General features: G+C 43.8%; 56 protein-coding genes and 1 pseudogene (2 of these 57 only partly in view). 20 read left to right on the forward strand and 37 right to left on the reverse strand.

Translation table 11 applies throughout. The features are described from left to right. The 3 genes from AC2Q9J_RS01985 to AC2Q9J_RS01995 form a co-directional block, all read right to left on the reverse strand. Nucleotides 1-86, reverse strand: the 5' portion of a protein-coding gene (locus AC2Q9J_RS01985) for a cytochrome c biogenesis CcdA family protein (protein WP_404337691.1). Its footprint begins 622 nt before the window's first position; the window shows 86 of its 708 coding nt (coding positions 1-86); it begins with the start codon at nucleotides 84-86; the stop codon falls past the left edge of the window. 105 nt (nucleotides 87-191) lie between these two features. Then, nucleotides 192-632, reverse strand: a complete 441-nt coding sequence (locus AC2Q9J_RS01990) for a disulfide oxidoreductase (RefSeq protein ID WP_404337689.1) — start codon at nucleotides 630-632, stop codon at nucleotides 192-194. Then, a complete protein-coding gene (locus AC2Q9J_RS01995; protein WP_404337687.1) occupies nucleotides 632-1312 on the reverse strand; it encodes a DsbA family protein in 681 nt (226 codons plus the stop codon). The genes AC2Q9J_RS01990 and AC2Q9J_RS01995 overlap by 1 nt, the downstream gene beginning before the upstream one ends. Before the next feature lie 317 nt (nucleotides 1313-1629). On the opposite strand from AC2Q9J_RS01995, the gene AC2Q9J_RS02000 reads away from it, so the two are divergent. The 5 genes from AC2Q9J_RS02000 to AC2Q9J_RS02020 all read left to right on the forward strand — a co-directional run bounded on the left by AC2Q9J_RS02000 (nucleotide 1630) and on the right by AC2Q9J_RS02020 (nucleotide 7349). Further along, entirely contained in the window at nucleotides 1630-2244 is a 615-nt protein-coding gene (locus tag AC2Q9J_RS02000) for a CadD family cadmium resistance transporter (RefSeq protein ID WP_404337801.1), read from the forward strand. Between the two features lie 79 nt (nucleotides 2245-2323). Further along, nucleotides 2324-2689 (forward strand): ArsR/SmtB family transcription factor, encoded by a 366-nt coding sequence (locus AC2Q9J_RS02005; protein ID WP_404337685.1) that lies wholly within the window; start codon nucleotides 2324-2326, stop codon nucleotides 2687-2689. Continuing rightward, complete coding sequence (locus AC2Q9J_RS02010; RefSeq protein WP_499036853.1) at nucleotides 2682-4859, forward strand: heavy metal translocating P-type ATPase; 2178 nt, start codon at nucleotides 2682-2684, stop codon at nucleotides 4857-4859. Before AC2Q9J_RS02005 ends, AC2Q9J_RS02010 begins: the two co-directional genes overlap by 8 nt. 224 nt (nucleotides 4860-5083) lie before the next feature. Further along, entirely contained in the window at nucleotides 5084-6502 is a 1419-nt protein-coding gene (lpdA, locus tag AC2Q9J_RS02015) for a dihydrolipoyl dehydrogenase (RefSeq protein WP_404337681.1), read from the forward strand. Between the two features lie 184 nt (nucleotides 6503-6686). Continuing rightward, the gene (locus tag AC2Q9J_RS02020; RefSeq protein ID WP_404337679.1) at nucleotides 6687-7349 is read left to right on the forward strand and encodes a class I SAM-dependent methyltransferase; all 663 of its coding nucleotides are present in this window, start codon (nucleotides 6687-6689) and stop codon (nucleotides 7347-7349) included. Nucleotides 7350-7657: 308 nt separating this feature from the next. On the opposite strand, the gene AC2Q9J_RS02025 is transcribed toward AC2Q9J_RS02020, so the two are convergent. Next, nucleotides 7658-8233 carry a GNAT family N-acetyltransferase gene (locus tag AC2Q9J_RS02025; RefSeq protein WP_282019675.1) on the reverse strand — a complete coding sequence of 192 codons (576 nt, stop codon included), beginning with the start codon at nucleotides 8231-8233 and terminating at the stop codon, nucleotides 7658-7660. A gap of 92 nt (nucleotides 8234-8325) precedes the next feature. Here AC2Q9J_RS02025 and pdxR point away from each other — a divergent pair, with 92 nt between their 5' ends. After that, a complete protein-coding gene (gene pdxR, locus AC2Q9J_RS02030; protein ID WP_499036856.1) occupies nucleotides 8326-9687 on the forward strand; it encodes a MocR-like pyridoxine biosynthesis transcription factor PdxR in 1362 nt (453 codons plus the stop codon). 263 nt (nucleotides 9688-9950) lie between these two features. On the opposite strand, the gene AC2Q9J_RS02035 is transcribed toward pdxR, so the two are convergent. Together AC2Q9J_RS02035 and copZ (AC2Q9J_RS02040) are read right to left on the reverse strand one after the other, a co-directional pair. Continuing rightward, nucleotides 9951-12089 carry a heavy metal translocating P-type ATPase gene (locus AC2Q9J_RS02035; protein ID WP_282019673.1) on the reverse strand — a complete coding sequence of 713 codons (2139 nt, stop codon included), beginning with the start codon at nucleotides 12087-12089 and terminating at the stop codon, nucleotides 9951-9953. A 137-nt stretch (nucleotides 12090-12226) separates the two neighbouring features. Then, on the reverse strand, nucleotides 12227-12430 hold the full coding sequence (gene copZ / locus AC2Q9J_RS02040; RefSeq protein WP_029336157.1) for a copper chaperone CopZ: 204 nt from the start codon (nucleotides 12428-12430) through the stop codon (nucleotides 12227-12229). Nucleotides 12431-12703: 273 nt separating this feature from the next. On the opposite strand from copZ (AC2Q9J_RS02040), the gene AC2Q9J_RS02045 reads away from it, so the two are divergent. Next, complete coding sequence (locus tag AC2Q9J_RS02045) at nucleotides 12704-13036, forward strand: four-helix bundle copper-binding protein (RefSeq protein ID WP_282019672.1); 333 nt, start codon at nucleotides 12704-12706, stop codon at nucleotides 13034-13036. Nucleotides 13037-13095: 59 nt separating this feature from the next. On the opposite strand, the gene AC2Q9J_RS02050 is transcribed toward AC2Q9J_RS02045, so the two are convergent. From AC2Q9J_RS02050 to AC2Q9J_RS02060, 3 genes are all read right to left on the reverse strand, one after another. Further along, the gene (locus AC2Q9J_RS02050; protein WP_282019671.1) at nucleotides 13096-13773 is read right to left on the reverse strand and encodes a response regulator transcription factor; all 678 of its coding nucleotides are present in this window, start codon (nucleotides 13771-13773) and stop codon (nucleotides 13096-13098) included. After that, the gene (locus AC2Q9J_RS02055) at nucleotides 13748-15154 is read right to left on the reverse strand and encodes a sensor histidine kinase (protein ID WP_281862867.1); all 1407 of its coding nucleotides are present in this window, start codon (nucleotides 15152-15154) and stop codon (nucleotides 13748-13750) included. Before AC2Q9J_RS02055 ends, AC2Q9J_RS02050 begins: the two co-directional genes overlap by 26 nt. A gap of 98 nt (nucleotides 15155-15252) precedes the next feature. Further along, nucleotides 15253-16158, reverse strand: coding sequence for a F510_1955 family glycosylhydrolase (locus AC2Q9J_RS02060; RefSeq protein WP_101802737.1), 906 nt, complete (start codon nucleotides 16156-16158; stop codon nucleotides 15253-15255). Between the two features lie 214 nt (nucleotides 16159-16372). Between AC2Q9J_RS02060 and AC2Q9J_RS02065 the strand changes: the two genes are divergently transcribed. From AC2Q9J_RS02065 to AC2Q9J_RS02090, 6 genes are all read left to right on the forward strand, one after another. Then, nucleotides 16373-16987 (forward strand): YdhK family protein, encoded by a 615-nt coding sequence (locus tag AC2Q9J_RS02065; RefSeq protein ID WP_101802736.1) that lies wholly within the window; start codon nucleotides 16373-16375, stop codon nucleotides 16985-16987. A 387-nt stretch (nucleotides 16988-17374) separates the two neighbouring features. Continuing rightward, nucleotides 17375-18835 (forward strand): UDP-N-acetylmuramoyl-L-alanyl-D-glutamate--2,6-diaminopimelate ligase, encoded by a 1461-nt coding sequence (locus AC2Q9J_RS02070; protein ID WP_282019670.1) that lies wholly within the window; start codon nucleotides 17375-17377, stop codon nucleotides 18833-18835. A 12-nt stretch (nucleotides 18836-18847) separates the two neighbouring features. After that, the gene (locus tag AC2Q9J_RS02075) at nucleotides 18848-20008 is read left to right on the forward strand and encodes a D-alanyl-D-alanine carboxypeptidase family protein (protein WP_282019669.1); all 1161 of its coding nucleotides are present in this window, start codon (nucleotides 18848-18850) and stop codon (nucleotides 20006-20008) included. A gap of 153 nt (nucleotides 20009-20161) precedes the next feature. Continuing rightward, the gene (locus AC2Q9J_RS02080) at nucleotides 20162-20641 is read left to right on the forward strand and encodes a VTT domain-containing protein (RefSeq protein WP_499037332.1); all 480 of its coding nucleotides are present in this window, start codon (nucleotides 20162-20164) and stop codon (nucleotides 20639-20641) included. Between the two features lie 188 nt (nucleotides 20642-20829). Further along, nucleotides 20830-22653 carry an asparagine synthase (glutamine-hydrolyzing) gene (asnB, locus tag AC2Q9J_RS02085; protein WP_499036860.1) on the forward strand — a complete coding sequence of 608 codons (1824 nt, stop codon included), beginning with the start codon at nucleotides 20830-20832 and terminating at the stop codon, nucleotides 22651-22653. Nucleotides 22654-22857: 204 nt separating this feature from the next. Next, on the forward strand, nucleotides 22858-23724 hold the full coding sequence (locus AC2Q9J_RS02090; RefSeq protein WP_145990723.1) for a C39 family peptidase: 867 nt from the start codon (nucleotides 22858-22860) through the stop codon (nucleotides 23722-23724). A 169-nt stretch (nucleotides 23725-23893) separates the two neighbouring features. Here AC2Q9J_RS02090 and AC2Q9J_RS02095 read toward each other — a convergent pair whose 3' ends face one another. Next, the gene (locus tag AC2Q9J_RS02095) at nucleotides 23894-25426 is read right to left on the reverse strand and encodes an FAD-dependent oxidoreductase (RefSeq protein WP_499037334.1); all 1533 of its coding nucleotides are present in this window, start codon (nucleotides 25424-25426) and stop codon (nucleotides 23894-23896) included. Between the two features lie 423 nt (nucleotides 25427-25849). Between AC2Q9J_RS02095 and AC2Q9J_RS02100 the strand changes: the two genes are divergently transcribed. The 3 genes from AC2Q9J_RS02100 to AC2Q9J_RS02110 all read left to right on the forward strand — a co-directional run bounded on the left by AC2Q9J_RS02100 (nucleotide 25850) and on the right by AC2Q9J_RS02110 (nucleotide 28746). Then, nucleotides 25850-26374, forward strand: a complete 525-nt coding sequence (locus AC2Q9J_RS02100) for a hypothetical protein (protein WP_281862873.1) — start codon at nucleotides 25850-25852, stop codon at nucleotides 26372-26374. Nucleotides 26375-26565: 191 nt separating this feature from the next. Continuing rightward, on the forward strand, nucleotides 26566-28005 hold the full coding sequence (locus AC2Q9J_RS02105) for an MATE family efflux transporter (RefSeq protein ID WP_499036862.1): 1440 nt from the start codon (nucleotides 26566-26568) through the stop codon (nucleotides 28003-28005). 24 nt (nucleotides 28006-28029) lie between these two features. Then, on the forward strand, nucleotides 28030-28746 hold the full coding sequence (locus AC2Q9J_RS02110) for a DUF8832 domain-containing protein (protein WP_101802017.1): 717 nt from the start codon (nucleotides 28030-28032) through the stop codon (nucleotides 28744-28746). A gap of 419 nt (nucleotides 28747-29165) precedes the next feature. Here the strand turns inward: AC2Q9J_RS02110 and copZ (AC2Q9J_RS02115) are convergent, their stop codons facing one another. Next, nucleotides 29166-29378, reverse strand: coding sequence for a copper chaperone CopZ (gene copZ, locus AC2Q9J_RS02115; RefSeq protein WP_282019666.1), 213 nt, complete (start codon nucleotides 29376-29378; stop codon nucleotides 29166-29168). 51 nt (nucleotides 29379-29429) lie between these two features. Then, nucleotides 29430-30434 carry a type I glyceraldehyde-3-phosphate dehydrogenase gene (gene gap, locus AC2Q9J_RS02120; RefSeq protein WP_282019665.1) on the reverse strand — a complete coding sequence of 335 codons (1005 nt, stop codon included), beginning with the start codon at nucleotides 30432-30434 and terminating at the stop codon, nucleotides 29430-29432. 492 nt (nucleotides 30435-30926) lie between these two features. Here gap and AC2Q9J_RS02125 point away from each other — a divergent pair, with 492 nt between their 5' ends. The 3 genes and pseudogenes from AC2Q9J_RS02125 to AC2Q9J_RS02135 all read left to right on the forward strand — a co-directional run bounded on the left by AC2Q9J_RS02125 (nucleotide 30927) and on the right by AC2Q9J_RS02135 (nucleotide 33798). Beyond that, a complete protein-coding gene (locus tag AC2Q9J_RS02125; protein ID WP_101803213.1) occupies nucleotides 30927-31337 on the forward strand; it encodes a MerR family transcriptional regulator in 411 nt (136 codons plus the stop codon). A gap of 35 nt (nucleotides 31338-31372) precedes the next feature. Then, nucleotides 31373-31594 (forward strand): heavy-metal-associated domain-containing protein, encoded by a 222-nt coding sequence (locus tag AC2Q9J_RS02130; protein ID WP_101803214.1) that lies wholly within the window; start codon nucleotides 31373-31375, stop codon nucleotides 31592-31594. Nucleotides 31595-31608: 14 nt separating this feature from the next. After that, nucleotides 31609-33798: pseudogene (locus AC2Q9J_RS02135) on the forward strand (heavy metal translocating P-type ATPase). A 353-nt stretch (nucleotides 33799-34151) separates the two neighbouring features. On the opposite strand, the gene resA (AC2Q9J_RS02140) reads toward AC2Q9J_RS02135, so the two are convergent. From resA (AC2Q9J_RS02140) to AC2Q9J_RS02245, 22 genes are all read right to left on the reverse strand, one after another. Next, nucleotides 34152-34694, reverse strand: coding sequence for a thiol-disulfide oxidoreductase ResA (gene resA, locus AC2Q9J_RS02140; RefSeq protein WP_101803217.1), 543 nt, complete (start codon nucleotides 34692-34694; stop codon nucleotides 34152-34154). A 70-nt stretch (nucleotides 34695-34764) separates the two neighbouring features. Beyond that, nucleotides 34765-35028: a hypothetical protein gene (locus AC2Q9J_RS02145; protein WP_101803218.1), complete on the reverse strand. Its 264-nt coding sequence runs from the start codon at nucleotides 35026-35028 to the stop codon at nucleotides 34765-34767. Between the two features lie 78 nt (nucleotides 35029-35106). After that, nucleotides 35107-35349: an SHOCT domain-containing protein gene (locus tag AC2Q9J_RS02150; RefSeq protein WP_145990739.1), complete on the reverse strand. Its 243-nt coding sequence runs from the start codon at nucleotides 35347-35349 to the stop codon at nucleotides 35107-35109. Between the two features lie 66 nt (nucleotides 35350-35415). Then, a complete protein-coding gene (locus tag AC2Q9J_RS02155) occupies nucleotides 35416-36108 on the reverse strand; it encodes a response regulator transcription factor (protein WP_282019664.1) in 693 nt (230 codons plus the stop codon). Nucleotides 36109-36242: 134 nt separating this feature from the next. Then, the gene (locus AC2Q9J_RS02160) at nucleotides 36243-36953 is read right to left on the reverse strand and encodes a cytochrome c biogenesis CcdA family protein (RefSeq protein WP_282019663.1); all 711 of its coding nucleotides are present in this window, start codon (nucleotides 36951-36953) and stop codon (nucleotides 36243-36245) included. Between the two features lie 56 nt (nucleotides 36954-37009). Continuing rightward, nucleotides 37010-38911, reverse strand: a complete 1902-nt coding sequence (locus tag AC2Q9J_RS02165) for a copper resistance protein CopC (RefSeq protein ID WP_282019662.1) — start codon at nucleotides 38909-38911, stop codon at nucleotides 37010-37012. 27 nt (nucleotides 38912-38938) lie between these two features. Beyond that, nucleotides 38939-39505: a thiol-disulfide oxidoreductase ResA gene (gene resA, locus AC2Q9J_RS02170; protein ID WP_101803223.1), complete on the reverse strand. Its 567-nt coding sequence runs from the start codon at nucleotides 39503-39505 to the stop codon at nucleotides 38939-38941. 136 nt (nucleotides 39506-39641) lie between these two features. Continuing rightward, the gene (locus tag AC2Q9J_RS02175) at nucleotides 39642-40682 is read right to left on the reverse strand and encodes a F510_1955 family glycosylhydrolase (RefSeq protein ID WP_282019661.1); all 1041 of its coding nucleotides are present in this window, start codon (nucleotides 40680-40682) and stop codon (nucleotides 39642-39644) included. Between the two features lie 4 nt (nucleotides 40683-40686). Then, the gene (locus tag AC2Q9J_RS02180) at nucleotides 40687-40884 is read right to left on the reverse strand and encodes a hypothetical protein (RefSeq protein WP_101803225.1); all 198 of its coding nucleotides are present in this window, start codon (nucleotides 40882-40884) and stop codon (nucleotides 40687-40689) included. Next, entirely contained in the window at nucleotides 40881-42287 is a 1407-nt protein-coding gene (locus AC2Q9J_RS02185; protein WP_282019660.1) for a sensor histidine kinase, read from the reverse strand. The genes AC2Q9J_RS02180 and AC2Q9J_RS02185 overlap by 4 nt, the downstream gene beginning before the upstream one ends. Then, a complete protein-coding gene (locus tag AC2Q9J_RS02190) occupies nucleotides 42284-42409 on the reverse strand; it encodes a hypothetical protein (RefSeq protein ID WP_282019659.1) in 126 nt (41 codons plus the stop codon). Before AC2Q9J_RS02190 ends, AC2Q9J_RS02185 begins: the two co-directional genes overlap by 4 nt. Before the next feature lie 4 nt (nucleotides 42410-42413). After that, nucleotides 42414-43175, reverse strand: coding sequence for a cytochrome c oxidase assembly protein (locus AC2Q9J_RS02195; RefSeq protein WP_282019658.1), 762 nt, complete (start codon nucleotides 43173-43175; stop codon nucleotides 42414-42416). 149 nt (nucleotides 43176-43324) lie between these two features. Beyond that, nucleotides 43325-44137: a prolipoprotein diacylglyceryl transferase gene (gene lgt, locus AC2Q9J_RS02200; RefSeq protein WP_282019657.1), complete on the reverse strand. Its 813-nt coding sequence runs from the start codon at nucleotides 44135-44137 to the stop codon at nucleotides 43325-43327. Nucleotides 44138-44228: 91 nt separating this feature from the next. Then, nucleotides 44229-44963: an urease accessory protein UreH domain-containing protein gene (locus AC2Q9J_RS02205; RefSeq protein ID WP_101803228.1), complete on the reverse strand. Its 735-nt coding sequence runs from the start codon at nucleotides 44961-44963 to the stop codon at nucleotides 44229-44231. 326 nt (nucleotides 44964-45289) lie between these two features. Beyond that, entirely contained in the window at nucleotides 45290-46582 is a 1293-nt protein-coding gene (locus AC2Q9J_RS02210) for an APC family permease (RefSeq protein ID WP_282019656.1), read from the reverse strand. A gap of 216 nt (nucleotides 46583-46798) precedes the next feature. Further along, on the reverse strand, nucleotides 46799-47005 hold the full coding sequence (gene copZ, locus AC2Q9J_RS02215; RefSeq protein ID WP_282019655.1) for a copper chaperone CopZ: 207 nt from the start codon (nucleotides 47003-47005) through the stop codon (nucleotides 46799-46801). A 43-nt stretch (nucleotides 47006-47048) separates the two neighbouring features. Then, complete coding sequence (locus tag AC2Q9J_RS02220; protein ID WP_282019654.1) at nucleotides 47049-49448, reverse strand: heavy metal translocating P-type ATPase; 2400 nt, start codon at nucleotides 49446-49448, stop codon at nucleotides 47049-47051. Nucleotides 49449-49958: 510 nt separating this feature from the next. Then, nucleotides 49959-50864, reverse strand: coding sequence for an alpha/beta fold hydrolase (locus AC2Q9J_RS02225; protein WP_282019653.1), 906 nt, complete (start codon nucleotides 50862-50864; stop codon nucleotides 49959-49961). A gap of 267 nt (nucleotides 50865-51131) precedes the next feature. After that, complete coding sequence (locus AC2Q9J_RS02230; RefSeq protein WP_101803408.1) at nucleotides 51132-52250, reverse strand: MBL fold metallo-hydrolase; 1119 nt, start codon at nucleotides 52248-52250, stop codon at nucleotides 51132-51134. Between the two features lie 78 nt (nucleotides 52251-52328). Further along, nucleotides 52329-52712, reverse strand: coding sequence for a DUF302 domain-containing protein (locus AC2Q9J_RS02235; RefSeq protein WP_101803407.1), 384 nt, complete (start codon nucleotides 52710-52712; stop codon nucleotides 52329-52331). A 186-nt stretch (nucleotides 52713-52898) separates the two neighbouring features. After that, nucleotides 52899-53480 (reverse strand): class I SAM-dependent methyltransferase, encoded by a 582-nt coding sequence (locus tag AC2Q9J_RS02240; RefSeq protein WP_101803406.1) that lies wholly within the window; start codon nucleotides 53478-53480, stop codon nucleotides 52899-52901. 214 nt (nucleotides 53481-53694) lie between these two features. Continuing rightward, the gene (locus AC2Q9J_RS02245; protein ID WP_425595561.1) at nucleotides 53695-53988 is read right to left on the reverse strand and encodes a DUF2243 domain-containing protein; all 294 of its coding nucleotides are present in this window, start codon (nucleotides 53986-53988) and stop codon (nucleotides 53695-53697) included. 189 nt (nucleotides 53989-54177) lie between these two features. On the opposite strand from AC2Q9J_RS02245, the gene AC2Q9J_RS02250 reads away from it, so the two are divergent. After that, a complete protein-coding gene (locus AC2Q9J_RS02250; protein ID WP_101803404.1) occupies nucleotides 54178-54510 on the forward strand; it encodes a four-helix bundle copper-binding protein in 333 nt (110 codons plus the stop codon). A gap of 155 nt (nucleotides 54511-54665) precedes the next feature. Here AC2Q9J_RS02250 and AC2Q9J_RS02255 read toward each other — a convergent pair whose 3' ends face one another. From AC2Q9J_RS02255 to AC2Q9J_RS02265, 3 genes are all read right to left on the reverse strand, one after another. Next, nucleotides 54666-54917, reverse strand: a complete 252-nt coding sequence (locus AC2Q9J_RS02255) for a copper ion binding protein (protein WP_101803403.1) — start codon at nucleotides 54915-54917, stop codon at nucleotides 54666-54668. Between the two features lie 224 nt (nucleotides 54918-55141). Continuing rightward, nucleotides 55142-55420, reverse strand: a complete 279-nt coding sequence (locus tag AC2Q9J_RS02260) for a glutaredoxin family protein (protein ID WP_282019651.1) — start codon at nucleotides 55418-55420, stop codon at nucleotides 55142-55144. Between the two features lie 19 nt (nucleotides 55421-55439). Continuing rightward, on the reverse strand, nucleotides 55440-57671 hold the 3' portion of the coding sequence (locus tag AC2Q9J_RS02265; RefSeq protein ID WP_499036870.1) for a heavy metal translocating P-type ATPase. It continues 228 nt past the right edge of the window; the window shows 2232 of its 2460 coding nt (coding positions 229-2460); the start codon falls outside the window, past its right edge; the stop codon is at nucleotides 55440-55442.

Here is a 57671-nt window from a genome sequence, read left to right on the forward strand (position 1 = left end):
AAAGCCGGATATAACGGTAGGGCACAGGGAGAAATGAATGATAACAGTCCAGCGCCAAACGCCAGCAATAAACTTACTTCAGCCATAGAACAATCTCCTTTTAAATGATTGACGTGTATACTCCCTTAATTGCCATATCGCCGTCTTTTGTAAAAAAAGGCGGTCCGTGATTGATCGTTAAGTGAGGTGCGTCAATTCGCTCTTTTCTTCACTACTAAAATTAACATCGCAACACTAATTAAGAGGAAAGCTACAAGGGCGAGGAACGGGATGCTTATGAATCCCCACCAGTTGATATACTCTGCGCTGCAGGGAACCCCGCTTACACAGGGCCGGATGCCTCCAAACCCGGGAACTTTCTGTTCCAAGTAATGCATGACCGAGATGCTTCCGCCGATAATGGATAATGGAAGAACATAACGAGCGATCTTCCAGTCGTTCTGAAACGTGGCAATCCCTAAAATGAAGGCAAGTGGGTACATGAAAATCCGTTGGAACCAGCACAGGTCACACGGGATAAACCCTCTAATTTCACTGAAATACAGGCTGCCGAGTGTCGCGATTAACGAGACAAACCATGCTCCATACAGCAAGCAGCCGCTTTTATCGGATGGTTTGTGGGTCTCTTCCATTAGTTTTCCTCCGCTAATGCTTCATCGATCAGTGCTTTGATGGCATCGTAATCAAACGGATCTTCCAACGTCTGTCCATTGACGACTATCGTCGGTGTCATAGCCACACTGTGCTCTTCTACCAAGGCCTTATCCGCCTCCACTTTATCCATTGTTTCTTGCTTTTCCATGTCCGCTTTCATCTGGACTTGGTCGATGGCTGGAAATTCGGCGGCCACTTCTAGGGCTTTCTCCAGTGTCAGCCAGGCGGCATCGTGATTTTCAGTCGGTTGTGCTGCAAATAAGGCTTTGTGGAAGTCCCAGTAGGATTCCGGGCTTTGTTCGTAAACGGCTTCGGCAGCCAGAGAACCCACTACCGATTCATTGCCGTGGAAGAGAACATTGATATAGGAGAATTTCACATCTCCCCTGTCAACATAGTCCGCCACTAACTGCGGATAGACCGTTTCTCCCCACGCTTTACAGGACGGGCACTTGAAGTCTCCAAATTCAACGACCGTGACCGGTGCATCACTTTCTCCAAGCGTCGGCTGACCTGTTATATCAACTTCCCCGGTTTCCACTGTTGAGGCACTTTGCTGGTTCGTCAATACCACGATTGCCGCTAAAATTCCAACGGCCAACAGCGTCAGGAGCACCGCGAACTTCATTCCTGATTGTTTCTTCTTGTTGTTCTTCATAGTAACCCTCTTTCCTCTCGTGATTTATGGATCAATTACTCGACATCATTCTCACATACATTTTCTAACATTCATAGAAATAGAATGCTTAACAGGACAAGTCGGGATTAACTAAACCAAGTTTTCGATTTGCCTTGCCGCTTGTCACTCCCTGTTCATTCTAACAAGCATATTCAAATATTAAAACAATCATTTGAATGTATAATTGACAATCTAGCGAAATATTTGTACACTTGCATTAATCAAACGTTCGTTTGAATGTTTAACTATTAGAAGGATACTAGTTGGCTCTAGTATCCACAAAGGAGTTGGTGGGGCTGATTACGACGATTTTTTCCGCTGTTGCAGCTTACGTTGCGACCAGCATTGATTATGTCATCATTTTGTTAATCCTGTTTTCGCAGACGATGAAAAAAGGTCAGTTAAAATCCATTGTTATCGGCCAATATCTGGGGACAGCCATATTAGTAGGCGTCAGCCTTTTGGCTGCGTATGGCCTGACGCTCGTACCGACTCACTGGGTCGGCCTGCTGGGTCTCATTCCGATTTATTTGGGAATCAAGGTTTGGAAGCGAGAGGAAGAAGAGAACGACGAAGAGGATCTCTTGTCCCGCTTGTCTTCCGGAAAGTCCAATCGCTTGTTTGTAACCATCACGGTCATTACACTTGCGGCCGGCGGGGATAACATCGGTGTCTACATACCCTACTTTTCAACCTTGAATCCAAGTGAGATCGTTGTGATGCTTGTCGTCTTTGCCATTATGACAGCTGTTTTGTGTTACCTCAGTTACCGTTTGGCATCCGTTAAATCGGTCTCTGAAACCATCGAGAAATGGGAACGCTGGATTGTGCCAGTTGTCTTTATCGGATTGGGCATCTTGATCATGGTGGAGAACGGGACATTCCGTTTCCTTTGGAGTCTGGTGAGCTGAAGTGATTTTTCGCTTGTTCTATTCTTATAGAAGAAAAGCTTGCTGTAAAAAATTTAATTGATGAAAAGGGGAAAATAAAATGAGCAGAGATACGTGCGAAATTTTGTGTGTAGACGAAGAAAAAGTAGAGCGAGTCCAGCAACAGCTTTCAGAGCAAAACCCATTGGAAGTAGCAAAAATTTTCAAAGCATTATCCGACGATACGAGAATCAAAATTGCTTATGCCTTATCGCTGGAAGACAAACTCTGTGTTTGTGACGTCGCCAATATCATCGGCTCTTCTACAGCGACGGCTTCCTACCACCTGCGCCTATTAAAAAATATGGGGTTGGCGAAATACAGCAAAGAAGGAAAATTGGTCTATTATTCATTGGATGACGCACATGTGAAACACCTCGTGCAAGTGGCCTTCACTCACCAGAAAGAGGGTGTCAGCATTGGTTGAGAAAGCAAAGATAGAAGAGGCAAAAACCGTCTACCGGGTGGAAGGATTTTCATGCGCCAACTGTGCCGGGAAGTTTGAGAACAACGTCAAGCAAATTCCCGGTGTCCAGGATGCAAAAGTGAATTTCGGGGCTTCGAAGATTTCCGTTTACGGGACGGCCTCGGTTGAAGAATTGGAAAAAGCCGGTGCTTTTGAAAATTTGAAGGTCGCTCCTGAAACATTAAGGCGCCAAGCCGGACCGAACACAGAAACCGAAAATACGGCAACTGCAAAAGAGAAGAAAGTGCCGTTCTACCAAAAGTACAGCGTCTTGCTCTACTCTACCCTGCTGATCGTCTTCGGGTACATTTCCCAGTTCGTCAACGGGGAAGAAAACCTGATGACGTCCCTCCTGTTCGTAGCTGCCATCGTCATTGGCGGGTACTCGCTCTTTAAAGTCGGTTTCCAGAATTTGATACGCCTGGATTTCGACATGAAAACCCTGATGACGGTTGCCGTCATTGGGGCAGCCATCATCGGCGAATGGGCGGAAGCTTCCATCGTGGTGATTCTCTTCGCCATCAGTGAAGCATTGGAACGCTATTCCATGGACCGGGCCCGACAATCCATCCGGTCGTTGATGGACATTGCCCCGAAAGAGGCACTGGTTCGACGAAATGGACAAGAACAGTTGATTTCGGTGGACGACATTGCCGTCGGGGATACCATGATTGTCAAACCCGGACAAAAGATTGCGATGGACGGCATGGTGGTCAACGGCTATTCGGCGGTCAATCAGGCAGCGATTACGGGTGAATCCGTGCCCGTCGGCAAAACGGTGGATGATGAAGTCTTCGCTGGCACGCTGAATGAAGAAGGCTTGCTCGAAGTCAAAGTCACCAAGCTGGTCGAAGACACAACCATTGCAAAAATCATCCATTTGGTAGAAGAAGCACAAGGCGAACGGGCCCCTTCCCAGGCATTTGTCGATAAATTCGCCAAATATTATACACCGATCATCATGGCTGTTGCCGCACTCGTGGCCATTGTCCCTCCCCTCTTGTTTGACGCCAGCTGGGAAACCTGGGTCTATCAAGGGCTGGCTGTGCTAGTCGTAGGTTGTCCGTGTGCGTTGGTCATTTCGACTCCGATTTCGATTGTATCTGCTATCGGGAATGCAGCGAAAAAAGGCGTTTTGGTAAAAGGCGGCGTGTACCTGGAAGAAATGGGTGCCATCAAAGCGATTGCGTTTGACAAGACCGGCACCCTGACCAAAGGGGTTCCCGTCGTCACGGACTTTGAGGTGTTGAACAAGCAGGCAAATGAAAAAGAACTGCTTTCCATCGTCACAGCGCTGGAATATCGCTCACAGCATCCTCTTGCTTCGGCCATCATGAAAAAAGCGGACGCAGAAAACATTTCTTATTCTTCGGTCTTGGTCGAGGACTTCTCTTCCATTACCGGCAAGGGGATTAAAGGGACTGTCGAAGGCATCACATACTACATCGGCAGCCCGATTCTCTTCAACGAGCTGGGCGCCGCAAGTACCGATAAGAACTTGGAACAAAACGTCACAGCTCTTCAAAATCAAGGCAAGACGGCAATGATCATCGGAACGGAACAAAATATCCTGGCGGTCATTGCCGTGGCGGATGAAGTCCGTGAATCCAGCAAGGAAGTCATCGCGAAATTGCATCAAATGGGCATCAAGAAGACAATCATGCTGACGGGCGACAACAAAGGGACCGGTCAGGCCATTGGCCAGCAGATCGGCGTCACCGAAATCCAGGCCGAACTGATGCCGGAGGATAAATTGAATTTCATCAAACGCTTAAGAGCCGAATACGGCAACGTCGCGATGATTGGAGACGGCGTGAACGATGCCCCGGCACTCGCTGCCTCTACTGTCGGAATTGCCATGGGTGGTGCCGGAACCGATACCGCTATGGAGACCGCTGATGTGGTCTTGATGGGCGATGATTTGAGCAAACTGCCGTTCACGGTGAAGTTGAGCCGGAAATCATTGAACATCATCAAAGCGAACATTGCATTTGCAATTGGTATCAAAGTGATCGCGTTGCTGTTGGTCATCCCGGGTTGGCTGACGCTATGGATCGCTATTATGTCAGACATGGGCGCTACCCTTCTGGTCGCGCTAAACAGCTTACGGCTGATGCGCGTAAAAGAGTAACGAAAAGAGCTTTCCAGCCAAATGGAAAGCTCTTTTCTGAACTACATAGTAGGGCGAATCTGAAACATTCTTTCATTACTCCTCAAGATAAAGGGTATGGATTTTAGAAGAGGCATTCCTGGCACGAAGCACCCCCTTGTTAGTGCCGGTTTACCTCTTTTGAAATAAAAATGAGCAGAAATTACGATTTTTCTTATGACCAAATGCCGAAGGAGGAAACAAACATGACGAACGAAGCGAAAAAGGAACTGGACTTATTGGTGATCGGAGCCGGATCGGGCGGCTATGTGGCGGCCATTCGTGCTGCACAGCTAGGGAAAAAAGTGGTGTTGGTGGATAAGGCCGAATTGGGTGGCGTTTGCCTGAACCGTGGCTGCATCCCTTCCAAAGCGCTGATCAGTGCTTCGGAACGGGTGAAACACATCCAGCACGCCGGGACCATGGGCATCCGGGTTTCGGGTGAAGTGGTCGTGGATATGCCCGAAGTAGTGAAATGGAAAGACGGCATCGTGAACAAACTTACAAGCGGGGTCCAGACCTTGCTGAAAGGCAATGGCGTGGAAGTCATTAGCGGGGAAGCTTATCTGACGGCATCCCATCAGGTAAAAATCAAAACCGCAGACGGAGAACTGCTCTATACGTACAAAGATCTGATTCTGGCAATCGGTTCCCTGCCGACCGAACTGAAAAGCCTGCCGTTTGATCAAGAACGGATCCTCTCGTCAACAGAAGCTTTGACGCTCCAGGAAGTGCCGAAGCATCTCGTGGTGGTCGGCGGCGGTTATATCGGGCTGGAACTAGGGACGGCGTATGCCAAATTCGGGGCCAAAGTGACGATTCTTGAAGGAACGGATACCATTCTTCCAGGGACGGACTCTGCACTGACAAATGTGGTCAAACGTCACTTAAAAGATTTGGGCATCACGGTCATCACCAATGCTATGGTCCAAGGCGGTGAAAATACAGGTGAAGAAGTCAATGTCCGGGTTCAGGTGGATGGCAAAGATGAGGTCATTAATGGCGATTACTGCCTGGTTTCTATTGGAAGAAAACCAAACACAGGAAAAATCGGCTTAGAAAATATTGGCGTGGAACTTGATCAACGCGGTTTTATCAAGATAAATAACCAATGTCGAACCACGATTGATCATGTGTACGCAATCGGCGATTGTGCAGGCGGTGACCTTCTAGCTCACAAAGCTAGTTATGAAGGTAAGATTGCGGCAGAGGTGGCAAGCGGACAAAAAAGCGTGATTGATTTTCAAGCGATGCCGTTTGTTATCTTCAGCGATCCGGAAGTTGCGTATACCGGGTTGACCGAAAAAGCGGCAAAAGAACAGGGCTATGAGACAGTTTCCAGTCGTTTTCCATTCCAAGCGAACGGCCGCGCTTTATCTATTTCCGATGCGGATGGTTTTGTACAGATTGTGGCTGAAAAAGAGACCAAAAGAGTGTTGGGCGTCCAGATGGTTGGACCGGAAGTATCGTCCCTTATTGCCGAGGCGGTCTTTGCTATTGAAACCGGGGCGACAGCCGAAGACCTCAGCCTGACGATTCACGCCCATCCTACGCTGCCGGAGCCATTGATGGAAGCTGCGGAAGGAATCATGGGGCACCCAATTCATATGCTGAGCAAAAAATAACTCATAATCAATCCACTCTTTGAAACCGGCCTGCACATTCATAAGCGCAGGCCGGATTGTTTTTGTTCGAGTATCTCTGACTTTCTGAAGTGATGATAAATCATATAGGTTGGCGATTTCCCTATTTTTTCAAACTGGATTTATTCGGAACAAAAATCTACTTAATTGAAAGGATGCGAACTTCATGAAGGCAGATAAAAACAAAGCGTATATACCGGCACTCAAATACCGCTGGATGACCCGGTTCTATGATCCGTTAATCCAATGGGGGATGCAGGAAAAAAAGCTTAAAATGTATTTGGTTAATCAAGCAGTCCTTCAACCTGGGGAAGTGGTAATGGATTTAGCTTGCGGCACAGGAACCTTGGCCCTCTTAATACGGCGATCACACTCCCATGTTCAAGTGATTGGAGTCGATGCAGACCCGGAAATAGTGGCAATTGCGAAAGAAAAAATTAAAAGAAATCAAACTAACGGCATTAGCTTCAAGGAAGGATTTTCTGACCGGCTTCCCTTTTCTAATAATCTGTTTCATCATGTCTTTACCAGTTTATTTATTCACCATTTGACGTTGGAGAAGAAAAAGGAAACTTTTGAGGAAGTTCGCCGGACACTTAAACCGGGCGGCCAATTCCATATAATTGATTTTGAGAAGCCACAAAACGGTTTGATGCGTGCTGCATTCTTCCCCGTCCAGTTGTTAGACGGGTTCGAGACCACTTCCCCTCATGTCAAAGGCATTATTCCAAGTCTCTTAAAAGAAACAGGATTTGCTGCAATTGAAGAGACGGGGCAATTTTCAACCGCGATTGGCACGTTACGGGCATACAGAGCTTTTAAGCCATAAAATTCTTGATATTCAGCTACTTTCTTTCACCTTACGTACATGCATTTTCTATCTATCTATTTTCATTAAATTCATTTTGTAATCATCAGGGACACAACTTAAAAAGGTTATTAGAAAAGCGTTCGTAAAAATACATTTAACAAATTAAGAGGGAGAGAAGATGTGCTGAAATAAGCCTCTTCCCTCCCTTTCTCTTTATACAGCTTCCGATAAATTCATGATATGTAAACTACTCTTGATAGGTCGCTTTATTCTAAGAGTACGAAATCAAAACTGAAACAGGTCTCAAAATACAATTATTGTATAAATTACTGCCCGATTAATATCTTGTGGAAGCGTTCTTTGACTTGTGGCCAATCCTCTTTTGTCACACTGTACATGACGGTATGTCGAATTGTTCCTTCTTTGCGAATCATGTGGTTCCTCAAAATCCCTTCTTTAATGGCTCCGATTCTTTCAATGGCGCGTTGTGAACGGATATTTTCATGACCTGTCTTGATTTGGACGCGATTCAATCCCAGTTCTTCAAAACAATATTTCAACAATAGAAACTTGCAATTGGTGTTGACATTCGTTCGCCAACTTTTCGGATTTAGCCAGGTTGAACCGATCTCTAATCTTTTGTGGGACATGGAAATGTCGAGAAACCAAGTAGCTCCAATAATTTTCTTTGACTCGATATCTACAATCACAAAAGCAAACTCTATTCCAGCTGCTCTCTTTTTTTGAGCGTCTTGCACATATTGTTCAACATTCCTTTTGTCCGTCAAATCCACCGACATGTGTTCCCAAATTTCGTTGTCATTCGCTGCCTCCCAGATTCCTTCTATATGGCTGCTTTCCATCGGCACTAGCTTGACTACTTCATTCTCTAAGGTTTTCATTTCCCTCACTCCTTTCTATCATTACACTTCATTTCTGGTATGCTTAACATAACCAATTTAGATTAATTATTACATACCAGGGAGTGCTTGAAGTGGAACTGCAAGTAACATTTCCAAAAGGAACCACGAAATATATGGCCATTTATGAACACATTAAACAGCTCATTCTGCAACAACAGTTAAAAGCGCATTCAAGAATGCCCTCCAAACGCGAATTAGCCAATCAACTGAATGTCAGTATATTTACCGTACAGGAAGCATATGCCCAATTGCTGAGTGAAGGTTACCTGTATTCAACGGAGCGACAGGGTTATTTTGTAGGGGAGATTGAAGTCCCCTTTCAAGAAGAGGCTGCCTTTCAAAATGAAGAATTACTGCCAACGCTAAGAGAAGAGTCCTTGAATTTTAGAAATGGACAAGTCGATCCAACAGAATTTCCATACAAAATCTGGAACCGCCTGTATCAAAAGTTTCTGGTTCCTGCCCATATTGCCAACGGCGCTTGGCAAGGGGAACCCGAATTACGAAACGAAATTGCCGCCTATTTGCGCCGTTCACGAGGGTTGCATCGCCATGCAAAACAAATCTTTATCTTCAGCGGTACTCAACAACAGTTAAGTTCCCTGTGTCACTTCCTCTCTCCCTCTAAAGTAGGAATCGAGGAACCGGGCTTTATTCGAGCAAATGCGGTTTTTCACCAATTAAACATACCGGTTTTACCTCTTAGGTTGGATTTTGAAGGCTGTACCGTACCGAAACAGCCAGTGACACTTCTATATACAACTCCAGCTCATCAATATCCACTTGGCACGGTGATGTCGATCAACAGGCGTCTTGAGTTATTGAATTGGGCAAAAGCTTCTTCCAGTTACATCGTGGAAGATGATTATGATTCAGAATTCCGTTATCGTGGCGCCTCCATTCCAACGTTGGCTAATTTAGACGCTTTAAATCAGGTGATTTATTTTGGATCATTCTCTAAAACCTTGCTGCCTTCTATTCGAATCAGTTATCTCGTCCTCCCCTTATCTTTAGTGAAAGAATATGAAGCATTCAATGCACTGCAAAAACCCACTGTTTCCAAAATCGATCAGTTAGTCGTTGCAGAATTCATTAAGACAGGAGGATATGAAAAGCACATCGCCAAAATGCGAACCCTTTACCGCTCAAAGAGAAAGTGCTTGATTGAAGCGATAGATGAATTTTTAGGAGAAGATTTTTCTGTTAGAGGAGATGAGGCTGGACTGCATATCATTGTCCAATTACCAGCCTACTTAACGGAACGAGAAGCAATTGCAAGGGCTGATTCGCTCTGCATTGAAGTTGATTCCGTATCCCATATGTATCAAGAAACCAAATCCACCGACCGAGTGATCATCGGCTATGGGGCTCCGACTATCGGAGAAATTCGGAAGGCCATTCAATCGCTTGCATCGGTCTGGAAAAGTCCCTAAGTTAAATTTTTAAGGATGGGCTATATATCTATTAAGCGTTCGTAAAAGTACACTTAAATGAACAAAAAAGGATAGAAGCGATTTTTATCAGCTTCTATCCTTCCGATAATCCTTCATATGTTAACTATAAAAATATATTTAATTATCCAAAGTCTTCAAACCTCCGTTTGACTTTAACCTAATACAAAACTGTGCCCCCAAGGTTAAAGAAAATTCAACTTTTGGGAGGCAGCACTTTTCGTGTACGACAATTAAACACGGTGTTAAACAGCTCTATTTCTTAGTTTCAATGTCATCGCATTGATAGCCACGATAACCGTGGACACGGACATCAGAACTGCTCCTGCGGCAGGAGCCAACGTAATCCCAATGGAGGCTAGAACACCCGCCGCTATGGGAATGGCAATAAAGTTATAACCGGCTCCCCACACGAGGTTCTGTTTCATTTTACTGGTTGTTTTATTGGCCAATTCGATAAAGGATTCAATATCGCCTGGATCCGACTGAGTCAAAATCACATCAGCGGAATCGATGGCGACTTGAGTTCCGGCACCGACTGCTATCCCAACGTCTGCTATTGCAAGGGATGGTGCATCGTTGACGCCATCGCCGACCATGATAACCGTTTGTCCATTATTTTTCAGTGATTCCACTAAATCATATTTATCTTGCGGTGATTGATTGGCTCTGTATTCAATGCCCAGTTCCTCTGCTACTCCTTGGGCAGCCGTTTCATTGTCACCTGTAGCCATAATCGGTTTTATATTGTAATGCTTCAATGCCTGTATCAGCGTTCTGCTCGTTTCTTTCAATTCATCGCCTAATGCGACCGTACCGATCGGATTCCCGTCCTCAACTAGTATACTTAATGTTGCCCCTTTGGGAACATCCACCGCTACATCTCTTCCAAGTGCCTTTTGGCTGATCAATTCGTATTTGCGGCCATTGGCGTTTCCTTCTATACCCGCACCCGACACAACATCAATCGAATCAAAGTGGACAGGCTGAATCCCTTGTTTCTCAGCGTATTGGACGATTGACTGGGCGATTGGGTGGCTGGACCCGCCTTCAATCCCTGCCATTAACGCCGCGATTTCGGCTTCGGTATGTTGACCATCCAGTGTTTCCATGTTCAAAACTTTAAATTCGCCAGTAGTCAATGTACCCGTTTTATCCAGTATCATTACATCAGCCTTAGTTGCCAGCTCCAATGCTTCGCGGTCTTTCACCAACAGCCCGCGGCTTGCACCTAAACTGGTGCTTCGTGCAATAACCAGCGGAATGGCAAGGCCGAGAGCGTGTGGACATGCAATGACTAATGTCGTAACCGTAAAAAGAACAGCGGTTTGAATGTCAGCAATGTACAGCCAAACGACAAAAGCGATGAAAGCCGCCGCAATGGCGATATAAAACAGCCAGCCGGCTACTTTTTGAGCCAGGTTTTCAGCTCTTGAAGGTTGATCCTGCGCCTGGCTTATCAGGGCTTGTACTTGGGAAATGAACGATTGGTCGCCGGTTTCCTGTACTTCAAGATACAAGATGCCTGCACCGTTCGTGGAACCGCCGATTACTTTGTCTCCGGCTCCTTTTTCAATGGGTTTAGATTCCCCCGTCAGCAAAGCTTCATTGATCCGCGAGGTGCCTCTTTTGATGATGCCATCGGCAGGGACGTTTTCTCCGGCCTGAACCCGTACAAGGTCTCCGACTTTCAGCTCATTTACGGGACGCGTCTCGATCGAATCATCTTCCAATACCACATGTGCATCTTTCGGCACTAATTCAGCGAGCGATTTTTGCGCGTCTCCTGCTTCGCCGACAGCCTTCATTTCAATCCAGTGCCCAAGGAGCATGATCAACAGCAAGGACGCGAATTCAAAGAAGAAATCCATGATGTGATCGCCGGTTACGTAGCGTGCCAGCACGGCGTAAATGCTGTACAAATAGGAAACGGATATCCCTAATGAAATAAGGGCCATCATGCCCGGTGCTTTTTCCTTAAATTCAGCGATTGCACCTTGATAGAAGGGTTTTCCGCCATAAACCAATAAGATAGTTGCTAATACAGCGACCACAATATCCGAGTATGGAAAAGTAAATTGGAAAGGAAGCCGAACGTCCATCATCGGCGACAATAATAGAATGACAATGCCCAAGGGCAGCGACTTCAGGAAAATTTCTTTGAAATTCCCATGATGGTGATGTCCATGGTCACTATGATCGTGGCCACCATGATTGTGATGGGCATGATCATCATGAATTTTGGCAGGATTGCTGTCGTCTTGAATGCCTTCTTTCACTTGGTCTTCATGGTACGAATGCCCAACATGTTTGGAATGATCCATTTTACTGTGATCTACCTGTTCGTCTTGATGGTGGTGATGGTCTTTATCATTTTTAGCCATTCAGTGCGCCTCCTCCAAACTAGTGGTTCTTATCCTATTTAACCCTATTTACATTCTTAACATTCACAAAGTTCTTGCCGAATATACCACACGGGGGTATATTTCATTTAAAAGTAAAGAGTGCTGTGAAAGCACCCTTATACGACGTCATACCCTTGTTCTTCAATCGCTTTCTGAATTTCGTTTAATGATGTCTTGGCAGTATCATAGTCTACTGCCACTTCGCCTTTTTTAAGATCAACTGTCACAGATGAAATCCCTTCGAGTTCACCGACGCCCGTTTCAACCGAGTTTGCACAGTGGCCGCAGGACATACCTTGTACTTTTAATGTTTCAATCATTATTATTCCTCCTAAAGTAATATTTCCTTAAACTTAACATACCCATATAGGGTATATCAAGTGTTTAGTATCATTTTACTTTATCGCTGTTTCCATGACTCTAATTTAGAAGTTCACAATGACCCCCCCCAAAAAACCGCACCATTGATTTTAATATTTGATTACTTGTCTATAAAATGTGCAGTTTCTATGGAGTTTCGGTATTTCTGTTTAGTTTGGAAAGGAGAGGGAAATCCAGTAAATGAAGCAAAAATAAGAAATGGAGGTTTTAACATGGCTCATGAACAACATCAGGAATTGATTCGGGCATTACATGATTGTGCAGCGGAATGTAACCATTGTTTTGACGCTTGTCTGCAGGAAGACGATGTGAAGATGCTAGCACGGTGCATTCGATTAGACCGGGAATGCGCGGACATTTGTGCATTTTTGGAACATGCCATTACTCGCAATTCACCGTTCGTTTCCGAACTGGCAGCCGTTTGCGCAACCATTTGCGAAGCTTGCGCAGAGGAATGTGAGAAGCACGCCGATCATCATGAACATTGCAGACGCTGTGCGGAAGCTTGCCGTAGATGTGCAGAAGCTTGCCGTAACGCCGCATAACCTTACTCAAAAAGGCCCGTCGGAAATATTTTCCGACGGACCTTTTCTTTTATCAAGCATCATTCTGCTTCATGGATCCATTTGTAGCCGATTCCCCAAACCGTGAGAAAATGATGATCGACCGGAAAACCGGACTGGCGGATTTTTTCCCGAACATTTCGCACATGCGAATCGATGGTCCGCCCTTCCGTCTCTGAGTCGAATCCCCAAATTAACTGGATCAGCTGCTCCCTCGTAAACACTTTGTCGGCATTCTTCATCAGGTGGCCCACCATCAGAAATTCTTTTGGCGTCAATTTGATGATATGTTTGCCGTACGTAAGTTCAAACCGGTCTTCGTACCACACCAAACCGTCCACTTCAATGGTATTTTTCGGAGTTCTCCTGCGAAGCAGCGCCCCCATCCGGGCCAGCAACTCATCTTCATTAAACGGCTTTGTGATGTAATCATCCGCCCCGATATTCAATCCCTTAACAATATCCTCCTGTTGTTCCCGCGCCGTCAGCATAATGATTGGCACATCCGAAAATTTCCGGATTTCGCGGCACAGTTCCCAGCCATCCATATCAGGCATCATGATATCGAGTAAAATGATATCAAACACTTCCTTTTCTAGATAGGCGAGCGCTTCGTGTGCACCTAATGCTTTTTTACAGAGGTACCGATGCGGCTGTAAATATAAAGACACTAAATCCAGCATTCGTTTTTCATCATCCACCAACAGTACTTTCTGCAAGCGAATCCCCCCTTTTCAATTCGATTTGGACAGTTGTCCCTTTTCCATGCTCACTACGGAGCGTGATGTGGCCGTCATGCGCCTCGACAATTTCTTTGGCAATCGCTAACCCCAGACCACTTCCCCCGTATTGTCTGGATCTGGATTTGTCTACCCGGTACAATCGTTCAAACACAAACGGAAGATCTTGTTCCGGTATGCCTTCCCCTTGATCGCTAATATTGATCGTAATCGTTTTTTCGTCCTGGGTTCCCCTCAGTGTTACTTGTGTTCCTTCAAGGGAGTGTTTTCGGGCATTGTCCAATACATTCAGCAATACTTGCTGAAAACGCTCGGGATCAATGGAAGCAACGATTTCTCGTTCGCAGTGAATAGATACCGAGATTCTTTTCTCGTCAAAAGCTGGACGGACCAAAGCAACGACTGATTGAAAGAGGACTTCTAAAGAAAATTCCTCTTTTCTGATTGAAAACTGATTGTGATCCATCTGTGCCAGTTCAAACAACTGACGAATCAATTCGGTCAAATGTGCCGTCTCTTCCCGAATAATGGAGATGTATTCCCGTTTCTCTTCCTCAGATGCAGCTGGGCGGCTCGCAATATCAGCATATCCTTTGATATAGGTCAGCGGTGTCCGCAACTCGTGGGAAATGCTGGCTAAAAACTCATTCCGGGCATTTTTTAAACGGTCCAAATCATTGGAAAGTGTAGTGATGGCATTCGCCAGCTCGCCCAGTTCATCATTTCGGTCGATATTCAATTTGACCTCGTTGTTTCCATTGCTCAACTGCTCTGTCGCTTTCTTCATCCGAATCAGCGGCAACGTAATCAGTCGTGATAACAAAAAAATCGTGACCACGGTTAACCCGATCGCAATCAACCCCACGACCAGAAATTGATTTCTCAGATGACTTACCATCTGTTTGATATGGCTCGTTTCCGCAAACATGAACACATGGCCTTGATGTTCTCCGGCAACCGTAATCGGACTGTCGGTCGCAATAAATTCTTTTTCGTTCCATCTCTCTTCAACTATTTGCCCTTCTTGTGGCACTTCACCAAAGTCGGTGTGTTCCAAAACTTCCTGCATCTCCGGTTCAATTGAATCGGAGTGAATCAGTTCGTTGCCATCTGCATCGGTTATGATAACGATGAAATCGGAAGCGGATTCCATGAGGGCAACATGATCCAACGTTGCCGGTTCAAAGCTGCCGGCCAATACTTCACTGTGTGTATTGCCTCGTGCGAGTAGATTCGTCATCACTTCATCCACCCGTTCATTGACAAACGTCACGTATAAAGTCAAAAACAGAACCGACTCAATGATGATGATAAAAACAAAAAAAAGTAATCCAATTTTTAACGCAAGTTTATTCAGCATGGCGTCCCTCTTTAAGACCATTCGGTTTAGCGCATCTTGCAGCCGGCTACCCCAAAAGTCGTTGAATTGAATTCGTTAAACCGCTTTTTCAGTTTTCGTTAATCGGTTTTTCCCTCTTGCAGCAATGCTTCCCAGGTCTGTGATCCGTCTTCCGATAAGTAGGCCTGCCCTTGCAATGTATAGATGGCCAGTTCCGACACGTCATTCGGGTTTTGTGCGATAAAAGCGATGGCATCTTCCGGAAGATCCGGTATATTCAATGTCTCCAGCTCTTCATTTTCAATCGTATACTTTATCAATGCCGCCGTTGTCCCATAGCTCCCGAAATACAAAGCGTCTCCGGTGAAGTGCACCGCTGTGCCTGTTTCACTTTCCGCTGTAATCGCCTCAAAGGTTTCTCCGCCATCCCGTGAAATATAAACACCTGCCGCAGTAGCTGCAGCAACGAAGTTCGAATCGGTCGGGTGAAGGGCAAGCGCAGTGACTTCACCTGCTACCCCTGCCGCGTCGACCGGTTCCCATGATTCTCCTTCATCATTACTTTTGTAAAACCCTGCTTCCAGCAAGGAATTTTTTGCCGGGTTAAGCAGGAAAATGTCATGGCTGTTGTATCCTACGGCCATGGCATGGAAGTCCGTTTCTCCTTGGAAAGCAATCTCTTCCAAGGTTTCTCCGCCATCAAGACTACGTTGAATCCCAAGCGGGTTGGGCAAGTCTGAATCCGCGCTCGGGTGTCCGGAAGAATAAAAGCCCTCGTCTATGGCGTTAAAGCCCATGTAGTCGTAAACATTATCCGTTGTTTCAAACCATTCGCCCTCGCGATATATCTTGGGGCCGCTGTGTGAAGCAAAATACAAATCCTTTCCACCTCCTGCATAGCCCATTCCGTGGACATGGCTTAACTCCCCTTCAAACGGTACTTCGAATGATTCCGTTGTATTATTGGTGCATCCTGCTAACAAAGTTAGGGATAGAAGTGCATTCACCAGTATTCTCTTCTCCATCTTTATGTCCTCCAAATTTATCGGTTTTCTGAATTTTTTTATCTTAACATACGTACTTAAACAGTCTAACGGAAAAGTTTCAATTTTTTGTGCAGAAACTCTGTTTCACCCCCTATTTATTCCACTCTTCAAGAAGATGACATCTTTTCTGCACAGCAAATGCAAATTATTAAGATAGACTGAGTGAAAGACGAACAGAAAGAGGCGATTTAATATGACAAAACGAAACTTACTTATGGGGGCTGCATCGGTGGCGCTTGCCCTTACGTTGAGTGCATGTTCAGACAATGCAGAAGATGGTTCAGCAACAGAAAGCCACGAAAATATGGAAATGGAAGAGAATACGGGCGAAGAAATGCCGATGGACAGTGGATCTGAAGAAGATATGGACATGGATATGGATCATTCCGGATCAGGCGAAGTCCCTGACGGATTACAAGCGGCAGAAAATCCGACTTATGAAGTCGGAAGCCAGGTCACAGTGGAAGCAGACCACATGGCGGGGATGCAGGGAGTTGAAGCGACAGTGTCCGGAGCTTTTGATACGACGGTCTATTCCATTTCGTACACACCGACAGATGGCGGTGAACCAGTTGAAGATCACAAATGGGTCGTTCACGAAGAGCTTGAAAATCCCGGCGAAGAGCCGCTGCAGCCCGGAACAGAAGTTACGGTGAATGCAGATCACATGGATGGAATGGATGGAGCCAATGTGGTCATCGACTCGGCTGAGGAAACGACGGTTTATATGATTGATTACACAGCCTCTACAGGAGAAGAAGTGACAAACCACATGTGGGTGACAGAAAGTGAAATTACTGCTGAATAACTTCTATTACATTTAATATAGCTATTTGAATGAGAAAGCTATCTGTGACCAGATAGCTTTCTCATTTTGTGCTAGTGACAGTCTCAATTACTCAATTTCGTTTCTGACTTTTTTGCTCACTGTGGTTGTACTAGATTTTATCTTGACCTTTTTTCTCCTGTATAAAACCTGTGTTCATTCGAATAACAGAAGACTTATGTGAAATTATCTGCGAAGACAAAAACAAGCACTTTCGTTACAGTAGATTCAAAAATGATTGTTACATTTTCATATCAAGCAGGTCATTTTCTTTACACTTCTTACCTGCTTCCAAATCTGCACACTTTCTCAATACTATTTGGTTAATATAAATCGATTATAAAGAAGGTATCGGAGAGGTTTTGAAAAATGAAATTAAGTTATTTATTAGATGGTATTGAACTGAAATCTCTATCTAACCATCTGGCTCCAGACGTTAATATTCAAGGGATTTCAGACAACTCACAAAATATCAATGAGGGTGATTTATTTGTTGCCGTTGAGGGTTTTGAAAAAGATGGCCATCAATACATTGATAGCGCACTGAAAAAGGGGGCCATAGCGGTAATAGGAGAACAGCCCATCGCCAGTTTACCTGTACCCTATATACAAGTTGAAAATAGTCGGCAAGCACTTGGGATACTTGCCGGAAATTTTTATGGCAATCCATCGAAACACAAAACAGTAATCGGCATTACGGGCACAAACGGCAAGACAACGACGTGCTATATGCTAAAACATATTTTGGAAAGCAATGGGAAGTCCTGTTCCGTGATTGGTACTTTACAGAATATTGTAAACGGCGAAAGAATTCAAAGTTCCAATACTACTCCCAGTTCCCTTGTTTTACATAAGCTTTTATCTATGAGCCAGGATGAGGTCATCATTATGGAGGTTTCATCCCATGCGTTAACCCAGTGGCGGACAGAAGGCATTGAATTTGATTTTTGTCTATTTTCCAATCTGCATCCTGAACACCTCGATTACCATTCCACGATGGAAGAATACTTTACGGCAAAATTGCTGTTGTTTAACCAGTTGAAAGCCAACGGTAAAGCTATTGTGAATCAGGATAACCCCTGGGGTGTAAAACTAACAAAGATTTTACGGAGTAGAGGAAAAACCGTTTGCACGATTGGCGAGTCCGAAGAAAACCACCTTCGGATTTCGAGTTTGAATTCAGAAGAATCCAGTGCTTTGGTTGAGACGGATAACGAATATATGACCGTCCATTCTCCCATGAACGGCGTACACAATATTTACAACACGTTAATGGCTTATCTGACTGCGAAGTTAATAGGTGTAAACCAAAGTGATATTCTTCGCTCTATCGGTGAATTCAAAGGTGTTGATGGACGATTTGAAATCTATAAACTAGTGAACGGCGTCACCGTTATCATTGACTACGCGCATACACCTGACGCGATTTCTTACTGCTTAACAACAGCAAAGCAGCAAGGAGCCCCAAAAATAACGCATGTTTTCGGGTTTCGGGGTAACAGAGATGCGAGTAAAAGAAAAGCCATGCTATCACTCACAAACAAGTTAAGCGACAAATACATTTTGACACTGGACGACTTAAACGCTGTTCCTCCTGCTGAAATGATAACGTCTTTAAGAAACTTGCATGACGCTTACGGAAGTGACAAGGGAGACATTGTTCCTGATCGCACTTTGGCCATTAAACAAGCGATAGAAGACAGCCAGTCAGGTGACTGGGTTGTGATTACAGGCAAAGGACACGAGAAGTATCAGCAAAACTTCCATCTGCCGACTGACTCGGACCGGGAAACAGTCAATTTTATAACGAAGTTGAATGAAAAAAATTAACCAGGAGTAATTATGAAAAAATTAGTTGCTGTTTCAACAATTCTAGTTATGATCCATACACTATTCGCATCTGCCGTTTTCAGTAAAACTATTGCCCCTCCCCTCCCAGTCCTATCCAGTGAAGCAGCTATTGTGATGGAGGCAACTACTGGGCAAGTCCTTTACGAAAAGAATGCACAGTCACAGATGTATCCTGCCAGTGTAACAAAAATCGCCACAGCTATTTATGCGATTGAGCAGGGGAATTTAAATGATGTCGTCACAGTCAGTCAAAAAGCACGAAGTACCGAGGGCACCCGGGTTTACTTGGAAGAGGGCGAACAAGTGACTTTAGAAAAACTGTTGCTGGGGCTCTTGGTCAACTCCGGAAATGATGCCGGCGTGGCCGTTGCTGAACACATCAGCGGCAGTGTTGAATCGTTTGCTTCTGATGTAAATTTATACTTAAAAGACGTAATCGGGTTGCAGGATACGAACTTTGAAAATCCCCACGGTCTTTTCGATCCCCAGCATGTAACTACAGCCCAAGACTTGGCGGAATTAACCAGATATGCGACGAAGAACGAAGAATTCATGAAAATGTTCGGAACAAAAGAACTGCCGTGGAATGGCGAATCCTGGGACACCACTCTGTATACGCATCATAAACTGTTACGGGAAAAACCTTATGAAGGCGTAACAGGCGGTAAAAATGGTTTTGTTCCAGAAGCAGGGGTCACGCTGGTGACGACAGCCGGTAGAGAAAACTTGGATTTAATTGTCGTTACCTTGAAAAGCAGCTCAGAAGCAGAAGCTTACAGTGATACGGTTCAGCTATTGGACTTTGGATTCGACAATTTCGAGACTTCCAGCATTCCAACGAACAGTAGCTTTTTTGCCGGAGAAGCAGAATACGTTACGCCCCGAGAAATAGCTTATACGCATCAAGCAGATGAACAAGTAGCAATCGATGTAACAGAAGACGGCAAATTAAGGATTACCGATCAAAACGGCATTCTTTTGTCTTCTTATCAGTTCTCGGTTATCGGTGATGCTGCGCAAAGCCGTTCCTCTATTCACCAGGACTCTCGCTCATTTTTAGAACAAGTTTTTTCGAATGCCTTCTATTTGTTAGTAATAGTCGGTAGCATGTTGAGTTTTCTGTATTATCGAGTAAGGAAAAAACGACTGTAGAAAGCACTTCTCTGTCATAAAATTGTGCTCACTTGAAACTTTTTAAACACCACCAATTTATCAATCTTTTTAACAGTGCAGGAGGCGGATCATACCATCAACATTCAATTCCCTGTTTTTGAGTTTCTGCTTTTACTCATTTTTAACATAAGCATGGGTGCAGTCGGCTTTTTCCCAAGCTTTCTGCTCACCGCCCTCAATATCAGTTCTTTCGGGTTAACCTTGGGAACAATCCTCTTATTGTCGGGGGAAATTTTCGGTGCAGTCCTCGGATTTCACTTGTATCGATTCGGGTTTGCAAAAATCAATCCCAAATGGTTGAAGCGGTCGTTTTGGAGATGCATCCAAAGTTCTTCGATAAGTCGTGTTTTTTGGGTAATCATCTTGCTGCGCTTAGTTCCTTTTGTCCCCTCAGGTTTAGTGACAGCAGGTGCTGCCTTAACACCCATTCCAGGTGGCTTATTCATGATTGCCAGCACCATAGGGAAGATTCCGGCCGTTTCTCTCGAAGTGGCTGTTGTCTATGGCCTGGTAGAATCCATACCTCCCGGTTACCAGTACGGCTTATTTATTTTGATCCTTCTATCGTTTCTCTTGATCTGGGCAAAGAATAAAAGAAAAAACTCTTTGTGATATTAGCAACTATTTCAGAAAACACCTATAGGCACTGCCGGTTTTTCAGTAATGAAAAGTGTAGAAACGATAATCCACTTTCGTAAATTGTATATAAATTCCTTTTTAATTTATGCATAGAATCTGCACATTAAAAATTTATAATACGGAAGTTCAAAAATATTAAACAATGAATGGAGCAACAACTTATGTGTGGATTTACAGGATTTATAGGCGAAACGAATAACGCATCAGCTGTTTTGGAAAAAATGATGAACACGATCATACACCGGGGACCTGATTCCTCTGGCATGTTCATTGATAACAAAACCGCTTTAGGCTTTCGCCGCTTAAGCATCATCGATTTAGAGGCAGACAGTCAGCCTCTATACAATGAAGACGAATCATATGTATTGATTTTCAATGGTGAAATCTATAATTTTATGCAGCTGCGCGAAGAACTTATTGCCAAGGGACATGTTTTTGTTACCCATACAGACAGTGAAGTACTTATCCACGGATACGAAGAGTTTGGTGAGAGTTTGATTGGTAAGCTGCGCGGAATGTTTGCTTTTGTGATATGGGACCGGAAAGAGGAAAAGTTATTTGCTGCGCGTGATATGTTCGGGATCAAACCTTTCTATTATGCACAGATGAACGGAACCCTTTTGTTCGGTTCTGAGATTAAGAGTTTCCTGCCACATCCCCACTTTAATAAAAGATTGAATAAAGAAGCGTTGAAGCCATATCTCACTTTTCAATTTCCAGTATTAAATGAAACATTCTTTAAAGATGTCTTTAAATTACCTGCGGCTCATTATATGACCTATCAAAACGGAGAAATTAGCGTTCAACGCTATTGGTCACCTGAGTTTAATCCTGCTGACCAACAACCGTTGGATAACATGGTTGATGAAATAGATCAAGTGGTCAGAGAATCCGTACAGGCGCATCGGATCAGTGATGTGAAGGTCGGTTCCTTTTTATCCAGTGGCGTAGATTCCAGTTATGTCGCTTCGGTCTTAAAGCCTGATAAAACTTTTACAGTCGGTTTCAGCGACAAAAATTTCTCGGAAATCGACAATGCCAAAGCCTTATCGGATGAGCTTGGCATTGAGAACGTAAATGAAATACTGGATTCGGAAAAATGCTTCGACAAGCTGGAAGAGATCCAGTACATGATGGACGAACCTCATTCCAATCCCTCTATTGTTCCGTTGTATTTCCTGGCTGAAATGGCCAGCCGTGATGTGACAGTCGTTCTTTCCGGTGAGGGAGCAGACGAATTGTTCGGCGGTTACGCAGAGTATGACACCACATCCTCCATGAAAAAATACAAGAAACTTCCTGGTGTGGTGCGTAAACCACTCGGCATGATCGCCAAACAGCTGCCTGACGTCAGAGGGAAGAATTTCTTGGTAAAGGGCGGGCTGTCCCCTGAAGAATGGTTTATCGGACAGGCAAAAATATTTGAAGAAAAAGAAGCTCACGGCCTTTTAACAAATGATTATAATCAGGCCCCATCCGTAAAAGAAATCGTAAAACCTTATTACGACCAGGTTAAACAAGAAGATGATGTGACAAAAATGCAATACCTGGATTTACATCTTTGGCTGGTAGATGATATCTTACTGAAAGCAGACAAAATGAGCATGGCCCACTCCATTGAACTTCGTGTGCCTTTTCTGGACCGGGAAGTTATGAATGTCGCTGCCAAGGTGCCGGTCAAGTACCGCATAAATGATATCGACACGAAGTATGCCTTCCGTTTGGCAGCGGGACGAGCTTTGCCTGAAGAATCTGCGAACCGCAAAAAAATCGGATTTCCTGTCCCTATCCGCCATTGGTTACGGGAAGAACGGTATTATGTGAAGGTCCAAGCCTATTTTGAAAGTGCAAATGCCGCCCAATTCTTTGATCAACAAGAAATAATGGCTTTATTAAATGACCATTATCAAAAAAAAGCGAACAATGCCCGAAAAATATGGACGATTTTCATGTTCTTGATTTGGTATAAAAAGTACTTCGATTGATCGCCTGTCTTACATTCACTCGTTAATGGAGGTGTTCGTTTGAAAACATCCCATAAGTTTTTGCGGTTCTTGTTCCTGGTTATCTTATCTTTTTTTATTATCGGATTTAGTCCTGCATCGCTGGGTATCTCCATAAAAAAACTCGTGACAGAGGGCTTTGAGTTGAATAACCCCCAGCAGAATGACTCTTCCAGGAACTTTTTATTGAAAAATTCCAGAAACGGCCTGCCGTTGGAAAATTATCGAATGTACATCATTGACGCCGGCACAAGCACATTGAGGGACTCTGTAAAATCCGATGATGCCGGTGAAATGAACGTAGAAGAATTGGTGGAGGGAAAAGAATATTGGCTAAGAATCATAGCTGAGGATGAAGATTCAACCACCTTTAGAGTGGCAGAAGAAACTTCTTATGTACATGAAACAGCCAGCTCGCCGGTTGTGATAGAGACATACGCCGAACGTGAAGCAAACCGCCTCGGCATACCAACGGTTCGACAAAATCCGGAACTTCCGAATGGTTGTGAAATCACCACTTTAACAGCCGTTCTCACCTATCACGGCCTAAAAACCACAAAGACGAAAATGGCCGATGACTACTTGCCTAGAGCACCTTTAAAGTATCAAGAAGGCAAACGGATTGGACCGGACCCTCATCAGGCTTATGCCGGTGATCCGCGAAATACAAATGAGGCTTGGTATGCATTTGCCGGCCCCATTGTTGAAGCCTCCAAGAAAATTATTGATGATAAAGGAAGCCGTCTAATCACGAAAAATGTCAGCGGAAGTTCACGTGAGGAAATTCTTTCTTATATGGATCAAAATATTCCCGTAATCGTTTGGGTCACACTCGATTTGTCGCCACCCATCACATCCGGCGGCTGGTATATTGATGGAACTGATGAATTCCACTCTTCATTCATTAATCTGCATACAGTCGTGTTGGACGGTTGGAAAGATGGGGAAGTCACTGTTATGGACCCCCTTAAAGGACTTGTCACCCATCCGGAAGATAAATTTTTTGAGAGTTACGAAGCACTTGGAAGCCAGGCGGTTCTTGTCAAAAGGTAATTCCCCTCTTACGGACTGCAGTAATACTCTACTTTTTCATTTCGTGTTACCAAAGCTGCCAATATAGTAACGCCCTGAGTGAAATGAAATTCCAGACAAATAAAAAGTATGGCGGAGCCTGTTTGGCCGCCATACTTTTTACTTGTTTCTGGTTCAAAATCACTTTTGCTTATTCTCTCATTTTCTTTAAAGGCTTTGTTGCGGGTCCTTCCACTACATCACCGTTATAGGAAAAGCGAGATCCGTGACATGGGCAGTCCCACGTGCGTTCCGCGTTGTTCCAATGTGTCTGACATCCCATATGAGTACAAGTGGTATCCACGACATGGAAATCACCTTGTTCATCGCGGTAAGCGCCGGCCCGCTGTTCGTTATAATTGATGACTTTCCCTTCATCTATTTGCAAGTCCGTGAACTGCCCGGCTGGTTTTTCCGCTTTGTCTTCCGCAAACATTTTACCAACATGAAAACTCTCTTTAGTGAGCTTTTTCATGCCCGGCTCCTTAATCGGCCGTAAAGGAGAAAACGTCTCCTCGTACTTTGAACCTCTCCCACTGATCAAGTTTGTTAATAACTGGCCGGCTAAAATACCCGAACTCATCCCCCATTTGCGGTATCCGGTCGCCACAAACACATTCTCCATTTCTGTTGAATATCTGCCGATATACGGTATCTGATCGAGAGTAGCTGGGTCCTGAGCTGACCAGCGATAAGGGACTTTTTTGACTCCAAACGTCTGATTCACAAACTGATACAGCTGATTATAGCTTTCTTCTGTCTTCTGTTTATGCCCCACATAATGACTATAGCCCCCTGCCAAAACCAGTTCCTTGCCCTCTAACTGAATGGAGCGTAGGGAATGGGCAGGTTGGCCGGCGTTGACATACATGCCACCCGGATATTCCTTGTCTGTTTCTGCCGCAATGCTGTATGACCGGTTAGGACTCAAGCGTGCATAGTAAAACCCTTCTTTATCATAAAAAGGATAGTGGGAACAGACAACCAAGTAATCTCCTTCCACTCTTCGGCCTTCCCTTGTGACGGCGACCGGACGCTTATTCGATTCAATATCGTCTACCCTTGTGTTTTCAAAAACCCTGCCACCTTTTGCAACAATTTCTTCAACCAGGGGTTTAAGAAACTTAACCGGATTGAACTGTGCCTGATGATTCATGACAACTGCCCCCAGATTGTGGACATCAAGAGGAATGTTATCTATGAATCCACCATCAATACCTATCTTTCGATAAGCTTCCGCTTCTTCTTTAACTTTCTCCTGTTGCTTTTCATCTTCGGCAAAAACATACGCTTTTTCTTCAGAAAAATCACAGTCAATTCCTTTTTCAGTGATTAAGTTTTTGACATATGAAATAGCTGCCTCATTTGCCTCATAATAAGAATTCGCTGTCTTGCTACCCTCGTTTTGAAGCAGGTAGTCGTAAATGAGACCGTGCTGCGAAGTTAACTTTGCCGTCGTAAAACCTGTTGTTCCACTTAAAAGACGTCTTGCTTCAACTAAAGTAACGCGGTATCCCTCGATGGCCAGCAGATAAGCTGTCATAATGCCCGAAATTCCCCCGCCTATAATGACGACATCCGTTTCACAGTTTTCCTCTAGCGAAGGAAAGGTCGGGAATTCCACTGAATCAAGCCAGTAAGATTCTGAACGATCAGGGATGTTAAGCGCCCTGTTTTTACTCATCAAGATTCCTCCTTTCAAGCATAGGAACAGAAAACTTTAACTTTGAGAATTTATTGATTTGTAAACACCTTATTGAGACGAGCGTTAATAACAGAGACAGCAAACAGAACTTTGTATCTCTTGTTACCGCAATAAATATGATTCTGTTTACAGCTAGTACTTGCTAGCCTTTTCAATTTTTAAGACTTCTTCTTAAAATTTAGCGCTTAATTTTATCTACCCGTCATTTTCTGGCATAAACTGATGGGTCGTATCCAAACTGGGTAAAGTGGATTTTACTTGTCTATTCTGCAAGCCATTTACATTTATAAAGCATTTATTCCCGAAAGAAATTATGCATTTTCTATGGAGTTTATGAGGAAAAGGGAAGGGTAGAAGTTTATATAGCATTAAAACAATAACCATACGAAAGGATGTTTTTTTATGTTATTACCATCTACAGATACCGGGTTACTCACGTCACATCTAGAAGCACATGATGGACTCATTTCAACAGTTAAAATGCACTTGAAGGAAGTAGAAAACCCATTTCTTCACCATTTACTTAGTGTAAAACTAAAGACCATGCAAAGTCATGTATCTGTGATGTTGGAAATGATTGATCCAGATAAAAACGACTTTTCAGAAGTGCCACCATTGGAAGAACTCTCAAACAGTACAAGCAGCGAGGAGAAAAAACAGAAAGCAGCCACCGAGATGGAAATTCATTTAGCACTTCAAGCAAAAGCCACTACACAATCAATGGCGATGGATAACTTTATTTCTGCTTTAAAAATGAAAAATCCCGAAGTCAAAACGGCGCATGTGGAGATGGCACTTCAACAAATGCAACTATTGAAAGAAGTAACTACATTTTTAAAAGAAAATGAAGCCGAAGTCACACCCTTCAGCAATCCCGATGAGCAACAAAAAGTGTTAGAACATTTCAGACATATGAGAAGTGAATAGTAGTTTGAAAAACTAATTCCATAATGTCTTCCTCTAGAAATGAAACCAGGAACCTTTTAAAACTCAGCTAAATACCCGAGTGGCAACTTCTATATTGCAGCATTGCATACTAGAGTTCTCAACAATTGAAATAGGACACACGTTATGTGTGTCTTTGTTTTTTGAGGGAAGTTCCGGAAAGGAGAAAAATGATGAAAGAGAACTTGCTGGTTGATCAACCTCTTCAACCAAAAACAGATAAAGAACGGCTAAAGATTATTATCGTTCTAGCGATACCAGCAGTAATTGAAAACTTCTTTCAGACGTTACTGGGTTTTGTGGATACGTATTTTGTTTCCCAAATCAGTTTGGCGGCCGTTTCAGCAGTTGGGATTACGAATGCAGTCCTTGCCATTTACTTTGCCCTGTTTATGGCGATCGGGGTCGCAGCCAATGTCCGAATTGCGAACTTCCTTGGTGCGAACCAACCCGAAAAGGCCAGGCACATCTCGCAGCAATCCATTATTCTGGCAATCATTTTTGGGATTCTCACCGGTTTAGCTACATGGTTCTTTGCAGAACCACTGTTACGGCTGATGGGAATCGAAGAAGAAGTCCTGGAATTGGGATCACTGTATTTCCGGATTGTAGGTATTCCTTCAGTCATCATGTCGTTAATGTTTGTAATGAGTGCGATTCTAAGAGGGGCTGGCGACACCAAAACGCCGATGATGATAAGTATAGTCATCAACGGCATCAATGCTGTGCTTGATTATGTTTTGATATTCGGTTTTTTATTCATTCCCGAACTTGGAATTGTCGGTGCCGCCATAGCCACCGTGGTTTCCCGTTTAATAGGCAGCTTAGCCCTTTTCTATTATGTAAACAAAGAAAAAGTACTGACATTCAGAAAACACTACTGGCAACTGGATAAGGGCCACTTAATGGAGCTCTCCACACTTGGTGCACCTGCAGCCGGAGAACGTTTGGTCATGCGGGCCGGCCAAATAGTCTATTTCGGTTTCGTGGTAGCCCTTGGGACCAATGCCTTTGCGGCTCACCAGATTGCCGGTAACGTTGAAGTATTTTCCTATATGATTGGGTATGGCTTTGCTACCGCAGCAACAATCCTGGTAGGCCAACAGATTGGCGCCGGCAATTTGGCAGAAGCCAGAAAGTATGCAAAACTTTCCACCCAAGTAACCGTAGTGTTCATGACGCTCTTGGGAGCAGTCTTGTTCTTCTTTGGAGACTGGGCCGCGTCTTTCTTTACAGAAGATCCGGAAGTAATCAGCGATATTGGGACTGCATTGAAAATTTCAGGTGTTTTCCAACCTTTTCTTGCGGTTTTGATGGTTTTGACCGGCGCATTTCAAGGAGCGAACAACACAAAATTTCCGATGTATTTGACCGCTTTTGGTATGTGGGCTATCCGCACACTGCTTGTCTACCTGTTAGGAATACAGTTGGGATGGGGGTTGGCTGGTGTCTGGATTGCGATAGGAATTGATATCGCTTTTCGTGCGGTAGTGTTGGTGATTCAATTCAGTCGCGGCAGATGGATGGCACTTGAGAAAGCACCAGAACCTGAGGCACAATGCCATCCACAAACAACTAAAGAAAACATGTCTACAAATGCAAACAACTACTAATGGAGAAAAAAGGAGGAGTTTCTTTTGGAACATGAACATCACAATGAACACCACAAAAATCGTAAATATCATGATATGGATGAAAAACTTCCCGAAGTCCAAATAAATATCACTTATAACTACGGGATAGTGACGATTAAAGTTCGTGATAAAGAAAACAATGCTGTAGCTTTAACTGAAACTCACGAAAAAAGAATGCACCTGGTTATTACCAGTGCAGATTTAGAAACTTTTTTACATGTCCACCCCATCGAAAATGCTTCTGGAGATTTCGAAGTGGTGTTGGAACTGCCTCCGGGACGTTACCTTGCTTTCGCGGATATCAATCCCGGAAGAATGACTTATGTTATCGAGCCAATTACGATAACAGTCGGCAAGGTTACTGACACCCCAAGCATCGATTGGGAGATGCTTGCGGAAAGGGATAGTGCTACAAAAGAAGTCGAGGGTAAAACCGTTACGTTTCACCATCCAAAGCTGACTGCCGGAAAATCAGCTGCTCTATCTTTTGATTTAAACGGCGAAACTCCTTTGCCTTACTTAGGGGCATTAGGCCATGTAGTTGTGCTGGATGAACAAGGAGAAAAATTTATCCACGTCCATCCAGTATCAGAAGACAAACCCGTATTTGAAGCTCAGTTCCCTTCACCTGGTTTTTATAAACTATGGGTTGAATTCAAATTCTCAGACGCGGGCGTTCTCGCTTTTCCATTTGTCATGAAAGTCGCTGATAGAAATTAACTTGCAAGAAAGAGCATAAATTACTTCGGTATCACTTTGGACAATAACCTAAAAACATAAAACTAAAAAACGCCTTGCATTGAAAAAAGGTATGAAAATACCAAAATTCTATACAAGGCGTTTTTCTGTATGGCTTCAAAAAGGGGTCAAAAAAAGGGTACCGAAACGACTCTATCCTGAGAAAGAAGTCCAATGTCATCCAGATGAAGCGCAACCGCAACTCTACAAATGCGGAAATTATAAAAATTTACCAAATCAAAACCTGAATGTCATGGAACCAGGGAAGCGAAAGGGTATAGGAGAGTGCAGTCTCTTTTGCTAACCCGAATCTCAGATGGTGATGTTTGGATGGCGTCCACCTCAAACAAGCATATTTCAAAAAAAGCGAGCTTCCAATCTAGGAAACTCACTTATACCATCTATTTTAATGCTACGTCATAGCCTTGTTCCTCCACAGCTTCTTTCATATTCTCTGAGGAAATTTTTGATTCGTCATAGGTAACTTCCACTTTACCAGAGTTTAAATCTACCTCTGCAGCAGATACTCCTTCTAAACCTTTTAGCGCGCCTTCTACTGATATTTTGCAGTGGCCACAAGTCATTCCCCTAACATCTAAAGTTTTGGTTTGCATGTTTTCTCACCCCCTTTTTGAAGATTCAAAACCGGCTATTTCAATTGACATTTATTTAATGACTTGAGCAAAATGTTCAGTCAAACGAACCAGATTAGATACAAATCCATATTCGCTGTCGTACCAAGAAACAGTTTTAACAAGCTGCTTATCCCCATTTTCAACGATATCAGTTAATGTGGCATCAAAAATACCTCCGGCTGAAGTTCCAACAACGTCTGAGGACACAATTAGTTTTTCAGAGTATTCAAACGAGGGACTCGTAGCTTCTTTCATGGCTTCATTCACTTCTTCAATTGTTACTTTTCTTTCTAAGTTTGTATAAAACTCCACTATTGCCCCACCTAAAAGTGGTACTCTTACTGCCGTTCCGTCAATAATTCCGTTTAATTCAGGAATGACTCTTCCGACAGCTTTTGCTGCTCCAGTAGAAGTCGGAATTGCATTCATCGCTCCTGCCCGTCCGCGCCTCATATCCGTATTAGGGCTATCATGTAATTTTTGCGAAGGTGTATAGGCTTTAATTGTAGTCATATAACCAGTTACAATTCCAAAGTTATCATGTAATACTTTCGCAACTGGAGCTAAATCATTAGTTGTACAAGAAGCTGAAGAAATGATCATGTCGTCTTTTGTAACAATGCTCTCATTAACACTGTAAACAATCATCTTCGTTTCCTGATCTGCTGGAGCAGTTATAATTACTCTTTTAGCACCTGCGTCAAGATGTGCCTGAGCCTTATCAGCCGTTTTATAAATACCGGTTGCTTCTAACACGATATCAATTTGCAACTCATTCCACGGGAGATCTTTTGCATCAGCTTCTTGGTAGAATTTAATTTCCTTCTCACCAACAACCAAGACATTTTCATGTACCTGAACATCATGCTTTAATCGCCCATATGTTGTATCAAATTCTAATAAATAAGCTAAGTTTTCAATATTAGCTAAATCATTCACAGCAACTAGCTCCAGTTCCGAATTCGTATCCAATAATCTTCTTAATGTTGTTCTTCCTACACGTCCAAACCCATTAATAGCTAATCTAGTGGTCATTTATTTTCCTCCTCTAATCTAGATTCAAACACCTTCTAGCTCGAATGAACAGGCAGCCCGGTTCTATTAAGCTATTACCAGTATTGTACAACCTTCATTTCATATCTTTCTATTCCTACTTAGAAAATCCCTTCATTCCATAAATTAATATCCAATGTTAGGTTGTCAGTTGCTTATTTTGCTACGGCAGCAATTGCCCTCCGGATGCCGTTGATATCCATGACTTCATCTGTTGCTTCCGGTGTGCACATCAGCTTCCCTTTCTTCTTTCCTTTTCTATGCCCTCTTTCAAGGTGAAAAGCAGCCGTTCAAATAAACAGCGGTGGTTAATAAGGATAGTCCCTCTACGTGCTTAAGGATTATTTCTAGTAAAAATAGCCAGAGAAAGCCGGTTTGACAGACGTAATGGGATTTCGATTCAACTAAACGTCCACTGCTTGACCCTGTAGTACGGTCCAGGGTTTATACTCTAGGTAAAGGAGGCGGAAGCGTATGAAAATCGGGGAAGTGGCCAAAGCCGCTGGCGTCAATATTGAAACCGTTCGCTATTACGAGAAGTTTGGGTTGATTCCGGAATCTCCACGTACAGATTCGGGATACCGGAATTTTCCTTCTGAAGTTGTCCAAGACGTCCAATTCATCAAGAGGACGCAAAGCCTGGGTTTTAGTCTGGAAGAAATAAAGAAACTGTTATCCGCATCTCGAAAACCAGAGTTTCAGACCGAAGACATGTATGAGTTCACGATGCACAAAGTACGGGAAATGGAAGCACGGATTGAAGAACTGAAGAACATGAAGAATCTGCTGGAAGAGTTGGCTGGAAAATGTCCTCGTTCCACGGGGACGAAAGCCGACTGTCCGATCATCCAGTCACTTAAAGGGACTGCCTTGCCAGTCCGATAAATTCGATAGCTTACCAATTGAAGGAGGAGATATGGATGAATACCCAACTGAAAACATTCACAGTAAAAGGAATGCATTGCGAAGGCTGCGAGAATCGGATCCAAAAGGTGCTGAATGAAATCCCGGGCGTCTCCAATGTCCAAGCAGACCATTCCGAAGGAAAGGTGGAGCTTCAAGCGACCGAAGAAGTTTCGGCAAAACACGTTCGCCAGAAAATCAAGTCGCTTGGTTTCAAGGTGCAGGGAGGCGACCAGTGATGAGCCAGCTTCAAATGAAAGTCGGTGGGATGCACTGCTCACTTTGCACCAACTCCATTCACCGGGCATTGACGCGGCTGGATGGCGTAATCGATGCGCAGGTGAGCATCGCGCATCAGGAGGTCCTTATTGAATACGATGCGGGGCGCGTACGTCCGGAAAAGATGATGCGCACGTTGAATGACTTGGGTTTTACCTCGCGTGAACCGGATCATGATACGTTTGCAGAAGAAGAGCAAGAACTGAAAAAGGCGAAACACATTGCCTGGATGGCGGGAGTTTTAATTGTGCTGGCTTCCATCCTCATGGCATTCACCCTTTGGCTGGGCCCTTCTCTCTGGCGGACGTACGGACAGGCAATTTTGGCGGTCCTCACCGCTGCAGGTCCTGCATCTTTCGTCTTGCGTAACGCTTGGCAGTCACTGCGTCGCGGCATCCTCAATCAGGATGTGCTGGCAGGTTCTGCCGCTATGGCGGGAATCGCCGGTGGGCTGATGGGTCTATACTATCCGGTTTTTCCAGCCGGTGCTTTTTTCGGTGCGACGACGTTTGTTCTCGCCTTTCATTGCATCGGGGGGTATGCTTCAATCCTGGTCCATGTCCGGTCTTCACAGTCCGTCCGCAAACTGATGGATCTGCGCCCGGAAACCGCCACGCGATTGAAGGAAGATGGTTTGGAAGAAGAAGTGGGCGTTGAGGCGCTGCGCGTAGGCGAACACGTCCGGGTCCGACCTGGCCAGCGCATTCCCATTGATGGGCAAGTAGTGCAAGGAGCATCGGCGGTCGATCAGCAACTCGTGACAGGATAACCTCTGCCCGTAGATGTCCAAACGGGAAGCGAAGTGATTGGCGGGTCGTTGAATGTCAATGGGAGCCTGGTCGTCGAGGTGACCCGTGTCGGGGAAGATTCGTTTCTGCAAAAAGTGGCCCGCCAAGTGGCCGAGGCACGTGTCATGAAACCAGGCATTTTGCGGCTCGTCGACCGGATTCTGAACGTCTATGTTCCAGCGGTGTTTACCTTGGCAGCGATCAGCGGCTTGGTCTGGTCCTTGGGCAGCTGGTTACTTACCGGGCAGCCCGATTGGGTCCGGGCAGGGTTTTCGGTACTTGGCGTATTGGTCATGGGCTATCCCTGCGCGATTGGGATGGCGACGCCGCTTGCCATTATCCGGGCGAGTGGAGAAGCAGCGGAACGCGGCATCTTGATGCGGTCGGGGGAAGCGTTTCAGATTTTCCGCTTGGTGGATACGGTTGTACTGGATAAAACCGGCACGTTGACGGAAGGAAAACCGCAGTTGACCTCCGTTTGGGCGAAGGACGGCAACCGGGACTCTGTCCTTTCCCTCGCAGCTGCTGCGGAAAAGCTGTCGGAGCATCCACTGGCCAAGGCAATTGTGGCCGCTGCTTCCGATGCACAGGTTCCCTTGCCAGGAGTTGAATCATTTACCGCTTTAGCCGGGCGTGGAATCGAGGTCGAATGGAACAAGCAACCGGTTCTAATCGGTACCGAGCGCCTGTTCAAGGAACGGGGCATGAACGAAATGGAGCTTGTTGTCCCTTGGCTGGAACAGCGGCAAGAGAATGGGCAAACCGTGGTGCTAGTCGGGCTGAACGGGACATTGATCGGAGCCTTGGCGTTGGCCGACCGGATCAAGAGCGATGCGTCTGGCATTGTAGCGGGTCTCCACCGCCGCGGAAGCCGTGTGGTCATGGCAACCGGGGACCATCAGCGGGTGGCAGAGTCCGTGGCGGAACAGTTGGGCATTTCGGATGTCCAGGCCCAGTTGCTTCCGGAAGACAAACGCGCCTTCATCCGGGAAATGCAGCTATCGGGGCGTAAAGTGGCGTTTGTCGGGGATGGCATCAACGATGCCCCGTCTCTCATGCAAGCGGATGTGGGCATCGCCATTGGAACGGGCACAGATATCGCCATCGATGCGGCCGATGTCGTAATCCCAGGAGAGAAGCTCGTTTCCATCCTTCAATCGCAGGAACTGGCGGCTACCAGCTACAAGATGACCATCCGGAATGTGTTTCTGGCTCTGGCGTTTAACGGCATCGGCATCTTGGCGGCAGTCACCGGTCTTCTCCATCCTATTTGGGCCATGCTGGCGATGGCGCTCTCTCTCTCAACGGTACTGATCCATACCTTGTTCAGCCCCATTGTCAAAACCGGTGAGTTTCAGGAAGAAAGGATTAGCTAAAGTAGCTGTCGCCTAGGCACACTATTAACGGGAGTAAACCGAAGCAAAAAGAAGACCGGGTGCTGCCTAGCATCCGGTCTTCCCTTTCATTTTAGCTAGCATTCGTAAAAATAAACTCTTACAGACCAAAGAAGAAAGAAGATGTGCTTTGATCAGCCTCTTCACTCCTTGGTATTCAAGCAGCTTCCGATAACCCCATGATATGTAAACTTTGAATATAAGCTATAGAGTTTTTACTCCATAGCAAAAACAATTTATTTTCGAACAAAATAAAGCATCCATAGAGTTCATCTCTTTAACGCTGTGTGAGGTTAGACCGTCTAAAGACCTCTTTGTGTTCATCAAGAAATCTTTTAAAACTCTTCCGGCTTAATCAATTCCATGTAACTTCGAATGTCCTCTTCGGACATTTCACCTGTAATGATTTTCTCGATTTCTCCATCCGGATTGACCAGGATCGTCGTCGGCAGTGGTCGAATGTTGTAAGCTTCCATCACACTTTTATCCTTGTCGATGACAATCGGGAATGTTAGATTTTTTCGTTTGGCATATTGTTCCACTTCATAATCTGACTGGGCGATGTTGACGGCCAGTATCTGTACACCTTGGTCCTTGTATACTTGATATTGCTTTTCCATCAGCGGAAACTCTTTCTCGCACGGTTTGCACCAAGTTCCCCAAAAGTTTACGAACACCCCTTGTCCTTTGTAATCAGACAGCTGATGCCGTTCCCCGTTCAAATCTGTCAGCGCAAAATCGGGTGCCGTATCTCCAACCTGCAGCAATTCACTTTTTTCCTTCGTTACACCATTATAAATGGTAAAGGCAATAGCTCCTATCATAACAAGCAAAATGGCTGTCCTCATCAATAGTCGGTTCTTCTTTTTAGTGGCCATCTTATCTAAGCTCCTTAATTTTCATGGATTAAAATAAGGTCTCATTCAGAGACCTTATTCGAGAGTGATCTTATTCAGCTTCTTTTGCATTCACGGTAGTTTTCATAAAACTTGCACAGGTATTCATCATTTCCTTTGCTTCAGCTGAATTCATTGCACTCATCATATTTGACATATTGCCATTCTCCATCATGTTCGTCATTCCATTTTCATTGGCATTCATCATGTTATTGGTTCTATCGCTATCAAATCCACTGGCAAATCCGGTTGTCCCTACTACTAGCAGGGTGGACAAAGCAAATGACAAAATAAAAGGCGTTTTTTTAAGTTTCATTTCTTCCTCTCCTTTGTTATGACTGGACAATCAGAGTATAGACACTAAATTTGTTGAATTTGTGAAGACACTAAAGTATTACTGTTTATTTTGTAAAAACGCTTTTCTTTCTTCAAATCCCTGTTCATCTATTTCTCCGTGCGCAAATCTTTCCCGGAGAATTTCCATCGAAGAATCTTCCCGCTTTTCAACTGCTGAAGAATTTTCTTTTTTTGCGGCCTGCTTCATGGTAAATAAAACGATTCCATAGATGATTAAACCCACAACAATAACCCAAAAAACCATACCGAGAATCATACCTCCACCCATCATCGACATCAATTTTATGACCTCCCTTCATTATGAAATGTATTCTCGATCTACTTTTCCAAAAATTTCTCTTTCAGTTTAATCCTGCGTGTTAAATTTATACCCGACACCCCACACTGTTTTGATGGGGTTATAAGACAATCCGCCTTTCCGAAGCTTTTCCCGTACATTTTTTACATGGGTATCAATTGTTCGCAGGTCGCGAAAATCTTCCGGCTCCCAAATGGTATCCAATAAAATGTCCCGGGTGAAAACTCTTTTGGGCTGGCTTGCGGCCATATAAAGAATGTCGAACTCTTTCGGTGTCAACTCGACGGAAGCGTCCTTCACCTTTACTTCCCTGCTTTCGCTATCGATAAGCAAATCCTCAAAAGTTAACAGAACGCCTTGAGCCCCTTCTGTTTTAACCTTTTCACGGCGAAGCAGCGCATGGACACGGGCCACCAGTTCTTCGGGGGCAAACGGTTTAACCAGATAATCATCGGCTCCAAGGTTTAAGCCGCGGACCCGGTCCTGCACATCATTCCGAGCGGTCAGCATCAGAATTGGCACTTGCTTTATCTGACGCACAGCTGAACAAACTTCCCATCCATCAATATCCGGCAGCATAATATCTAATACCAATAAGTCATAAGAGTTTTGCCTGGCCATTTGTATGGCTTCATGGCCTCCTCTGGCCTCATCCACCTCAAAGTGCTCTTTGGACAGATAAATCTTCACAAGGTTTCTCATATTCCATTCGTCATCGACTACTAAAATTTTGTTTTTCATTTTAAGCCCTCACTTTTGACTGCTCATTCTAACTTTAGCCGTAAAGTTTGTAGTTACTGTGAAGTTTTTCGATTCCCATTCTTTTCTTCCGAAAGAAAATACCAATCGGAGTCTAAATTATATGGATCAGTTGCTCACAACCCGGTAAAACCATTAAAGAAATTATTAGACAGAAATGAAATCATCTTTGTCATCCAGTCAAAATAGAGGAATACCCCCATGATGATCATCGTAACTCCGCCCACCTTCATAATGAGTCCGCTATATGTCTTTACCCATTTCATCCTCCCGATAAAAAATGACATAAAGAAAAAAGGAATTGAGAAACCGAGTATATAGGCAATCATGTAAACCAGCGCCTGGTTCGGATTTGAAACTCCCAACGCAATAACACCTGCTAAAATAGGGCCGGTACATGGTGTCCATCCGGCGGCAAAGGCAATGCCAATGACACTTGAACCCAGGTAGCCGCTTGGCCGGTCTTTAAACGTCATTCTTTTTTCCTGCATCAGGAATTGAGGTTTGAAAACTCCCAGTATGACCAATCCCAGCAAGACAATTAAGATAGCTCCCATCTGCCGAATCAGATCACCGTAATAGCTGAATAAGTTGCCGAATAATGATGTGGAGAAACCAAGGGCAATAAAGATGAGGGAAAACCCAAGCAGAAAGAAAGTGGTATGCAATAATGCCCGTTTTCTCAGTATCCCTTTGCCATTCTGTAATTCATCAACAGACATTCCGGTTATATACGACAAAAATGCCGGATATAGGGGCAAGCAGCAGGGGGATATAAAAGATAATACCCCGGCCGCAAAGGCTAATAATAAATTTACATCTTCCATTCACGTTTCGCCCTTTCTTAGTCTTTTTTTAATATTTTGGTTTTTGTTTAAAACCGTTATTCATTAAACCGCATTTCCCCCGGTATAACGACTCGAAAAGCAAATTCCACTTCTTCTCCGTCCGATTTTTCCGCCGTCACTTTCATATTCATTGTGCCAGCAGCATGAAGAAGATTTCCCGAAAGTTTAAAAACACCTTCTTCAACTTGAAATGCTTTGTAGTTTACCTGGTAATTCGGCGGCATGGATAACGTTACTTCCACGTCCTCAATCGGTTCACCTTCGAAATCCATAGTTAAAACGTTCAATCCCAACTTCAAAGGAGAGAAACTGACATCCAATTCAATGTCCTCTTTTTCTATGGTGGCAGGATAAACGCCTTGTTCAGCAGAACCAGGTGTTGAAACAACCAACACAGAAGCAAACAGTAAAAGCAAAGCCGCATAAATAATCTCGACCCGCAGCCGGTTGAGCACTTTAGAGACAGCTTTTTCTGTCAGTTTTTTGATTAATCTTCTTTGGAAAAATCCAATCACCAACACAGCGAGGGTTAACGCCATTTTCAAAACAATCGCTTTCCCCCACTCACTTCCCCAGAAGCTTTCAATTGTATAAGAAGGGACATATTTCATTGTCATATATAACCCGGTTACAATAATGACCGCTAAACTGATGAATGCCCAATTCGAAAAAGCCGGCAGCGTGCTCCGTAAAAATTTCTTCATCTCTTCTTTCTTGGGAAAGGTTAGCATTGCCAGTAAACCACCTATCCAAATGGAAGCCGCCAGTAAATGCAGTGCATTCATAAATATTGAAAAGTAGCCGCCATATCGAGGATATGCCGCATGACCGGTAATAAATGGAATCAGCAACAGCGCAACTGCAAAGAACAACAGTCTAGCTTTTGTTAAGAAGACACCCAGCACCAGTAAACCAATCTGTACTAATGGAATCCAGACAAACTTCAGCGAAAGAAACTGAGTGAATGACAGGCTTTCCAATTCGCTTTTTTGAGCCAGAAAAACGAGAACCACGCCAGTGAATACAAAAAACAGCAGGAAAAAAGAAAGTGAATTCCGTTTCAGCGAAGCGGGTTCTTTATGTATGACCTTATGAAAAAACGCTAAGCCAAATAAAGTCATAATGCCGATGAAAAACAACCAGTATCCCGTTTGCTTTAATCCCATATTGGCGAACCAGGCAGATCCGACTGGCTCCCCTTCGTTCGGCTGCTGGATCGCAGTAAATTCATCGACAGCAAAATAAAATACATCTATGGTATCTGGCAGGCTTAAATCTTCCGATGCTTCGGGCCGGGCATACCAGGTGACTTGATAGGACCCTTTCGGCAGCTCTTCGTTGAACTCAATAATTACATGATTCGGATCTTCAGGGTCCCTAACAGGTTCTTTGATACTGATGGATTGTTGCCTATCATCAAAAACCCCAATAGCGGTTATGTCAGCGGGCTGGTTGAACCAAAGATCCATTTGCCGGGGAGAACCATCTGTAATTTCTCCGTCTTCGGGATAATTTTGAATAATTTCAAAATCCGTCTGTTGCTGTGTCTTTTCTTTTTCAATTACTTGGAAATTTAGGTTCTCTTCCAATACATCGCCATCCAAAGCAATGACACTTATCTTGGCCGCATAATTGCCCGGTGGTAATTCATCATTCAAGTTACTGATAATATGCGTCTTATCATCAGGATCGACTCGTGTATCCTCTAATTCAATTCTAGTCCCAGATTGACTCTTTAACTGAATAGATTCAGCGTGCAGAACAACAGGGTCCTGAAACCAAAAATCGAGCGTTGACGGACTTTCAGTTAGCCTTTCCCCTTCCGATGGACTGGTTTCTTCCATAGTAGAATGAGCAAGAACCTGGATTGCCGGAGAAGCAACGTGCATCAAGAGAAAAGTGACAAATAAAATAATAAATTTATGGACAAACCACACAACAAACACCTCCTTACGTCTTTGAACTTACTGAGTATTAGACGTTTTATCATTTTCAGATTCCGGCATTATCTGTTTCATATAGTCAGCTATTTGGGATTCCGTTAAACCGGCAGAGATCCGGTCCACCACTGTTCCATTTTCGTCTATCAGAAAACTGACAGGAATTGCCGCCACATCATATAAATTCATCGTTTCTTGGTTCAGATCAAGCAAGACAGGAAAAGTCAATCCGTATTTCACTGCAAAATCTTCGACTACTGGTTGGGGCTCTGCCACATCTACCGCCAAAATTGTTACGCCTTTTTCTTTGAACCGTTCATACTGATTTTGCATGAATGGCATTTCCTTTTTGCACGGGGGACAATAAGTTGCCCAAAAATTTAAAAATACTCCCTGTCCCCTATAATCGCTTAACTTTACAGTTTCTCCATCAAGATTAATAAGTTGAAAGTCGGGAGCTTCGTCTCCGACGGAAAGGGCTTCTCCACTCTTTTTGATGTCTGAAAGATTGGTGAAAAGCACGTAGATTATAACGGCGGCAACCCCGACTAAGAGACTTGTTTTTAAAATCGATCGTTTTTTATCGCCCAAATCCTGACACTCCTAAGGTTTGAAGTTAATACACTGGAACAATTCCAGAAAAAAATGGCAACCTGATTGCGGTTACCATTTCCTGCAGCTTTTGATCAACCTTGAAATTTACTAACTTCACAGTAGCTAAGAAAAACTACTGTTTTGTACCTGCTTCTAAGTTAATGCCTGTCCCTTTTTCAGCTATCTGGCTCCAGTTCCCGCCAGAATCTTTGGTCATGTACATATCTTTTTCAACCGTTGTAAATGTAATTTGGTTTTCGTCCTGCGGATTGACCGCGATATAGCCGATTGTGTTTTCTTCATTCAATTCAGGGATTGAAATGAGTTGCGGCTCATTTGTTTCGCTATCGAATATTGTTAAAGTCACTTCCCCAGAAACACTTCCTGCAACCAAGTCACCTGCTGGAGAGAAAGTGACTGCTGTAGTGGGAGAGTCTGATACTGATTCAAAGGTCTCTCCAAAATCGTTTGACAGAAAGACTCCTTCGCTTGTGCCCAGAGCGACAATTGCGTCGTTTGTTGGGTGTGCGGCTATTGAAAATATCGGGCCCTGCAAGTCCGTCATCTCACTTTTCGTCCAAGTTTCTGCATCGTCTGTGGAATAATATAAACCTATGTCATCCATTCTTGAATTCGCCTGTGGATTGATCACATATATGGCATGTGAATTATAGCCGACCGCCATTCCATGAAAATCCACTTCCTGATACAAATCCAACATTTCCAAGTTTTGCCCCATATCAGTTGTTTTAACCACACCAAATGGATTTTTCAATGAGGAGCCTGGTCCTGGATGACCACTGCTGTAAAATCCATCATCAACCATGACAAAGCCCATGTAATCATGCGGCTCAGCTGCCGCTTCACTCCAGACGCCATTTTCGAACACTTTCAATCCATCATGGGAAGGGACATATAATCCGGCTCCTGAGAACCCAAGCCCGTGTACGTGCATCATTTCAATATCGCTTACTTCCGGTGTGTTTTCTTCGGCAGTTGTCGTCCCTGCTTCGCCTTCTTCACCAGTTTCTTCTTCGTTTGTTTCCTCATTCTCTGACTGGTCTTCAGCCACTTCTTCAATGGCTGCATTATCCATAGCTTTTTCTTCCCCCGAGCACGCGGCGATACTTCCCGCCGATAGCGCTATCAGAAGCGCGAATGTCAACTTCTTCATTTTGTTACCTCCTCTTTTTTGTATACCGCCAATAAATTATTCCTGTCAGGATCAGCGGAATGCCCATCCATAAACATACTTGGACAAATGTTGTTAAGAAAACCGTCAATCCGGTTTCCAGCATCAATGTTCCAGACATCGTTAAGCAGAGTATTCCAATAACAACTAACAAAACGGCTAAAAAAACCTCAATCCTTCTCATGGAGATTCCCTCCTTATGATTGGGAGAGCAAGTTCAAAACATGTGCCCTTTCCAATCTGGCTTTCCACTGTAATGGCTCCTCCCTGCAGTTCGACAAGCTGTTTGACAATCGCCAATCCAAGTCCTGTTCCGCCGAACTCCCTCGATCTTGATTTTTCTACCCGATAAAAACGTTCAAACAAAAATGGAATATCTTCTTGGGGAATGCCAATACCCGTGTCTTCAACAATTACTCTCACCTTAGTGGAGTCACTGGATAGTTTCACTTTTATGAAACCACTTTCTGTATAGCGGATGGCATTTTCAAGTAAATTGCTGATGATTTGTTCCATTCTTAATCCATCAGCATTTATACTTGGAAAGTCATATGGTTGGTTAAACTCCAATTGAAGCCCTTTCGCTTGTGCGTTCATTTTCGTCTTGAGAAGCGCATTTTCTATCACTTCCACCAAATCCACTTCTTCGAAGACCAACGCTATCTTTCCATCTTCCATTTTTGATAGCTCAAATAAATCCGAGACTAGATTCGACATCCTTCCAGCTTCCAGTTGGATGATCTGCAGATACTGTTCTTTTTCTTCTTCAGTTTCATAAAGGTGATTCCTTAATGCGCTTGTATAACCTTCCAAATACGTAATTGGCGTTTGCAACTCATGCGATATATTGGCTAAAAATTCCCGTCGATTGGAACGATACCGATGAAGTTCGATCGCCAGATCATTTATAGCTGCGGCCAGCGTACCGATTTCATCCATTGAACTGCGCGAGACTCTTGTATTCAAATCGCCTGCAGCTATTTTCCGAGTCGCTTTCTCCATTTCTAGAAGAGGACTGGATAATTTGCGCGATAAAATGAAGGTAAAACCGACCGCCAAGAAAACGGCCCCTATTCCCGCTAGGATTATCGCTCTTTTAACTAACTCCAGCGACTGATATAAGTCTTCAACAGAAGCTAAAACGAAAATCCCACCGATAAGCTGCTCATCCTCAGAGTAAATAGGCTTTCCCACTTGAAGATAACGACTGTTGTTAATGTCATCATAATATTCACGACGAATATCAGCATTCTTCGTCATCACAGCAAGGTCTTCAGCACGAATACCTTCTCCTACCGGCACACTTGGAATACCTGAATTCGCAACGACTATTCCTTGTTCATCAACAATAATTATTTCTTGTTCTGTTACTGAGGCAAGCAACTCGAACAATTCAAATTGCTGTTCATCCAGTGAGTCGATTGAATTTGCATAGCGGTCCGATGCCTCTTCTACTTCTTCTTGGATCTTGCTGAAATAAAAGCCGGAGAAAATTTGATTCACTACAAAACCAAGCGGCAATAAAATTACCAACACGAGCAGTAATATGCTCGAACTTAATTTAACTACAATACTGTTCCATTTCATTGTTCTTCATCCAAACGCTGAAATATGCGAACCTTCTCTGCTTCAGCACGCTTAATCTGAATAGGTTCTCTCAGATAACCGTTGACTCCCTCTTTCCCTGACGCTTCTTTTATTTTTCTCATTGATTCACTCCCCAACAGTAGATTTACTCGGCAATGCATCAATTTCGCCCACTTTTTCTTTCCGTGCCCATTTAAAGAAAATATAACCGATCACTGTACTGTATACAATCTCCTGGACAATTTTCATGACTATACCACCGGTCCTCTGGTCTTCCAGCGGCGGAAGAGAAGCAAACAGCTGTGGAGCATCTGAGTATACCGTATAAAACGATTGGTCTGAAAAAATGATAAGGGCGCAGGCCGGTGTCAGCAGCATTCCTGCCGCAAAAATGTATCCGATTTTATGGATTTCGGACAATTTATCCAATTCTTTTACCATAGGGATAAGCGGAATCCACATAAAAAAAGACGTCATCGTTAAAATAATATGCATTAAATTGTGCAGCATACCATTCCCTACAACTAAATTGAATATGAGGGGTATATGATAAAAAGAAAACAATACATTAAACAAAAGTAATGGAATTAGCGGACGTTTCAAGAAACTCAATATTTTAGTCCGTAAACCGACTTGGATTATAGGTGCAACAAATCGTTTTGGAAGACCCAGCAACAACAATGGGGGCAAGAGCGTATAGATTAACGATTGCTCCAGCATATGTGCGCTGAATAAATAATGGTCTCCCAGTACATGCAACGGGCTTCCCAGTGTTACATACAGCACCACTAAAGCCGAAAAGAAAAAACCGAACTTCTTGAAAAAATCTTCTTCCGTTTTGAATTGATAAACATAGACCCCTAAGATGATGACCAAAATCACCGCCATCCAAAGGTTCCATTGTGAAAATAATTAGCTGCTTCGGTTGCTTCATCAACGCCATTATGCGCCAAGCCGCTTTCTGCCGGATTCAAAAACAACACTAGTAGAACACTAAACAATATCCCAGTTACTTTCACTGTCTTTCTCACTTCTTTCTACTTGTCCTCATAATGTGCTGGTTTTTTAAGTACGACACGTCTATAAATAAGTAATCCGAGCGCTAGTATAATCGCCATCACGGAAACCAGCTGCGCTGCCCGGAGTTCGCCGACTACATACAGGCTGTCTGTCCGCATGGCTTCAATGAAAAATCGACCAAAGGAATACCAAATAATATAGAAAAAGAACAGCTCCCCGCGAACTAAATTGACTTTTCGAAGCAGCAACAAAATAACAATGCCCGCCAAGCTCCACAGCGATTCATACAAAAACGTCGGGTGATAATAAGCGCCGTCTATGTACATCTGGTTAATAATCCACTCGGGAAGGAACAAACTCTCCAGAAACGCACGTGACACTTCTCCGCCATGCGCCTCCTGATTGATAAAATTACCCCAGCGGCCAATTGCCTGACCGATTAAAATGCTCGGCGCCAAAATATCCGCCACTTTGAGAAATGACGTGTTCCGTTTTTTGGTAAAGACATAAGCGACGATGACAGAAGCGATCAATGCCCCATGAATGGCGATTCCGCCATTCCAAATGGCTATGATGCCTGCCGGGTTGTCTTGGTACTGCTCCCACTCGAATGCCACATAATAAATCCGCGCTCCAACGATTGCAAGCGGCACTGCCCAAATCAACAGATCCGTCAAAAAATCGGAATGAAACCCTCTTTTGACCATCTCCCGCTGCCCGACCAAAAAAGCAATGATAATCCCTGTTGCTATAATGACGCCGTACCAGCGAACATCGATTGGTCCCAATGAAAACGCAATGGGGTCTATTGACGCTAAAATCTGATGCATATACTACCCCTTTCTATTCCATTAATTCAAAACTCTTGCTTCTTCTATCCGGTTTACTTTTACTCTTGAGATTTTTAAAAAACTATAATATTCAAATACTCCAGTAAGTTATAGTGTCCAGTACACCTAACATAATTAAAATTACTCCGGAACCTTTTTGCATGTACCATCCGAGTTTTCTGCCCTTTTTCATCACAGCTCCACCAGCTCCGAAATACCAAATCAGAAAAATGGCAATGAACAACGGCACGGAAGTCCCGATGGCGAACAAGCTAGGCAACACCACCCCGTAGGAAGTGGAAAGAACAACAGGCATTAATGTCACAAAGAACAGTACAAACATCGTCGGACAAAACCCTAACGAAAAGCTGACACCGAGTAAAAAGGATCCCATTTTACCCTTTTTAAAAAACTTCTTTGGCACTTCCAGGAATGTCAAAGTCCCTTTCACCTTAAAAATCCCCAGCATAAAAATACCAACAACGATAAATAATGGCCCCACCACTTTTCTGAACCAGGGGAAGTACATTGTGAGTCGGGACTCAAATTCATTCCCTAGCATCCATACCAGCAGTCCCAGTCCGGTAAACACAGTAATCTTTCCTAATGCAAAAAAGATAACTTCAGCCCAGGCTGTTTCTTTTTGAAGCGACTTATTCCCATACAGGGTAATGGCACCAATGTTTCCCGTGAACTGACAAGGAGCCATGGCTCCTACGATCCCGAGCAAAAAAGCAAAAAGAAGAGGGGTACTCATAAAACTATTTGAAAGAGTGATAAAAGGCTGCATCATGGTATTGCTCATCTGACTAATAAATTCATACAACGGAACTCACCAACTTAATCGCATTTTGACTTCTTCATATTAAGGGAAAAGTTTGTAGAAAGTATGAAGTTAAAACCTTACTTCTAACTTCAGGCGAGTTTCTGATACAGGCTACCCCATTGAAGCTAAGGCATGTATGGAAAATATTTTAAAAAAGGTAAACATCAATACAAAAGACCTTTTGTCAGTTATATGTACTGATAAAAGGTCTTTTGTGGTTTATAAAGAATAAATCTTTTGCTTGAAGTCAATTCTATTTTAGCAGATGAGAACGGAAGTTAAATGGCGATGCCATAACTGATCTTCACATATCTTTCGCAAAAACTTTAGGCTGCACGTTTTAAAAAGAAACGTTCCCCTGCAAAAATTACGATGATAAACACAACCGATACGGCGACAACGAATAAGTCAGAGTTCACTTTTACCCAAACAAATGCCGCAAGTACAATGCCATCCAAGGTGAATGCGGTCAAGACGACGAAAGGGTTCGCCCCTACTTTCCTCCGCAAATGCTTGAATACACCCCAATGGATAATCATGTCCATAAACAGGTACAGAATTGCGCCCATCGAGGCGATTCGGCTTAGGTCAAAAAAGATAGTGAGAACCATAGCCAATACAATCGTATAGACTAACGTATGCTTTTGAATGCTGCCGGGCATCCCGAAATGCTTGTGAGGAATGAGTTTCATGTCCGTCAACATGGCCAGCATCCTTGATACAGCAAATACACTGGCGATGATTCCTGAAATCGTTGCAATAATTGCAATTGCTACGGTAAACCAAAGTCCGTAATCTCCAAAAGCAGGCCTTGCAGCTTCTGCAAGTGCATAGTCCTTTGCTTCAATAATTTGATTTAACGGTAAATTGCTTGAAACTGCCCATGCTATCAGCAGATACACAAGTAAACTGATTGAAATAGAAATCATAATGGCTCTGCCGACATTTTTCTTCGGTTTGGTTATTTCGGATCCGCTATTAGTAATGGTAGTAAATCCTTTAAAAGCCAAGACCGTCAATGCGACGGCTGCAATATAACTGGCCATGCTCGGATTCATCGAATTTCCGCCGCCTTCTGCAGGAGCAAAAGAAAATCCTGCAACCCATAAGCCGCCAATTGCAAAAATAGACAAACCAACAATTTTCAATAGCGATGCGATAGAGGTGAACGACTGAATAAAGCTGTTTCCTGAAAGATTCACTAAAAAAGCAAAAGTCAGTAATCCTACACCCAATAATGGAACGAGATAACTGGCCGGATCGCCGCCAAACAGCTGAAGTGTATATGTTCCGAACGTTCTCGCTACCAAACTTTGATTAATCACCATCGAAACCGCCATCAAAAGTGCAGCGGAAGCTGTAATCGTTCCTTTTCCGTACGCTTTGACCAAGAACATGCCAATTCCGCCTGCCGAAGGATATTCATTGCTCATTTTGATATAGGAATAAGCACTGAAAGCAGTGACAATCCCGCCGGCGATAAAAATAAACGGAAACCAAGTCCCTGCAAGTTCCGCCACTTGTCCGAGTAAAGCAAAAATACCGGCACTGATCATGACGCCTGTTCCTAAACCTACAGCTCCAGTCAAGGATATACTGTTCTTTTTGTAGTTTGACATTCCAGGTTCCTCCGTTCTACTTGATGACCTCATGCGTCTGTATTCCCTCTTTTAATTGGATTATTCGCTACATTACCGGCCACTGTAACGAACGATTATATAGAAATTTTGAAGCTGACAAATAAATTAATAAACTTCTACATTAAATGATTGAAAAGAAAAGGCTATCCCACAAGTCAGCAGCAATTACCGACCTGAAGAGATAGCCCTTCTCCTTCACTTGACGTCATACCCCTGTTCTTCGACTGCTTCTTTCATACTGTCGGCCGTGACTTCTGAATTGTTGTAAGTTACGTCTGCAATCCCTTTTGTCACGTCTACTTTAACTTCCTGGACGCCCTGGAGGTTCCGCAATGCCCCATCCACTGCTGTTTTGCAATGGTCACAAGTCATGCCTTCAATCTTTAACGTTGTCTGCTCCACTTCGCATTCACCTCCCTTCAAAACAGGTGCGAAGTCCTTTCATTTACGTATGACGGGGCTTCCACCGCTTCAAAAATAACGTGTTTGTGACAACGGATACCGAACTGAACGCCATGGCGGCACCCGCCAAAATCGGATTTAACAATCCAAAGGCTGCAACAGGAATCAAAAGGATGTTATACCCAAACGCCCAGGCGAGATTCTGTTTAATCTTTCGCATGGTCGCCTGTGACAGCTGGATGGTCTCGACAATAGCAAGCAAATCACCGCTCATGAGCGTAATATCCGCTGCTTCGATCGCGACATCTGTTCCAGTTCCAATGGCAATGCCCACATCAGCCGTCGCAAGTGCTGGAGCGTCATTGATGCCATCACCTACCATCGCTACTCTTTTGCCTTCCTGTTTCAACTTCTCCACTTGTTCCGCCTTGCCTTCAGGCAGCACTTCTGCCAACACCCGATCGACACCGACTTCTGCAGCGATGGCTTGGGCGGTCCGTTCATTGTCACCAGTCATCATGATCACTTCAATGCCAAGTGCTTTCAATTCACGAATCGCCTGCCGTGACGTTTTCTTCACTGTATCCGCCACTGCGACATATCCGAGAAGACTCCCGTCTTCTGCCGCCATCATAACCGTTTTTCCTTTTTCCTCCAACGCTTCAATCTCAGTTTTGTAGGATTCAAGAAGTATATCTTCGCGTTCCATCAGTTTCTTGTTGCCCACTGCCAGCCTTTTGCCGTCAATGCTTGCATAGATGCCATGCCCGGGCACCGCCTCAAAATTCGTCGCATCACTAAGCTGAATTTTCTTTTCTTTTGCTTTCTGGATAATTGATTGGCCAAGGGGATGTTCAGAACCGGTTTCTGCACTGGCAACCAACCGGAGCAGTTCATCTTTGTCTATTCCAAACGCTTTTACATCCGTCACTTCCGGTTCCCCTTTTGTTATGGTTCCGGTTTTGTCGAGTATGATGGCATCCACATTTCGAATTAACTGCAAATACTCTGCGCCCTTAATCAGGACGCCATGTTCGGCCCCTTTTCCGGTACCCACCATTATTGCCGTCGGAGTAGCGAGCCCCAACGCACAAGGACACGCGATTACCAGTACCGCAACTGCACTGACTAGAGCCGCTGAAAAATCGGTAAAATAGAATGTAATCAAAAACGTTAGTATGGCGATACCGATAACAATCGGCACAAAGATACCGGAAATCTTATCAGCCAGATTTTGGATTGGCGCTTTCGAACCTTGCGCTTCTTCCACCATCCGTATGATTTGGGAAAGAGCCGTATCCTTGCCTACTTTTGTCGCTTTCATCTTAATAGATCCGTGCTTATTAATGGTTGCCCCAATCAGCATATCACCCTGCTCTTTTTCAACAGGCAGACTTTCACCAGTCAGCATGGATTCATCCACGGATGTCTGGCCTTCGACGATTTCTCCGTCGACCGGTATTTTTTCCCCTGCTTTTATCAGCAACAGGTCGCCGGACTCCACATCTTCCACCGGAACATCCACTGTCTCGCCATTCCGGATTACATGCGCTGTTTTCGCTTGCAACCCCATGAGTTTTTTCAAGGCTTCTGATGTTTGCCCTTTCGCCCGGGCTTCCAGCACTTTCCCGAGGATAATTAACGTAATGATGACGACTGAAGCTTCAAAATAGAATCCGCTTTCGGCACCCAACAATAGCAAAGCCGTGCTGTATAAATAAGCTGCCAATGTTCCTAAAGCCACCAGGACATCCATATTGGCACTTCCGCCGCGCAAGGAGTTATAAGCCCCGCGAATAAAACGCCAACCGATGGTGAACTGCACGATAGTAGCCAAAATGAACTGAAGCCAGCCCGGCATCATCAATGCATGATTTCCAGTGAACTCGCCAATCATGGCAACCAGGAATGGGATCGAAATAATCGCTCCAACAATAAAGGCGTTTCGCTGCTTTTTATACTGCTGTTTCTTAACGGCCTTTTCTGCATCTGCATTTTCCTTCACCGCTGGCTTTGCGTCATACCCAGTTTTCTTCACTCTGCCGATGAGCGTATCCACATCCGTTTTTCCGTTGATGTACTTAACGGTCGCTTTTTCGCTGGCCAGATTGACATTCGCTTGAATGACACCCTCCGTTTTACTGAGAACTTTTTCAATTCGAGTGGCGCAAGCAGCACACGTCATTCCACTGAGCGAAAGTTCGATACGCTCTTCAGTGACGCCGTAGCCGGTTTTTTCGACCCGGCTGATCAGTTCGTCGACACTGGTTTTGGATTCATCAAATACGATTGTGGCCTTTTCATTAGCGGGATTGACAGCTGCGCTTTTAACGCCATTTACTCTGGAAAGACTTTTTTCCACACGGTTAGAACAGGCCGCACAAGTCATCCCAGTTATACCAAGCGTGATTCGTCGCTGATTATCTATTTTAGATTCTGCCATTTTAAAAACCTCCTTTTAACACGTTCCTGTATTCTATACTTCAATTGTAGATATCTATGTTTTCTTCTACAATAGATTCACCTTTCAATGAATTTTTGTCTGGTGGTCTATTCTTTGAAATAGCATTAACCAAAAATCGCCCTTGTTTATCGACAGGAATTCTATTGTTCCTGCCACCAGTTAAGTGGCTAGATCGAATAAAAAGAACAATGGCGTTTTTCAGCTTAATTTTCCCTGCTTTCATACATACAGCATAGTATAAATTATAAAATTGAAGAATCTGTGAAGATTCGAGGTTTCTACAAATATATAACTTTTTATAGTCAATCAGCTTTCGTTACTACTTTGAACTCCGAAAGACTGCTGAATTAGACAGAAGAGTAAAAGGGGAGGGCTATTAAGCGAATGCGTTTCGCTTAATAGCCCTCCCCTTTTACTCTTTGCCTCTTGAAATTTTTCTTTTTTCTTATTTTGATTTAGTTCTGATAACACATGATATGTAAACTGAATCTAGTTTAATTTTATCCTCGCCGCTGTCTCTTGTATTGCTGCAATTATATAGTCAGGACGATCAAGATGTAAGGAGTGTCCTGACTTTTCCGCAAAATCTACCCTACTCTTTTTTGAAAGTTTGGCTTGTTCTTTGATTAATTGTTCCCATGTATTTTCAAGAAGCCTTAATTCTGATTCAGGTAGCCCTTCTTCTACTCCCTGCTGAATGACGTATTCCTTATCCCGGCCAATTACTAACAGAGGGGTATCAGGAATCGGTCCTAATTCTTTAATAATCTTTGCATCTGCTTTCCAGTTCTCTACCTCACTCTTCATGGCTTTGTACAAATTAGGTTTCTGCTGAAAGTTAATTAATCTTTCTTGTACAGGCACAGGCAATCTTTTCTGATTTTCTGTTAGGATAGGCAAAATAATGTTGCGCAACTCTTTTTCAGTTAAATCTGCATTAGCCTGGCAGTCTTCTAACCAATCTTCATCAGAAGAGTTTTGGTTTAAGACAGGAAGGTCCAGTGCATCCAGCTTTTCTAAATCATGGGAAGTAGAGTCTACTAGCACTAAAGCTCCCACTTTATGAGGATAGACCTTTGTGAAATGCTGCGCACATAACCCGCCATAGGAATGGCCAACCATTACAACCGGTTCAGCTATTTCTAGGATAGCTAACAAGCGATGCACTTCTTCTACAGTACTGGTAGTGGTGCGATTTTCTTCTTCAATTTTACTTTCCCCAAGTCCCGGCCGATGGAACATAATAATCCTGTTTGTTTTACTTAAAGTTTGTGCCACTTCAACCCATTCATCGAATGAACAGCCCATTCCAGTTAAAATTAGGATAGGAGTTCCCTGATCCCCCTGTTGGAATATCTCCATTCGTTTATTGTTAAGACTCACAAAACTTCTCATCTTTACTCTCCTCACAATGAAGTGCGTTCAGAACTATTCTTAAGTTCCTCTTATATATTTTAACATTAGAATTTGTTTACCACTTTATAAAAATAGTGTTCGTAAAAGTACACTTTTACAGACAAAAGAGGAAGGCGGGCGCTAATCAGCATCCGTCTTCCTCTTGTGTTCTATATTTGAACTGACAATTAAAAACGGATAACCCGTTGACCTGTGCCCAGTTTAGGGCTAACTGTTTCCGCGGTCAAGGATTATCCGTTTCTTCTATTAGACAGCGCAGTTGTTCGGGCCTGTCTCCATTTCTTTTGCTTCTTCAGGCGGCGGATTGATTTTGCCCATATTTGTCTGCCGTATTTCCTCATAGGCATTCGGCTGGTCTTTCAAGCCTTCCGTCACCCGCTTGATGAATTTCTCTTCATCGTTTATCTGCAGGCCTTCATTGTTCCGATAGAGGACAGACAGTTTCTCGGAAACACTGCCGTCTTCATTCAGTTCACTGACGTCCGCGTAATGGGCTGGAAGCACAAGCAGATCATCGGCCAATTTTTTGTAACGGTGATAGAGGGTTTCATACAGATCATCTGCCCAATCTCCCGCTTTACCGGCCAGATCCGGCCGCCCGATGGATTCCACAAACAGAATATCCCCCGTCAGCAGATACTTATTGTCGATCACGAAAGTCGTGCTGCCGATGGTATGCCCTGGGGAATACACTGCTTCGATTAGTGCGCTCCCGACTTCAAGTTTCATCCCGTCGGTAACTGGCTCAAAACTAAAGACGACTTCTTCCGCATCATCCGGCGGCAGATAATAGGAGGCACCGGCCGCGTCCGCCAGCTTTTTCCCTCCAGAGATGTGGTCAGCGTGCAAATGCGTGTCGATGACATGGTTAATCTGGATGCCGTTTTTTCTGGCAAATTGTTCGTAGGTTTCCGTCATGCGACTGGCATCGATGACTGCAGCCACTCCGTCCGATTCGATCAGGTAGGACAGGCAGCCTTTACCGAGACGAACAAATTGATAGATGGATCCACCATTCACTTCGCCAATTTTGACCGGTTCGAGCTGTTCACTCCAAGAAGCCATCCCGCCTTCGATTGAATAAACATTGTCAAATCCGTTTGCAGTCAGAAACTCAGCTGCTTTCTGGGAGGTATTCCCTTTGGCGCACACCGTGTACAACGGTTGATGTTGCGGGAGCTCTTTCAGTTCCATTCGACTGGACCCTTTCAACTGCTCCAAAGGGATATTGATTAAATGCACCTGTTTTCCTTCAATTCGCCAATCCTCTGATGACTCTTTGTCTCGGACATCCAATACATAAACCGGTTCCTGGTTCATTACCTGGTCTGCAATGTCTTGTGGAGATATTGATTTTACCGTCATGTTGAATTCCTCCTAGCACTCAGCCCAATTATTACGGGAAGGGGTATATTATCATATAAAAAATATAGCCACTAGCCGTTACTTCGACTTGTCAATGCAGCCGATCAATCGTTCTTCAATATCTACCGCAATTTTTTTGATGGAATCATTATTAACCATTTCAATCAACGCACTCGGCTTCGGCATGCCGATTTTCGTGGTGCCGTTTTCTTCATAGACGACAATTTTGCAGGGAAGAAAGTAGCCGACCAGCAGGTCTTCTGACAGTACCCGGTTCGCTTCCTGCGGGTTGCAGACTTCAAGTACTGTAAATGGCGTGTCAAAGTCAGTGCCTTTTTCCTGAAGTTTGGCCGTTAAGTCAAAGTTCCATAGAACGCCGAACTTTTCTGCCTTTAAATTCTCCTCAAGCGTCTGAACAGCTTCGTCTCTGCTTTTTGATGTTTCTACCGTGTAATTGAACATGTTAGTGCACCTCTCTTTTTGTAAAATCATTCTTTTGATAAAATTCCCTCATTTACCCGAACAAAACCTATTTTTATTAACTCGTTCTTTAGAACTTCTCAATAACGATAAATACAAGAAACGCGAATCCTGCCAGGAACGCAATTCGTTGAGACGGTCATAATGAATTCCATAAAATTTTCATGATTATCCCTTTCCTTTCACAAGCTTCGCAACGATTGCGTAATGGATATCATTCAACTGAATAGTTTCTGAATGGAATCCATTCTTCTCCAGCAGTTTCTTCATTTCCTCCGAAGAAATTTTATCTCCCAGGGGTGGACCGATCTCCGTCTGAACCGCTTCCCATTCGATTAACAGGAAGATACCGTCAGGCTTTAAAATTCTTCTTACGTCGCTGAGGGCCTTATGAAAATCAGGGACTTCATGAATGACGAACGCAGCCATTACCTTGTCCACTGTTTTATCTTCCAAAGCAATGTCTTCCAAATCACTTTGGATATAGTGAATATTCTCAACCGATTCTTTTTCCGCAGTCTCTTTTAGCATGGACAGCATTTTGGGTTCAATATCAACCGCATAAACTGGATATTCCGTTTTTTTAGCCAGCGGAATAGTAAAGTAACCATTCCCGGCGCCTAAGTCGGCTACAACGTCATTCTTTCCAACCTCTAAATAGTGCACAATTTTTTCTGCTGGCAGCAATGCTTGACGTTCCTCACTTAGTAATACTCCTGCTTTATTGGGATTAAATCTCTTTTCAACCATGTTATGGCGCCTCCCTTAAAACCCCTGGGGGTATTATTTCATATAAGCATATCGTTTAATCCGTCCCAAAACAACAGATTCGGTTTAAAGGGATATTGACAGGATTGTCAATAAAAATACCGGAGTTCGCTTCCTCCTTACTCTCCTACTACTTCCTCTATTTAAAAAGAAGGATTTAAACTATTCGACTAAGAACATCAGTCATATTTGTAAATTAGGATTTACTAGATGGATTCCTTGTTTGCAACAGTAGAACAATTCCAATTAACAAAAGGAATCCCCCAGCCAGGTTCCATGCTAAATCGTAAGGCAGAGTATTGACATTGTAACGAACTTGGTGAATCCTTAAAATTTCATGAGCGACGATGCCATCAAAAACCTGGAATGTTCCCAAGCCTAAAAATACGCTGCCAATCCATTTTTTCTTCCATAAGGCGCCTCTCCTGCGCAGGTCTGCAAATAGAAAGAGTGAACCTATAGCTGCAAACCAAGCAAAAGAGTTAAGCAGGCCTTTTCATTTTGTATCGGAAACCATGCAAGAATAGCAGGGGATTCCCCAAAAAACAAAAAAGTTTTTCTTGAAATCCCTAAAAATCGTGCAGTTTCTGTGGAGTTTTGGAAATCCTGTTTAGTAGTGAAGGCAGGGGGAAGAGTTAGTAGTGAAGCAAGAAAAATAAAATAAAATGGAGGTTTTAACGTGGCACATGAACAACATCAGGAACTCATTCGGATTTTGCACGACTGCGCAGCAGAATGCAACCACTGTTTTGACGCTTGTCTGAAAGAAGAAGACGTGAAGATGATGACTCAGTGCATTCGGTTGGACCGAGAATGTGCGGATATCTGCGCATTGTTGGAACAGGCAATCTCCCGCAATTCACCGTTTGTGTCGGAACTGGCGGCAGTTTGTGCGAAAATTTGTGAAGCCTGTGGAGACGAATGCGCGAAGCATGCTGAGCACCATGAACACTGTAAACGCTGTGCGGAAGCTTGCCGCAAATGCGCAGAAGCTTGCCGGAGCATCGCTTAATCGAAACAAAAGGCCCGTCGGAAAGAGAATTCTTTCCAGCGGGCCTTTTGTTTAATGACCGATCGACAAGTTGTTGGATTAATATAACCATTTGATAAATAAAGGAGCTACCTGTTTTTTATGGTCTTAAGAATTCAGGACAGCCTTTTTCAAAATCAATGACAGCAAGAATCGCCACGGCCGCCTTCTTCAACAGATTCATCGACCACCTCGTAGCCCGTTTCTTTAATCGCCTGTTTAATTTCAGCCAAATCAATTGTACGTTCATTGAAAGTGACAGCTACTTTTCCGTCAGAAAGTTGAACTTTAACTGATTCCACGCCATTTCTTTCACTCACATTTCCCTCGATTTTATTCACGCAAGATCTGCATGACATTCCTGGCACAGTTAGTGTTGTTTGTTGCATTTAAATTCCTCCTATAATTTTATTGAGTTAAATTGAGTGTTCATTACCTTACCCCTGTAAGGTATCTGATTTTGTTTTAATAAAGCTGTTTCTATTTGATGAATCACCTGTATGAACAGCAGGTGATTCTCCCTTTTACCTCATCCCTTAGTGTCTATTCCATGTTCTTCTGCAAAAGAGACGAATGGCCCGTGAAGAGGAAAAGAATGACTGAATTGCTTTTTTCACTTTGTTAACATGCTAATGATTTCATTCTTGTTGTTCTCAAAACCAGTAAAGTGTTTGATCAGCTTTCTTTTGCCGAATAACCCTTTTTTATAAAAAGCAAACAGCGGAACGATCCGCGTGCCAGAAATCTTTTTTAACTCTTCCTCTAAGCTAAGGTTTTGGCTTACATCTTTGTTGGCATAAGGAATGTGATTAGAAACTAAATATTTTTTTGCGTCTTGGCAATCGGAACATGTCGGCCTTGTATATAATTCAAGTTCCAGTTTATCTTCCATTTCAACCTCTCTCCTTTCCTTAATTAGTGACTGACGGTTTAAACTGTTTCAAACGCAAAGCATTTACTACTACCGAAACGGAACTTAAGCTCATTGCAGCGCCAGCAAGCATCGGGTTTAATAAGGGGCCGCCAAGGAGATAGAAAATTCCCATGGCAAACGGAATGCCTAGTACGTTATATGCAAAGGCCCAGAATAAGTTTTGTTTAACATTTCGAATGGTTGCCTTACTTAATTCCACAGCTGTTGAAACATCCAGTAAATCACTTCTCATGAGGACGATGTCTGCAGATTCCACTGCAACATCCGTACCTGAACCAATGGCTATGCCAATATCGGCTTGTACGAGGGCGGGTGCATCGTTGATGCCATCCCCCACCATGGCCACTTTCTTGCCTTCTGCCTGGAGTTTTTTCACTTCATTTGCTTTGTCTTCTGGCAATACTTCGCTCAATACACGATCAATTCCGACTTGTTTGGCAATAGCCTCAGCTGTGCGTTTATTGTCGCCGGTGATCATTGCCACTTCGATGCCCATCTTTTGAATTTTTTCAATGGCTTTTAAGCTGTTTTCCTTGACTGTATCGGCTACTGCAATGATCCCCGCAATTCTGTTGTCAATCGCAATGTACATGGGCGTTTTCCCTTGACCGGCTAACTCATCTGATGTGGTGGCCAGTGTATCCAAGGAAATATTGCGTACATCCATTAATTTTCTGTTGCCAGCCAGTACAGCTTTGCCATCTATCGTTACTTCAATTCCATGTCCGGGGATAGCTTTAAAGTCTTCTGCCTTCATAAAGGCAAGCCCTTTTTCTTCTGCTCCCTTAACAATGGCTTCACCTAATGGATGCTCAGAGCCCTTTTCCGCAGATGCTGTTAATTGCAGCAATTCTCTTTCAGAGATTTCCTTTGTCGTGACAATGTCTGTCACTTTAGGTTTCCCTTCGGTAATCGTACCTGTTTTATCAAATACGATCGTTTGGATTTTATGGGTTGTTTCCAGTGCACCACCGTTTTTGATTAATACCCCGTTTTCGGCACCCTTACCGGTACCAACCATAATCGCAGTCGGAGTGGCAAGGCCAAGAGCACATGGGCAGGCAATCACTAAAACGGAAATAGCAATCGTTAAGGCGAAGAGTCCTGTTTCTCCTCCGAAATACCACGCTAATGCAGAAAGAATGGCAACTCCAATAACGATCGGCACAAAATACCCGGAAATAATATCCGCCAATTTAGCAATCGGTGCTTTAGAGCCTTGTGCGTCTTCTACTAGTTTAACGATCTGGGATAAGGCGGTGTCTTTTCCCACTTTGGTTGCTTGATATCGGATTGTGCCATTCTTGTTGATACTTGCCCCTATGACATTGTCGCCAGCATTCTTTTCTACTGGAATGCTTTCACCCGTCAACATGGATTCGTCAACAGATGTTATGCCTTCTGTTACCACACCATCGACTGGTATTTTTTCACCTGGTTTAACGATGACAATATCCCTTACAACTACTTCATCAACAGAAACTTCTGTTTCTTCTCCATTTCTTACAACCAGTGCAGTCTTTGGCGCTAATCCCATCAATTTTTCAATGGCTTCTGATGTTTTACCCATGGAACTGACTTCAAGGTATTTCCCCAGCGTAATCAACGTCAGGATGACAGCGGCAGACTCGTAATAGAGATTTTCTGCATAACCGGAATAACCTAACCAAATCGCTAGTGTTGCCCCTAGACTGTAGAGGAATGCCGCACTGGTTCCTAAGGCGACCAAAGAATACATATTTGGATGTCCTCTAAATAACGTCTTATAGCCTACTGTGAAAAAATTCCAGCCAAGAATCATGACCGGTAGCGTCAAAATGAGTTGGAGCAGTGAAAACCATTCCGGATTTTCCATTGGATTTACTATTTCCGGCAGTGGCAAGCCTACCATATGGCCCATCGAGATATAGAGCAAGGGAATGGTGAAGGCGACTGAACCTGAGAATCGTCTCCACATGGCTTTAATGCTCTTTTGTTTTTTCTCTTTTTCTTCGTTGGCCGAATCCGATGTTTCCATGTCTTCCTTTGCTTCATATCCTGCATCTGAAACTGCTTGCGTAATAGCTGATACCGACACCCTTGCCGGGTCGTACTGGACCAGCAGTTTTTCCGTAGCCAAATTGACATTCGCTTCGATGACCCCGTCCATTTTCCTTGTGGCTTTTTCAATGGTTTGGACACAAGAGGCACACGTCATCCCGGTTACATT

The sequence above is a fragment of the Planococcus sp. RAB007_Raresut genome, assembly GCF_057369535.1.

What these genes read in the sequence shown, in the direction of transcription:
- AC2Q9J_RS01990 (WP_404337689.1), bottom strand. Translation starts at nt 632, where the DNA reads ATGGAAGAGACCCACAAACCATCCGATAAAAGCGGCTGCTTGCTGTAT.
- AC2Q9J_RS01995 (WP_404337687.1), bottom strand. Translation starts at nt 1,312, where the DNA reads ATGAAGAACAACAAGAAGAAACAATCAGGAATGAAGTTCGCGGTGCTC.
- AC2Q9J_RS02005 (WP_404337685.1), top strand. Translation starts at nt 2,324, where the DNA reads ATGAGCAGAGATACGTGCGAAATTTTGTGTGTAGACGAAGAAAAAGTA.
- lpdA (WP_404337681.1), top strand. Translation starts at nt 5,084, where the DNA reads ATGACGAACGAAGCGAAAAAGGAACTGGACTTATTGGTGATCGGAGCC.
- AC2Q9J_RS02020 (WP_404337679.1), top strand. Translation starts at nt 6,687, where the DNA reads ATGAAGGCAGATAAAAACAAAGCGTATATACCGGCACTCAAATACCGC.
- AC2Q9J_RS02025 (WP_282019675.1), bottom strand. Translation starts at nt 8,233, where the DNA reads ATGAAAACCTTAGAGAATGAAGTAGTCAAGCTAGTGCCGATGGAAAGC.
- AC2Q9J_RS02035 (WP_282019673.1), bottom strand. Translation starts at nt 12,089, where the DNA reads ATGGCTAAAAATGATAAAGACCATCACCACCATCAAGACGAACAGGTA.
- copZ (WP_029336157.1), bottom strand. Translation starts at nt 12,430, where the DNA reads ATGATTGAAACATTAAAAGTACAAGGTATGTCCTGCGGCCACTGTGCA.
- AC2Q9J_RS02045 (WP_282019672.1), top strand. Translation starts at nt 12,704, where the DNA reads ATGGCTCATGAACAACATCAGGAATTGATTCGGGCATTACATGATTGT.
- AC2Q9J_RS02055 (WP_281862867.1), bottom strand. Translation starts at nt 15,154, where the DNA reads ATGCTGAATAAACTTGCGTTAAAAATTGGATTACTTTTTTTTGTTTTT.
- AC2Q9J_RS02060 (WP_101802737.1), bottom strand. Translation starts at nt 16,158, where the DNA reads ATGGAGAAGAGAATACTGGTGAATGCACTTCTATCCCTAACTTTGTTA.
- AC2Q9J_RS02065 (WP_101802736.1), top strand. Translation starts at nt 16,373, where the DNA reads ATGACAAAACGAAACTTACTTATGGGGGCTGCATCGGTGGCGCTTGCC.
- AC2Q9J_RS02070 (WP_282019670.1), top strand. Translation starts at nt 17,375, where the DNA reads ATGAAATTAAGTTATTTATTAGATGGTATTGAACTGAAATCTCTATCT.
- AC2Q9J_RS02075 (WP_282019669.1), top strand. Translation starts at nt 18,848, where the DNA reads ATGAAAAAATTAGTTGCTGTTTCAACAATTCTAGTTATGATCCATACA.
- AC2Q9J_RS02080 (WP_499037332.1), top strand. Translation starts at nt 20,162, where the DNA reads ATGGGTGCAGTCGGCTTTTTCCCAAGCTTTCTGCTCACCGCCCTCAAT.
- asnB (WP_499036860.1), top strand. Translation starts at nt 20,830, where the DNA reads ATGTGTGGATTTACAGGATTTATAGGCGAAACGAATAACGCATCAGCT.
- AC2Q9J_RS02095 (WP_499037334.1), bottom strand. Translation starts at nt 25,426, where the DNA reads ATGAGTAAAAACAGGGCGCTTAACATCCCTGATCGTTCAGAATCTTAC.
- AC2Q9J_RS02100 (WP_281862873.1), top strand. Translation starts at nt 25,850, where the DNA reads ATGTTATTACCATCTACAGATACCGGGTTACTCACGTCACATCTAGAA.
- AC2Q9J_RS02105 (WP_499036862.1), top strand. Translation starts at nt 26,566, where the DNA reads ATGAAAGAGAACTTGCTGGTTGATCAACCTCTTCAACCAAAAACAGAT.
- copZ (WP_282019666.1), bottom strand. Translation starts at nt 29,378, where the DNA reads ATGCAAACCAAAACTTTAGATGTTAGGGGAATGACTTGTGGCCACTGC.
- gap (WP_282019665.1), bottom strand. Translation starts at nt 30,434, where the DNA reads ATGACCACTAGATTAGCTATTAATGGGTTTGGACGTGTAGGAAGAACA.
- AC2Q9J_RS02125 (WP_101803213.1), top strand. Translation starts at nt 30,927, where the DNA reads ATGAAAATCGGGGAAGTGGCCAAAGCCGCTGGCGTCAATATTGAAACC.
- AC2Q9J_RS02130 (WP_101803214.1), top strand. Translation starts at nt 31,373, where the DNA reads ATGAATACCCAACTGAAAACATTCACAGTAAAAGGAATGCATTGCGAA.
- resA (WP_101803217.1), bottom strand. Translation starts at nt 34,694, where the DNA reads ATGGCCACTAAAAAGAAGAACCGACTATTGATGAGGACAGCCATTTTG.
- AC2Q9J_RS02145 (WP_101803218.1), bottom strand. Translation starts at nt 35,028, where the DNA reads ATGAAACTTAAAAAAACGCCTTTTATTTTGTCATTTGCTTTGTCCACC.
- AC2Q9J_RS02155 (WP_282019664.1), bottom strand. Translation starts at nt 36,108, where the DNA reads ATGAAAAACAAAATTTTAGTAGTCGATGACGAATGGAATATGAGAAAC.
- AC2Q9J_RS02160 (WP_282019663.1), bottom strand. Translation starts at nt 36,953, where the DNA reads ATGGAAGATGTAAATTTATTATTAGCCTTTGCGGCCGGGGTATTATCT.
- AC2Q9J_RS02175 (WP_282019661.1), bottom strand. Translation starts at nt 40,682, where the DNA reads ATGAAGAAGTTGACATTCGCGCTTCTGATAGCGCTATCGGCGGGAAGT.
- AC2Q9J_RS02180 (WP_101803225.1), bottom strand. Translation starts at nt 40,884, where the DNA reads ATGAGAAGGATTGAGGTTTTTTTAGCCGTTTTGTTAGTTGTTATTGGA.
- AC2Q9J_RS02185 (WP_282019660.1), bottom strand. Translation starts at nt 42,287, where the DNA reads ATGAAATGGAACAGTATTGTAGTTAAATTAAGTTCGAGCATATTACTG.
- AC2Q9J_RS02190 (WP_282019659.1), bottom strand. Translation starts at nt 42,409, where the DNA reads ATGAGAAAAATAAAAGAAGCGTCAGGGAAAGAGGGAGTCAACGGTTAT.
- AC2Q9J_RS02195 (WP_282019658.1), bottom strand. Translation starts at nt 43,175, where the DNA reads ATGGCGGTGATTTTGGTCATCATCTTAGGGGTCTATGTTTATCAATTC.
- lgt (WP_282019657.1), bottom strand. Translation starts at nt 44,137, where the DNA reads ATGCATCAGATTTTAGCGTCAATAGACCCCATTGCGTTTTCATTGGGA.
- AC2Q9J_RS02210 (WP_282019656.1), bottom strand. Translation starts at nt 46,582, where the DNA reads ATGTCAAACTACAAAAAGAACAGTATATCCTTGACTGGAGCTGTAGGT.
- AC2Q9J_RS02220 (WP_282019654.1), bottom strand. Translation starts at nt 49,448, where the DNA reads ATGGCAGAATCTAAAATAGATAATCAGCGACGAATCACGCTTGGTATA.
- AC2Q9J_RS02225 (WP_282019653.1), bottom strand. Translation starts at nt 50,864, where the DNA reads ATGAGAAGTTTTGTGAGTCTTAACAATAAACGAATGGAGATATTCCAA.
- AC2Q9J_RS02230 (WP_101803408.1), bottom strand. Translation starts at nt 52,250, where the DNA reads ATGACGGTAAAATCAATATCTCCACAAGACATTGCAGACCAGGTAATG.
- AC2Q9J_RS02235 (WP_101803407.1), bottom strand. Translation starts at nt 52,712, where the DNA reads ATGTTCAATTACACGGTAGAAACATCAAAAAGCAGAGACGAAGCTGTT.
- AC2Q9J_RS02240 (WP_101803406.1), bottom strand. Translation starts at nt 53,480, where the DNA reads ATGGTTGAAAAGAGATTTAATCCCAATAAAGCAGGAGTATTACTAAGT.
- AC2Q9J_RS02255 (WP_101803403.1), bottom strand. Translation starts at nt 54,917, where the DNA reads ATGCAACAAACAACACTAACTGTGCCAGGAATGTCATGCAGATCTTGC.
- AC2Q9J_RS02260 (WP_282019651.1), bottom strand. Translation starts at nt 55,420, where the DNA reads ATGGAAGATAAACTGGAACTTGAATTATATACAAGGCCGACATGTTCC.